The organism is Neorhodopirellula pilleata (genome assembly GCF_007859915.1).
Taxonomy (GTDB): domain Bacteria; phylum Planctomycetota; class Planctomycetia; order Pirellulales; family Pirellulaceae; genus Rhodopirellula; species Rhodopirellula pilleata.
On the sequence record NZ_SJPM01000005.1, the window covers coordinates 173,014 to 230,684 of the forward strand.

General features: G+C 56.1%; 3 protein-coding genes (2 of these 3 only partly in view). All 3 read left to right on the top strand.

All coding sequences use genetic code 11. From position 1 onward, the window contains the following. Window positions 1-28,469, top strand: the 3' portion of a protein-coding gene (locus tag Pla100_RS13635; RefSeq protein WP_146578263.1) for a LamG-like jellyroll fold domain-containing protein. The gene continues 2,155 nt to the left of window position 1, outside the view; the window shows 28,469 of its 30,624 coding nt (coding positions 2,156-30,624); the start codon falls outside the window, past its left edge; the stop codon is at window positions 28,467-28,469. After that, a complete protein-coding gene (locus Pla100_RS13640) occupies window positions 28,466-30,436 on the top strand; it encodes a hypothetical protein (RefSeq protein ID WP_146578264.1) in 1,971 nt (656 codons plus the stop codon). Before Pla100_RS13635 ends, Pla100_RS13640 begins: the two co-directional genes overlap by 4 nt. Window positions 30,437-30,871: 435 nt before the next feature. After that, on the top strand, window positions 30,872-57,671 hold the 5' portion of the coding sequence (locus tag Pla100_RS13645) for a LamG-like jellyroll fold domain-containing protein (protein WP_197167922.1). The gene runs 644 nt beyond the window's last position; only the first 26,800 of its 27,444 coding nucleotides appear in the window; its start codon is at window positions 30,872-30,874; its stop codon lies beyond the right edge, outside the window.

Consider the following 57,671-nt stretch of genomic DNA (forward strand, 5'->3'; position numbering starts at 1 on the left):
GCGTCGATATCGGCGATGGAACGCTTCTCAACGAACTCTTCGTCGCCCGAATCGTTAACGACGAGTTCATTCAAATTGCTGCAGTCGATAGCACGGCGGAATCGGTGCTGATCCTAGGCGGTGAAGACCTCGGTCTGGACGCGTCGCAAGCGGCCGATGCGAATCCAGCCGCATCTGAACTGGGCATCGGTGTTGGCCAAGCCGCCACCGCCGAGTTCCGCGTGACGAACCTGCGTGACTTCGTCGAGGTGCTCAATGAAAACATGCCGGTGCAAACCACGCTCGGCTACGACAGCGTCACCAATCGAGTCACCTTCAATCTGAATCTCGAGGAGACGTTTACCGAGTCCATCGACCTGAATTTCAGCGAAGCGATCCATGTCGGGTTTGCCGATTTGAACTTCGCTGGTGGTTCCGCGGCGAACTTCGATGTGACCGCCGGAATCAACCTGAACATTGGCTTGGACCTGAATCGGATCGGCGGCGGAAGCAACGTCGATGCCAACACCTTGTTGTCTTCGCTTCGCAATCCCGTGGTCTTTCAAGTGGAAGTCACCTCGAGCGGTCCCGCAGTCGCATCGGCCGGCACGCTCGAGCTGAGCGTCAAACGATTTGACCAAGCGGCGACCACGATCACCGTCGAATCGACCACGCTCGATTTCACCGACAATGACACCGGTGCAGACTTGGCCGCCGATCTCGCGTTCGATCTCAGCGACGCATTGTCGGCCGCAGGCATTCGGGTGCAAGCGGACGCTAACGGGCGCCTCGTTCTGATCGCCGAAGATCCTCTGATCAATGACATTCATGTCACCGCCGCCGCGTTCGGGTTTGCCGTCAACGACACGGGTTCTCAAGCGGATTTGCTGATTTCACGAGCCGATGGTTCGACGCCGCTCGAAGTGATTTTCGACGGTGCCGAAACACTCGGCGATGTGCAAACGAAAATCCAAAACGCAGCTCCATCACTCTCGGTCACCTTTGTCGATGACCAGATCCAGATCACCGATTCGACGACGCCATCGGGTGATCTTCGATTGACCATCTCGGCGGCGTCCAATTCGATCGGCACCAGTCCCGCCGGCGCGGGCCTTGGTATCCTCACCCGTGCGGCCGCGGACGACGATGTCGATACGACCTACGACGATTCCAAGACCGTGATCGGTGACAACCTGTTGAAGGGTTCTCTGGTTGATCAGTTTTTCATCGACACCACCAACAGTTCGATCTATGCCAATGCAACCCTGAATGCCGACGACATCGACCTGACGGCGTCTCTCGGATTGCTGGAACTCGGGATTGGTGGTGATCAACCGGCCGATGGCGGCACTGCCGACTTCACCATCATGGCGTCCCTCGGACTGACCGATGCCGATGACAAGCTGCGCCTCGGCGAAGTAACATCCGCCGGTGTGACACCAGAGTTCACATACAGCGGCAACGCGGTTTTTCCGATCAACATTCCATTGCTCGGAGAGACTCAGCCGATCACGTTGACGCTAAGCAGCGACCCCAACGATTTGCTGCGTCCGACGTTCGATATTTCCGGACCGAGCATCAACGATCTGAAAAACAAGATCGGCGACTTCAAGAACCTTTCTCTTTCCGACATCGCTGGCATGCTGCGCGAGGTGGTTGATTTACTGCGCGACAGCAACATTGATGGATTGAATACCGAAATTCCCGTCATCGGCCAAACCCCGAATGACCTGCTGGACTTCACCGACGGGATCCTCGCCGTTGCCGACCACCTGTTGGCCCCGCCGGACATCGACACGCTGAAAAGCCTGCGTGATCAATTTGCCGTGCAGATTGACTTCATCAACGCTTCGCCGGGACAGCTCGCACAACTCTCCGCCTCGCTGGATCAAGTCAGTCGGTCAATCGATCCGGTGCATACCTACAAGCTCGAAATCACTGATGGTGCATTGGGCACCTATCAAACGGAAATGATCTCGAGCACCGCGACGGCGATGGATGTCACAGCAGCTCTTGAGACCGCGTTGGGAACACCGGGATCAGTCACCGTGGCCGGCCAACCGGGTGGTCCATTGACGTTTACCTTTGATCAATCTTTAGGGGACGTGTCGCTGAGCTCATCCAGTCCCAGCGGCCTGACCACACAATTCGAAACCACGACCGCTGGCGCACTCGGAACAACCGACGCCGTGATCGAGGCGAAGTTTGTCACCACTGCGGGATTATCCGCCGCACTGATCAATCTGCAGTCCGTCTTGGAAGACCTCACCGAAAAGGGCGTCGATGTCGCGGCGTTGCAAACACTCGCCGATCAATTGTCCGGTGGAGTGATTTCAACGGCTAACTTGAGTGCGGTGTTGACGGATCTGCTGCAAGCCGAGCTTGGTTTGCCCGTGGCGATTGCCATTTCATTCGTCGATGCCGACAGCAGCCAGGCTGGCAATCAAAACACGATCAAGCTGGCATTGGATATCGACCCCAGTGTCACGCGGAACGTCGGTTTTGATTTGGCGCTCGATGACTTTGGTCCGATCACCATCGACTCAACCGGCAACCTGGACGTCACGTTGGGTGGCTCCATCGACTTGGATATCGGATTCAACTTCGCTTCACTCACACCTTACGTGTTCGACAGCACCAGCTTCGCGATTACCGCCGCGATCGATTCGTCGCTCAACGTCACCGCCGGGATCGGCGGATTCGAGGCTGGTCTAGACGGAACGGCAACCCTCACCAATACCGCCGGTGATGCTCCGGCCAGCATCACCGTATCGATCGATCAAGGATTGACTCCCTCGGACGCGAACACGATCGGCGCGATTCCGATCAGGCAACTTTTCACCGGTGGTCTGGCCAACACGTTTGACTTCAACGTCGATGGTGAAATCAACGCCGATTTTGATGCGACGCTTCCGGGCATTCCCGTCATTGCCGATGCGATCACGGTTGACTACACGATCGCGGGTGCCGCCCCGACGATCAATTATGCCAACCTGTCCTCGGGCGTGAACAGCTATTTGGCGAGCCTGACCGATCTGAGCAGCATGAGTTTGGACCAGCTGATCTCAGGGACTCGCACGATTTTGACAACCATCGAATCGGGACTGACGTCGGACTTATTATCGAATCTGCCACTGATCGGCGACGGGCTGGACATGAGCGGCAGCTTTGTCGGTGAGTTGCAGACGCTCGTCAACGAGTTCGAAGCCCTGGTCAACTCCACCGATGACAGTGTCGATGCGTTGATCGGTGATATCCAGGAACTGATTTACAACGCGCTCGGCCCTCTCGGCGCGAACATGCTCAAGCTCAACCCCTTGTTCCATGACGACGCCGCTCAATCCAACGGCACCGAAGTCGCCGACTCCCGTGACGTGGAAGTGTTCTTGTCTGACTTCGCAACGACCGCGCCAGCCGACATGGAGTTTTACATCAACCTACAACTGGCCGGTCGCGACGTCATCGATGCCGACTTCGATCTCGGTCTTGACGCCGTTGTCTTTGAGTTCGAAACCGAGGGAGGCGTCGAGCTGTCATGGGACTACGACTTCAACTTTGGATTCGGCATCAATCTTCGCGATGGGTTCTTCTTCCAACTCAATGAGAACACGAGTTTCGATTCGACCGGTTTCGACGACGGAACCGCCGGCTCTCCCGAGATCACACTCGGTGCTCAAGTCAATTTGAAACCCGGCACGTCGCTCAAGGGCGAGTTGTTCTTCTTGAACTTGGTTGCCAAAAGCAACCCGATCGAGGACTACAACGCCAACGGTGTCTTCGATTCCGGCCTCAACGAAGCCGTCGATGGGATCGACTACAACCGCGACGGCGACATGAACGACGTGCTCGACGAAGTGGACATCAACGGCGACGGTCGATTCTCGCGAGGTACTGGGCTCAGCGGCGATATCTTCATCGATGTCAATAACCCAGACAACGACGCGAAGAACCGATTGAGTTTTGGTGAGATTCGCGGAGCCGCTCCCCTGTTCACCGCTGGCATCCGCACCGAAGCGTTCGTGGATTTGGCCTTGTCCGCCGATACCGATGCGGGCAGTAGTTTGCCGAAGCTGACGACTGACCTGACCGTGGATTGGGGAATCAGCTACAGCACCAGCCAAGGATTCGTCAGCGGCTCGCCGGAAGTTGCCTTCCATGATGTTTCACTGGACCTGGGTAGCTTCTTTGAATCGATCGCCGGACCGGCCTTTGAAGTTTTCGAAAAGTACATCGAACCGGCCAAACCGGTCATCGATTTCCTCCGCAGCGAAGTGCCTGGGTTCAGTGACATTTCCACAGCATTAGGAGGTCCCAAAATCACGTTCTTGGATCTTGGAGCGTACGCGGGTGGCCTCGGTGACAAGGTTGCCGACGCCAAGAAGGTACTCGATACGATCGGCGGAATCCTCGACGCCGTCGATGAGATCAAAGGATTCGCGGGTGCCGACGGCATGATCATCAACTTTGGTGATTTCGTTCTGTCAGGCGGTAACAGCAACACCGCACAAAAGACGACTTCCGCTCCGGGCATCAATAGCATCGTCGCCTTGGATCATTCCGCCCAAGCCGGCTCGATCAAGGTAACCGCCGGTTCCACCGTGCTCGGTTCCAAGGACTACACCGTCATTCACGAATCGGTCACCAAGATCAAGTTCCTGAAACCGCAAGTCGGAACGGTCACGATCGACTACAAACACACCACAGGCAAGATCGACGTCACCGACGCGACGACTCAAGTCAGTGTCGACGCGTCAACCAAGTCGCCGATGGCCGGCGACGTTTTCAACCAAATCGATAGCCCCACAACGCCAGGCTCGGAGGCGAACAAGTCGAGCACCAAATCGAAGTTGAAGAAACTCAGTCGATCGGCAACCAGCGGTGGCCACGGGCTCAACATCCCGATCCTGTCCGATCCGACCAACGCGTTCAAGCTACTCACCGGCGAAACCGTTGAGTTGCTCGAATGGGACATCCCGACGCTCGACCTCAATATCCCGTTCTCGGCTCGCTTCGGACCCCTCGGCCCGACACCTATCTTTGCCAAAGTCGGCGGCAACATCGGCGCGAAACTGGACTTCTCACTCGGCTTTGATACACGTGGGATCTCGCAAACCGGCAACTTCCTGGACGGTTTGTACTTCGGTGACTTGTCGAACGTTTCCACCGGCGACGATATCGACGAAATCGAATTCAGTCTGGGTCTGAACGTCGGTGTTGGCATCGATATCATCATCGCCAGCGTCTACCTGGTCGGCGGCGTGGAAGGCAAACTGGCGTTCAATTGGAACGACATTGACGGCGATGGCAAGTTGTACTTTGACGAACTGGCTGCCCTGGCGACGTTGCCCAATGACGCCAACGTCCCGGGTGCCTGCGTGTTTGACGCCCACGGCAGTTTGAACGCGGTTGTCGGGATCGAGTGGTCCGTCGGCGTCTGGATTTTCAAGGTCGACGGATACATCCCCATCATCAACGAAGAACTCTTTAGCTTTGAATATTCCTGCACGGTCGATCTCGACGTCGCCACGCTTACGGACAACGAGCCGGGGTTCAGCAACGGTACCTTGTTGCTCAACGCCGGGCCTCGGGCCGGTGTGCGGGAACCGGGGACGAGCACCGATGACGCGGAAGTCTTCACCGTGCGTGAAGTGGTTGCCGATGGCGTACCGGTCATCGAAGTCGAATACGATTACGCTTTTGATGAGACGACGACTCTCAAGATCAAACGCCAGTATCCGGTAAACCAAGTCAATGAAATCCGTTTCGACGGCGGTGCCGGCGACGATCAAATTACGATCGACCCGAGTGTTCGTGACTCCATCCCGGTTACGCTGATCGGTGGTGCGGGCAACGACAAGCTCACCGGCGGTCGGGGCAAGACCGTTTTCGTTGGCGGTGCGGGCAACGACACCATTTCCGGCGGCGGCAACGACGATGTCTATCTGTTCGAAGACGGTTGGGGCGATGACATCATTGTCGACGCCGGGCCGGTCATTGGTGGGACACCGTCGCAGGACCGATTCGACTTCAGCGCCGTGACCGAAGATTTGACGGTCACCTTGGGAAGCATCCGCGTCGAGGGCGCATCAGGAAGTTCCGTGACGAGCCCCACCGGTGGACTGGTCGAGGGCATCGAATCGATGGTGGCCGGCGGCGGCAACGACACGTTGATCCTTAACGACGCCGTCGGCACGACGCGATTGTGGACGATCAATGGAAACGGCAGTGGGAACATCGACGATGAGTTCTACTTCACTCGATTCGAAAACCTCCGCGGCGGCGTTCAGGACGACATCTTCGCGTTCGTCGGTCCCGGACGAATTTCGGGCACCATCGACGGTGCGGGCAGCACCGACTTGATCACTTATGCCAATGTCGTTGGCCCCATCGAAGTCGACCGAAAGTCATCGACGGCCAGTCTGCTGAGCAGCTACGTTGGCATCGAATCCTTCATCGGTAGCAGCGCAGCGGACACATTGATCGGTGCGGATGCTGCGGCGACCTGGAACGTAACCGGTGCCGACCGAGGCAACATCGATGGCAATTTCCAGTTCCAAGGTTTCGAAAATCTCACCGGTGGTGATAGCAACGACGCGTTTGTCGTTGCCGCCGACGGATCGATCAGCGGACACCTGTTGGGATCGCGTTCGATCAACATCGCTGATTCGGACAGGTTGGATTTGTCGGCGAAAGCCAACTCGATCACCGCCACGATCACTGGACGCAATCAAGGGCAAACCAGTGGCGGAGCCACAGTGAACTTCGAGCGTGTCGAAAGCATCGTCGGTGGGTCCGCGAGCGACCATTTCGTCATCGAGTCGCTCGCCGGTTTGACCGGAACCACCGATGGTGGTGTTGGCGGCGAAGATCATCTGGACTATTCGGCTTGGCTCAGTTCAGTGACGGTGAATTTCGAATCCGGCGTGAACCAAATCGGCATGGTCGCGGGAATGGAATTCTTGACCGGTGGCTCCGCCGGTGACACGTTGACCGGCAACGGATCAAACAATCGCATCATCGGCCTTGCCGGTGACGACACGATCGACGGCAAAGAAGGTCGCAATACGCTCGTCGGTGACTCCGCTAACTTTTCGTTCGGCACGATCCAAACGACGACCGCCACGCTCGGTAACGACACCATCCGCGCTGGCGGTGGCAATAACCTGATTCTCCCCGGAAGCGGCGATGACACGGTCACCGCCGGTGCGGGCGACAATCGTGTGCTCGGCGATCAAGGCATCATCACCTTGTCCGGTGATTTCGTCGTTGACATGGAAACCACCACACTCGGCGGCGGAAACGACACCATCACGCTCGGCGGCGGCAACAATCTCGTCATCGGCGGCGAAGGCAACGACACCATCACGGTCGGCTCGGCGGGCACCACGGGCAACAACGTCCTGATCGGTGATGTCGGATCGATCGACCGGCTCAACGGCCGCACCACCGTCGCGACCAGTACCGCAAGCAATGGTTCGGGCACGGATACGATCACGACCTTCGGCGGAGCCGACGCGATCCTGGGCGGTGGTGATGACGACATCATCAAGGCAGGTGACGGTGCCAACTACGTGCTCGGTGACGACGGAACGATCACGTTCGCTGTGGGTCTGCCCGTCCGCTCCACGCTGGACCCGTCGGCGACCGATGGACACGACGAGATCACAACGGGCGAGGATCGCGACTTCATCTTCACCGGAGACGGTGACAACACCGTCCACGCGGGCAATGGCGACGACGACGTCGTCGGTGGCAGCGGCATCGATAACCTCGATGGCCAAGGTGGCAGTGATTGGTTAGTCGGCTTGCTGGGCAGCGACATCATCCAAGGCGGTGAAGGCAAGGACGTGATCTTCGGTGGCATGCCGCTCGGCACACGCCAGGATTACGACGACACTACTGACTTCACCACGCTGGCTTTAGTCGATGAGGCCGAAGTCGATCACCCGACCGGTTTTAATCTTTCCCGCGTTCCCATCATCGTTGGTGGAGTCTCCATCGACGGAGTGGCTGGCGATGGCCGCGACAATCTGGACGGTGGTGGCGACGATGACGTCATCTTTGGCGGTGTGGATGCGGACGTTATCAAGGGTGGCGGCGGTAGTGATTACATCGATGCCGGTGCGGGGTTGGACACCATCTTCGGCGACGATGCGGTTGGCGGAACCGATGGCGACGACTTCATTCGCGGCGGCCAAGGCGGTGATACGATCAAGGGCGGACTCGGCACAGACATCTTGCTCGGTGACGAAGGCGATGACGAACTGCGTGGCGATGACGGCGGATACGGTCAGCGTTTGTTCGGCGGCGACGGGCGAGATTACCTTTATGCATTCCAAACAACCAATGGCTCGGCTAGCGGTGACCAATTGTTCGGCGGCAGCGGTGGCGACTTCTTGTACGGGGCCGGCAAGAATGAACTGCTCGTCGGCGACAGCGGCAACGACTTCATCCAGGGTGAAGTCGGCGAAGACACCTTGCTGGGCGGTGGTGGTGAAGACCAACTCTTCGGCGGTGACGACAACGACACGATTTGGGGTGGTGCCGGAACCGACTACATCGATGGCCAACTCGGAAATGATAAGCAGTACGGCGGTAGCGGCATTGATTTGTTTGTTCTTGAAATCAACGCGGACGCCAACGACTTGATTGATGGTCACTACGGAAACGCCAATAAAGGGGACGTCGAAGACGACAACGCCACCGATATTTTGACCATCGACGGAACCACCGCAGGCGATACGATCCTGATCGGTGAGATCACGCTGGTGGGAGCCGACCAAGGAAAAGCAGGTGTCTGGTATGACGATGACGTCTCCGCACCCAAGTTGATCCCCGTTGAGATGCTTGATCCCAATGGCAATCTGTTGGTCGAACAATTCCGCATCGCGGGTTTAGCCGGCAATGACGTGATCGGCTTCGTCACGCCGTTGGCACTCATCGCCGGTGCCATCGGCAACCTGCCGCTGGGTCTTGGCCCGCTGGACACATCGTTCTTGGCAGATCGTTCCCGCGACTGGGTCGGCGTGTTTGATGGCAACAGCGGCGACGACACGCTAATTGGTTCGTCCGGACGCGACCGCCTCGATGGCGGCACCGGCAGTGATACCGCCTTCGGGTTCGGTGGCGATGACCGCTTGTGGGGCGATGGCGGCGGCGGATTGTCGTCGAATCTCGATCGACTGTTTGCGGGGCAAGGCAACGACGATCTGATCGGCGGTCAGGGTAAGAATGAACTGTACGCTTGGAGCTTTGATCCCGGCGTGATCGGTGACGACTTCGGTGTGTTCATTGCTGAAGACGGAACGATCACTTCAGGCAGCCAGTCCGGAACGCTGAACCAGGAAGTCACCGGACTCAATCGCATGTTGGGTGCCCAGCAAGACGACAAACTCTACGGCGGCACGACGCTGGACTTCATGTACGGCAACGGCGGTAGCGATGACCTGTTCCGCAGCGATGGCACGACGTTCGAATCGCTCGATGGAACGTTGGCCGGTGATGCGTGGAAAGAGTACGCCAAGGAATCCGATCAGGTTTGGTACGTCGGTGGTACGAATGCGGACGATCGGATCGAAGTCAACTATGTCACCGAACCCGGCTTGCTGTCCGATCATCACCTCATCACTCGCCTCACTGAGAACAACGGCAACTTCAGCTTTAGTGCCGAGGTTCACTTGGATTTCGCCGCGACTGATAGTAACGGTGACGCCGTATGGAGCGTCGAAGATCTCGCGTTCCGGCTCGATCAATTGTCTGAATTGACGGATGCGGAATCACGTCGCGAAGAATTGGAAGCCATTGCCGCAGCGGCCGTGCAGACCGCCACCCCAAGCGAATTGATCGCGGGCATTCTGCCGCCCGAAGGTGACTTCTTGGTGATCTTGATCGATGCGTTGGACGGAAATGACCGAGTCACCGTCGGCCCGACCGTGCAAAAGACCGTATGGGTCGATGCCGGTGCCGGTGACGACGTCGTCGAGATCCTCAGCGGCAACGCGATCCTCGTCGATCGCGCCGAAAGCTCCCAAGGCGTCAATGGAGTTCGAGGACGCAACAATTCAACCGCATCCCCCAATGATCCCCGGCGAGCATTCACCTTATTGCGACCGAGCGGATCGACCAACCAAACGTTCGACGATCAAACGATTGCAACCGACGAACTAGCGACATTCAATGGACTTTCCATCGACAGTCCCGATGACGTCGATTGGTATCAATTCTCGTTGGCGGAGGCGGGGCTTGCCGCCGGTTCCATCTCCACTCGTAGCGGTTCGGCGATCGACCAATTGCAACTGAAAATCTACGGCGCAGGCGACTTTGACAATGCTTCCGGTCTGTTGGCGGACGGTGCCTCTGCTTTGCTCAGCACCATCAACGCGACCGATCCGTTGCTCAGCGAGATTACTGACCTGAGTTCTTTGGCAGCCGACACCACTTACTGGTTGCAGATATCGGCCAATCAGGTGCCGACGCTCTACGACCTGCGTTTCAATCTTGATGGCGTCGATGTCAGTGGACTCACGCCGGCTGAATTGAGGGAACGCGACGTCGATGTCAACATGTCACTTCGCGAAGACATGCAGCGACGAGACGTGATCATCGGCGGAACCGGTGATGACATTCTCCGCGGCGGTGCAGGTGAAGATTGGATCTTTGGTAATGAAGGCAATGATGTGCTCACCGGAGGCAATGACCGTCAAGCAAGCGATTTGCTTTTCGGAGGCAACGGTCAAGACACATTCCAGATCATCCCCGATCGATTGCCATTGTTGGGTAACCAGCCGAACACTCAGTTTGATCCCGCGACACAAACTTATTTGCCGACGTTCAGCGAACAAATCATCGGTGGTGCCGACGAAGACCGGATCTTGTACCTGGGTGGTGATCTGGATCGCCGCGGATTTGAAGTTCCTGACTATGTGTCGATGCGTTACAACACCGGATTGCATCGATACGAATTCGCAAGCCTGGTTTGGGACATCGGAACCCAAGCCTATCGGACGGAAACAGACGACAACGGGCAAACTCGTTACGAACTCCAATTCACGTTCTTGCAGTCTCGCGAAGTTGAAAATATCCAGTTTGAATTGGGTGCCGGTGATGACGTGTTGCGACTCGACCCCGAGTTCCAGTTCCTGCCCATTGATCTCTCGGATCCGGAAAATCCGATCGTCGACACGTCGGCCCCCGCTGGGCTATTCGAAGAGTGGGGGATCGATCGCGGCGACGCCGAACAGGGTGCGTTTGAGGCGATCAGCATTAACGGCGGTGACGGCAACGATGTTCTGTTCGGAACCCCCTATGCCGATCGCATTACGGGCGGCTCGGGCAACGACTTGATTGTCGCCGGACTGGGCGACGATCTTGTCGACGGTGGCGGCGGCCAGGATACGATCTACGGCAACGCCATCGACGCTCAATCCGCTGCCGGGGTGGGGTATCCGATCCAGATTGAGAAAGCGGATTTTTTCCAGTTCTTAGACCTTGACGCGGAACCGTATCAGTTCGAACTGGCACCGCCGTTCATTGAGTTGGAGCCGCAAGGACGTCAGGGTGTGGATTTCGTCTCCGGATCCAACGTGGATCAGGTTGAACGAAACGCATACGGAGTGGAAAATACGTCCGAGTCTATCCTTAGCCCTTTCGAATCGGTAGGCGATTTCAACGACGACGGTTTCGATGATTTCATGACGTCATCGGTCGATACCTCGTATCTCATTTACGGCCCGCTGACACTGACCGACTTGGATGAAATCGATGTGATTGCCGATTTCATCATCGATCATGCGGATTTGGGGCGACCGGCCATCGGGGCGGGGGACATCAATGCGGATGGCATCCATGACTTGGTCTTTATTCGTCGTCAAAGCGTTGACGAGCAAGTTCATGACGACTTATTGATGACGGTCGTTTATGGAGGCACGTTCGCGAGCAACATCAATGGCGACGTCACTCCATGGCCGCGACACTGGGACGATTCACAGCGAGCGGTCCTCGGCGGCGGCGATTTTGTGAAGGGAACATTCCTCGACAACGTCCTGATTTCAGCGGGTGCCGATCGCAATAGTTCGTTCATTCGGATTCCTTCGGCTGCACGAAAGAATCCTTCCCTGGGTGCGTCCTTATTGTCGAGTTCGACCGAATCGATCGATGAGATCTCGGTTCAACTGCTGGAGATCACCGGGGATGGAAACACAGACGTTTTGGTGGCTACCCGTTCGCCCGATAGTCCATCGGTTGTCACCGGAAACGCCAACATCGGCTATGTGTTTTCGGGGCAAACGATTTCCGATAGCGAACAACCCGAGCTATCACTCGACGACAGCATTGCGACCATACGCAGCGACACGCCACTGACCCAAATGCGAACACTCGTCGTCGGCGATCTCAATGGCGATGGAAAAGACGATCTCGTTTTCGGAAATACGGCAGCCTCCGTAGCTGTTGCGGCAACCACCCCGGCCGTCGTGCTGTTTCCCAATGAAGTCACCGTGAGTCCAGGCACAACGACATCGTTGCGGCTGAGTTTTGGCACCGGCGAATCCGAAATTTTGACTGTGCCCCATGTCGACGGTTCCGACGCCAACACAACGGTCACCCAGGTTGATCTGGCGGAGCAAATCAACATCGCGTTGGACAAAAGCCGGTTCGCTCATCTGATAACCGCGTCGGTTGCGGGAGATCGCATCTTGTTGACCACGATGGAAGGCGGCAGTGATGTGCAATTGAGTGTGCTCGACGACGATGGATCGCCGCTAGGTTTTGAAGTCTCTCGATCCGTATCGGCACCAAAGAACTACATTGCCAACGACGGTAGTCTCAGCAGTGCCTTGGGTGGGTACACACGCGGTGAGATCGTCTCGTTCCCGAGTCCACAACTATTCGTGGTGGGTGATGCCCCTGCGGTATCAAACGAAAATCTACAATCCAAAATACGAGTTTCTTACGCCGAGCATTACGAAAATCCAGGCGACGATATCTTACTTCGTGCGGGTGTGTCGGTGCCGCCAGATCCATTCAACCCGAACGGCTCGGCAAGACGAACAGTCGTTCCCGGTGGAGCAAGGATTCCGCAAAGTCGAGATATCGACCTGTACGTTTCAGGTGGCAGTCACATCGACGAGATTGTTGAACAGCTCAACTCGCAGTTGGGAGCTTCTCACAACCTCGTTCCTCGAACCTACTACAATCAAGATCGGATTGTTATCCAAGAGGACACCCCCACTCAGGATACCATTCATGCCTTGAATCTGAAGGTAAGCGAACTTTCCGCAACCGAACACGCGGGACCAACTATTTCGGCGACTCTTCAGTTTCGAGGGTTCTTTGATACCGATTTCCCGACGTTCTCGGACGTGCATCACATCGATTATGAGTTGAGGGATCCGAGTGGCTCGCCCGTTACGAGCGGTACGATCAGTCCCGATGCCAATTTCTGCTGTTCCTCGACATTCGAATCGTCAATCACCTTCGATAACGACGGTTCAGCTCTCAACGGTGATTGGCTGCTGACGACAGTCTTCCGTGAAGACGGCCCCGACGACAATCGGGGTCAACTCAATTGGGCAAGCCTGAGTTTTGACGTGCCTTTCGCTCACGCGTCCAAGGACGAATCCGATCGGATTCAATTCTCGGTTGTTAACCCATCACCGTTCCACGACGGGGTCGATTTCACCGTCGGTTCAGATCAGGTGGTCACTCCAACATTGGGCGCGACACAACCGAGCGTTGTTCAATTGGCCCGTTTGTTTGATGACACGCCCAACACACCGATCGCGCACGCCCTGGATGATCTGGTGCCTGGTACCGCGGCCAGCGCCGATGCGTTGGGCATTCACCGCGTCGGAACGACGGCGGGCATTCAGCCCATCGGTTCGCTGAACTTGGATCTCAACTCGTTGAGTTGGGGTGGCGGCGTGGGAGATGGAACTCTGGAAGCCAACGGATCCGGGATCTTCATGCACTCGGACAGCCTGCTGACTTTTGACCTGGACGAAATTCGGAGTGCCGCCGGAATGCCTGCCGATCAGCCGTTACAGTTCGTCGCACCCCGAGTTGGAATGCGATCGGACGTTCCCGGCGTGATCAATGCGGCTGCGATCGTCAGTAGTAGTTCAGCGATACTCGGCGGCGTCGTTAACGGGCAACCGGCAACCTTCGGTAATCAAGGTTCCACATGGTCAGTGACCAGCCCGTTGCCCGCACCGATCACCAGTGACAATGAACCATCATTTATCTTGGAAATCCCCGGCAACGCTCGGTACCTGACTCTTGTCTCAGCATCCGCGGGCGTAGCGGACTGGGATTGGGGACAATTCTTTGATCCACGAATCCAAGCCATTGATACTGTTACTTCCACGAGCACGCCGACGACTGTTAATCTGCCAAATCCTGAGACCTTGTTCACTTCGACGTTGAATGTTTCGGGCTTCAAGGGGACCATTGATGATGTTGATTTGGATCTTGATCTATCGATGTCCCGGTTCCGTTATGTAGCCGCCGATTTGATCAGTCCCCAAGGTACTCGTGTGAATTTGTTCCGCGATGGTTCGGGAAGCTTTAGCTCGTCCGCGTTTTCGATCGATGGAACGTTTGACTCGGCTGCCAGCAATTCGCTCGCAGCAATCCGCGACGGTCTTGGTTCGGCTTCGACTGCGACGAACGCCGAGGGATACATCCGTCCTCGACAGTCGCTGTCGAAGTTGATGGGCGAATCTCCCAATGGAACCTGGACGCTCGAACTGTCCATGAATACTTCGCTTTTCACCGACATCACCGGGACTCTCAACCGTTGGGCGTTGGACCTGACTGTCAGTGGAGAGAATCTGCAGAGTTCCGGGACCGAAACCGTTCTGTCAACCACAACGTCACCGATCTTGCATCAGTTGCCCGCAGCGGGCAATACGCGAATCACCGTCACGGGCACGAGCGGCTCGGTGAGTGAGCCTTACGCGATCGGTGACATCAACAACGACGGCTACGACGACGTCGCGTTCGCGGATTCGACGAACCTGTTGGTCTATACCGGTCAGGCCGACATGGGAACGATCTTTGACACGCCGGTGATTACGATCAACGGCGCGCACCTCTCGGTCATTGGCGGTGATTTCACGGGAGACGGGATCGCTGACTTGGTGGTCGCTGATGCGGCCAATCAGATGGTCGGTCTGTTCGCTTCGGCCAGCACACTTAGCGGATTGACCCTCACGATCGACGATGCCGATGTCATTCTCAACGTGGCAGGTCTTGATTCCCTCACCAGCGAATTCATTCTTCCGAACCGACCTGGCGTCGACCTCAATGGTGATAGGATCGTTGACTTGACTTTCGCCGGCGTTCAGCCACAGGGCGACGCGGGCCGAGTTTACACGATTCTCGGTTCCCCGCTCGGACACGTCACCGCCAACGAGATCGATACGCTGGAGAACTTCAACGTCGCCGGCAGCGGGTCATTCCTGGTCGACCGCGGATCGGGAGTGCCGGAACGATTCGATGATGGTGGAACGCCTTATCGGTTTGACTCCGGTGCCGATTCGCGATGGTTCCAATTCACGACCCTTGGTGATGGGCGTGAAGGCAACCTGATCCGACTCGATGGAAACGTCCGTGGTGACTTGGTGGCCGAAAGCGGTAGCGTGATTACGCGAGATCAAACCATCTTCGATCTTCGCAACCTCGAAGCTGGCACGCACTATCTGCGCGTCGACAATGATTCATTGGATTCCGATTTTGCGGCGAGCCAAACTTCATTGGATTGGAATGTGTTGGGTGGATTTGCGGGCTTCGCCATCGGCATCGGTGCTGCTGCCAGCGCGAGCGGTAGTCTTATTCAGGACGCATCCCACCCAAACTTCCTTTTGGCTTCACCTGCCTTTCAATTCCCACAGGCAACCGACAATGAAACGCTTCTTTCGGTCAGCTTTCGTGGTGGCGACGTCAACGGCGACAGCGGCGACCAAACCCTGCCTACCACGACTCTTTACAGCGGCCCGGACGATATCATCAACTTCAACGGGGGAGTTTCCGGACCCGACGGTCACAAAGCGATCGCGTTTTACAACGTCGCATCAGATCAGTACGACGGTTTCGTTTGGAAGTCAAACGGCAACAGCTCGGGTGCCACGACGTTCGACTACACCAAGGCTGAACTTGAGACACGCGGGATCGATACGGAGAACGGCGAATATCAACTGCATTTCTTCGACACCGATTCTGGCGGATGGGGCTGGACCGCTCTGCACGACGTCCAGGTCGCCAAAGGCACGTTTGTCATCACTGTGGATGCCCCCATTCGCGGACAACAACAAGTCATCGAAACCGACGCGAGTCCCGATCGAGATGTTCTTCATGGGGGTGATGGGGATGACACCATCATCGGCAATCACGGCTTGGATGAAATCTACGGCGGCAGCGGTGCCGACACGATCACCGCGGAGTCCGTCGAGGTTCTGGATCGAGATATCGCTGACCTTGACCTGATCGCTGTTCCGGTCGCCGAATTGGTTCAAGGAAACGCGTTGCCGCTTTTGGATCCAGTCCTCGTTGAGCCGACTTTATCCAACGAATTGTATTACGAAGATTTCGAGGGCAATGACTTTGATGGGCTAGGCAATGTCGCAGGACGTTTCATCCGCATTCAAAACAATGGAACCGTCAGTCGCAGACTTCACGTCTCCGAATTGGAAGTCTTTGGGCCTGGTGCAAACCCATTAGAAACTTTTGACAACGCCAACGATCTCGCGCTGGTTGCCAACGGAGCATCCGTTTTTTCTTTCGCTCCCAGCCTTGAACATGCTACGGATGGAATCAATTCCATCATTGATGGGGACGGCGAAAGCAATTCCGCGACAGTAACCGTCAGCAATGGCGTCGGTGCTGAGATCATCATCGATTTGGGGACGACGCGAAACATCGGAACCATTCGTCTCTGGCAACGCGAGGATGGATGTTGTCAAGAACGACTGGAAGATTTTAGCCTCTCCATCTTGGCCGACGACGGAACCGGCCAACCGGGTGAAGAAATTCTTGTAAGTAGCTTTGGCGGTCGCGTGCCAGACTCACACTATGAGTCGTTCTCGTGGCGGATGATTGATCAGTTGGGTGTGAATGAACCCAGCGGTTTTTCTTCACTACGCCTCAACGGCACTCCTACCGCAGGAGACAGCTTCACCTCCAACGTTTTCGATTTGTCCGGCTATGATTCCGCCACGTTGCGCTACGCTTATCAGCAAACCGGAGGTGGTGAAACGCCTGACCCGGGTGAGGATTTGATTGTCGAGTACCGGCGCAGTCGTACCGGCGATTGGCAAGAGGCTCAACGGCACCTTGGCTCCCGGACGACCGAGACGGAGTTCACCCCAGACAGTTTTGCGATCCCGAGTGATGCGTTAACCGATGAGTTTCAGTTCCGATTTACTAACACCGGCACCAACAGTGCAACATCCAGTTTCGACGACTGGTTCGTCGATGACATTCGACTCTTGGCTCACCAGTCGATGCCAATGGCGCTCGCCAACGCCCTTGGTAATCCGGTCGTCACCGGTTTGAATGGACCGATCTCGAGCAGGCCAATCACCGCGAGCGACCTGTTCCAGCTAACGCATCTGGACATCAGCGGCTTTGACAACGTCCGCGACCTGTCGTTGTTGCGTCACACACCCAATTTGCAATCGTTGAGCGTTTCGGGAAATCCCATTGAGAATGACCAACTGATCCATCTCGCCGGTTTGAACGATCTGCGGCATCTCGATCTACGAGGAACCAATATCGATTCCTTGTCGACCATGGTTCGAGATACCGTCTTGAGCCTTACCAACTTGACGACTCTTTATCTACCGATCAGTGCATCCTACTCCGCTGCGGTGCTTGAAGATTCACCAGTCGCGTACTGGCGTTTGGACGAAACGTCCGGGACCACGGTCGTCAATAGTGGGTCTCTGGCGGGGATTGATGGCACGCTAAGTTCCCCTGCAGTTGCGGCCAAGAGCCTGTTACGAAGCGATCTCAACGGGGCAATGCAGTTCGATGGCACCAATGAAATCGAGATTCCCAACAACAGCGGCATCAACGATACCGGCACAGAGATTGTCGCAAGATCGTTTGAACTACTGTTTAAAGCTCAAGATGTTACAAACCGTCAGATGTTGTACGAACAGGGAGGCTCTACCAATGGGTTTAATATTTATCTCAACGGTGGTGAGCTGTATTTTGGGGCTTGGGACAGCAACGACGGGCAATGGATCACCACACCGGTTGAAAGTGATGCGACCTACCATATCACGGCAGTGTTCGACTATCCGACGTTAAGTCTCTATGTCGATGGCGAGTTGGCCGCATCGCAGTCCAGTATCTTCGGAAGCAACAGCGGGGTAAGCGGTCACAACGGTGACATCCATATTGGTGCCAGTGGCAACACTCGATTTCATGACGCACAGACAAGCGGTTCGTTTCCATTGACCAACGGCGTTTTGGATGAGGTGGCGTTGTACAACACGGCGCTATCTTTAGATCGCATCGCGGAACACTACAGCCGATCGATCGATCATTCATCAGTGAACCGTATCGTGCCCGAAGGTACGGACCTAACGATTGGCGGCAACACAACGACGTTGGTCGATGAGGGATACGCCTTGGTCGACTTGGGTGATGGGACATTGGTTCCCTACTTTGCGATCAACGAATCTCCTGAGTTAAGCGTTTCGTTCCCACAGGGCATCAGTGTCAACGAAGGTGATTCGATTTCGCTTGATCTACCTTCGAGTCCCGGATTGGTATCGGGGACCATCAATATCAACGACAACCAAGGCGGCGAAATTACCGTGACCGACGCGGGCGTGAACGATGCCTTGGTCACACAGGTCACCATCACCGATCCCGCAGGACAAACCACCAGCCTGATTCACAACGCGCTTGAATTTGATAATTCGGCGTTGGAGATTTCGAGTGCAGCCCTCGACGGGGCGACGAACCTAACAACGACGTTTTGGTTGAAGACAACCGCAGCAGGAACGCAAACCGTGTTGAGCGGTTCGAGCGAATTCGCTGCCGATGAATTCCTGGTTCAATTGGTTGACAAGACAACGCTTGAATTGACCTTGCAGGGAGAGACGGTCACGTGGAGCAATCTCGGAGATCCACTGCTGGGCATCGCGGATGGGAACTACCATCACATCGCGATCACCCGCAACTTGCAAGATGAAGTCGCCGAGTTGTTCATCGACGGCGAACTCATTGGCACACCACAACCCCTAAGCGTGACGGGCGGTGGTCTAGACATTGATAACTTATTCCTTGGAACACAGACCAACCTGGTCACCAACGGTAGCTTCGAATCACCAGTTATCGCCGGCTTGGTCCGTCCTGATCATTGGTTCGAAGAGAAGTCAGGTGCCACCATTGGTGCGTTTGCGCTCACTGCGAGCGTTGGGCAAACGCCAACTGATGGGGTGCAGTGGATCGAACTGATTAGTGACACCGATGATCCTGGAGCAATTTATCAACAGCTTGGCGATTTCAGGGCAAACACAGACGTCCGCATATCACTCGACGTGGGTGACCGTACGGATTGTTGTGGAAACAGCGATCTGCTTGTTGAGTTATGGGCAGGTGACGCCTCGACTGCCGCCACTGGAACGACGATCCAAACAGTCACCGGGGCGATGGCGGCGCTTGCATCGCGACAGATCGATCATCCAACTGGAGTCGAACATCATGAGTTTGTGCTCAACACAGGAACAACAGGAACTGGTTCGCTGTGGCTACGTTTGAGCCAAGTAGGTGCCGATGGTGAGATCACATCTCTAGGCTCAAACGATGTGATTCTGATCGATAACGTGATAGTCCTGACTGAGGATGTGCTCGAGGGATCGCTCGACGAATTAAGTGTTTGGAATCGTGCTCTCAGCGCAGACGAGATCAATGAGATTCGCGATGGCATCGTCGACACATCCGACAACAACCTTCGACTGCACCTACCGTTTGACGAAGGTGCCGGTGATGTGGCGGCCGATCGTGGACCCTTGGGGTTGGATGTTTCCTTTACCGCCTTGAGCGATGTACTGAACGAATCATTGGAAATCGAGCGATCACTCGATCCCCTGCCGGCCACCACGTTTGTCGATGATCAAGGCGACTTCATCGCCCTTGACAACGAAATTCTCAACGGTGCCGAAGACTTCAGTGTCGCGTTTACGCTGACCACGACCGCAACGACGCAGCAATCCATCCTGAGTGGCGCGAGAGGAAGTGGATCACCGGCCTCGAACGAAGTTTGGGTATACGCAAATAGCGGCACCGAGATCCAGGTCCGCGTGCAGAACATAGGCGTCAGTTGGACTGGACTCTCAGCTTTCGCGGATGGTCAACCGCACCGTTTCGCGATCACGCGAGATCAGAGTGATAACTCCGTTCGATTGTGGGTTGACGGAGTCGACCAAGGCTCCAAAACATTCTCAAGCCAGACCAACGCGTTGGTGATTCCGGTCGGTGGCCTCGGTGTCGGGCAAGACCAAGACAACATTGGCGGCGGATTTCAGGACCATCAGGATTTGATCGGTTTGCTTGACGGACTGACAATTTGGCGACGTTCTCTCTCGTCGTATGAGGCCGTACGGGTTACCGCCCCGTCCACTCTTCCGACTTGGACCGATGATGTTCCCACGACGCAACAGGCACTTTCGTTTAACAACAGCGAAGTGGAGTTGCCACATACCGTGCTTGATGGTGCCGGTGACCTGACCGCGTCGTTCTGGCTGCAGACGACCAAGACCGCGGGTCAGGCAATTATCAGTTCTGCGAATGCTTCGGCTGATAACGAATTCACGCTGTTGCTGGAGGGAACAACGTTTCGGTTGTTTCAACAGCAAGCAGGCGGGTTATCCGATGCCGATTGGACTATCCCAACGGTTACCGATGGAATCTATCACCACTTTGCTATCACGCGATCGTTATCCGGTAACGCGGAACTCTTTATCGACGGTGTCTCGCAGGGGGTCAAGCCAATCGGTACGACTACCGTACTGCAAGTTGATCCGGGTGGTCTGTTCATTGGGCAAGAACAGGATTCGCTGGGCGGCGGATTTTCGGCAGGACAATCTCTCAATGGCACACTTGATGGATTTGTTGTATGGGATCGCGTTCTGACCGCAAACGAAATCGGAGCTGCCAGTGTCGGCGTGATCAATACGAATGATGCAAACCTGAAAGTGTGGTTGGACTTCGATGGCAATTCCGTTTTGCCGACCGATCGCAGTAACAACCGATTCGATGCAATCACTAACACGGCGACGGCCACCAACGATGTGCCACCAGCGCTTAGAAAGACGTACACGTTTGACGATGATGGAACGTACACGCTGACGGTCACGGCACGTGACGATGATGGCGGGTTCGATCAGTCGGTCACCGAGATCGTCGTCGGCAACGTTGCACCGGTGATCAATGATTTGAATCCCGATAGTGGCAACACGCTGGCGATCGGACAACCGATTCGCTTGGACGCTCGCGATTTTGACGATCCAGGCGTGAACGACCGATTCTCTTATCGCTGGGATGTAACGACCAACAACGGTCAAGAAATCCTCTCCAGCGACGACATCGAATTCGACTTCACTCCACGCTACGCCGGCCAGTACACGGTCAACTTGACCGTGACTGACAACAACGGTGACTCGGGCACATTCGAACAGATCTTCACGATCAACCCATTGGCGACGATCTCGATTCCCGAGACCGATCCACCAGTGACACCAACGGTGGGACAAATCGCTCGCCTCTCTTCGGCCGATTCCAGCCTCCTCGCTCCCGCCGGACCACTACGAGGCACCGGCGAAACCGTCACACGCGACTACTTGTGGACCGTAACCGCGCCCAACGCGAGCACGCAGACGTTCACCACAACGGATCTGCAATTCGTCCCACTGCAATCGGGCAATTACAGCGTGACGTTGCGAATCACGGATAATTTTTCGACGGGAACCGCCATCCTGACACACATCAGTGATCCTTTCACACTGCCGGTCGCTGGGGAGTCTCCGATTTCGATCGTTGGTACGACCACCGGCGCCGAAGGTGATCTGCTGACATTCTCGATTGCTGGTTTACCGGAATTGAGCGACTCTGCCAGTCGGCAATTTACTTGGACGGTCAGTGGCGGAACTTATGAAGTGGTCCCCGTTGTAGACAACGAAACTTTCCAATTCCGCGCCACCAGCGATGCGACGTATTCCGTTGCCGTTTCCGTAGCGGACAGTTTCAGTCCCGTTGTCATTGACGCGCCAGAGATAACAACAGAGTCGTCCAACGCAGCCTTAGCGGTCTTTGCCGGTGACTTACTCTCCGGATTGATTCCTACGGTCACCGGCACTCAATTGTTGGCCAGAGAAGCACCAACAGCGAATCCTGGTTTGCTGTCTGACGATCTATTCGGGGCTGCAGGGATTACGAACGGCTACGCTGGTGCGTTGGAAATTGGTAATGGCACAATCTTGACGTACGATCTTGATCTGGCGGCCAGCCCAGATGGATACGACGTGAACACCATCCAGTCGTACACGGGTTGGCGAGACCCAGGTCGTGACGACCACAACTACACGGTCCGTTACTCAACCGTCGATGCACCGACGACATTTATCGATCTCCGTAGGGTCGACTTTAAGCCCACATCGAACAATCCATCCAGTGGCAGGGTCTCGATCGGTGGCGGCACTCTAGCGGCGAATGTGGCTCACGTTCAATTTCACTTCACTGGAGTCGAAATTACTTACGTTGGCTACCGCGAACTCGATGTGATCGGCGTTCCTTCGACGCGCTTCACTCGCGACGCGACGGTAAACGTGACCGTCGATAATGCAGCACCTACGGTCGTTGCCCATTCAGTTGCGGTAAATGAAGAGTTGAGTTGGGATTTCTTTGGAAGCCAAAGTCAACTTGACTGGCAGGTCCTCAATGGATTTGCGAGTTTCAACGTGCCACGCGGCTTTGGGGCCGGGCTTGCCAATGGCAGTTTTGGTATTGCCCATGTCCATCCCAACTTCCTATTGGCATCACCCAGTTTTCAATTTCAAAAAGCCGATAACGATACAACGCTATTGTCGGTGAGTTTTAGCGGCGGCGATGAAAATGGAACCGAAGGCTTGCAGACTTCGCCAACAACATCCTTGTATGGCAACCCCAGCGATGTCATCAATTTCAATGGTGGCTCTGCCAACATCGACGGGCACAAAGCCATTGCGTTTTACAATCTCGAGACGCAACAGTACGACGGTTTCGTGTGGAAAACGGACATCGGTGGAACCCCTACGATTTTCGACTTCACCAAATCTGACTTGGAGTCCCGTGGGATCGCAACTGAAAATGTCCAGTATCAAATGCACTTTTTCGATACCGATTCCGGCGGATGGGGCTGGACCGCTATCAACGAAGTCCATCTCAAAGTTGAAACGCTTATAGCCTTCGAAGGTTTGCCGGTCACTATGACGGCAGATGTTTTGGACGCAGACGTCAGCGACACGGACAACCACACCTACACGATCAATTGGGGTGACGGAACGACTGACTCGACCGGCAGCGTCAGTGGTGGTTCCTTATCGGCGACTCACACCTTCGCTCAAGATGGGACCTACACGGCGACGTTGACGGTCACCGACGCGAGTGATCCGGCTGTGTTCACTGTGGTCCCGGTTTCGATCGTGATCGGAAACGTCACACCGATCGGCACCGACGACGACTTGACTTCAGTTACCGCCCCGGTACTCGCGACCGCGTCTTCCGATCAAGCGTTTAGCGTCGCAACCAACGACTTGATTGCCGGTCAAACTGCGATCATCACGGGCGGCAGCTACAGTGCCTCGGGCGGGGCGTCTTCCGACCTTGGAGTCTTGACCGATGGCACCTTCGGCATTGCCCGATCGTCCGGTGTAGACGGTTACCCGGACACAGTGACGCTGGGAAACAACCTGCAACTGACCTACCCACTCGATACGATTGCCAGCCCTGGTGGCTACGACATCACCGAAATCGCGGCCTTTACGGGGTGGCGTGACGCGGGCAGGGACAACCACAACTACATCGTTCGGTACTCGACGATCGCCGATCCCGCAGTGTTCACTGAATTGACGACAGTGAACTTCGTGCCGGACGGGTCGGTGCCCTCAGGAGGAAGTGTTCATTTAAGCGGCGATGTTCTCGCGCTCAACGTCGCGGCCGTCCAATTTGAATTCTTCAATGTCGAGAACGGGTACGTCGGCTATCGAGAAATCGACGTTCAGGGGCGTCCGTCTTTCAACGAAGACTCGGTGATCACGATCGCGTCATCCACACTGCATGACAACGACACCGATCCGGGTGCCGACACGTTGACGATCCAGAGCGTCTCGGCGACCTCGCAACTTGGTGCCAAATTAAAACTCAATCCCGATGGAAGCGTCGAGTATGACCCGACATCCTCTCGTGCCTTGAGTCAGCTCGCACAAGGCAATTCCGACATTGACACGTTCAGCTATGTCGTTTCCGATGGCAACGGCGGCGAAGACGTTGCGACGGTCACCGTGTCCGTCGCCGGCGTCAACGACGCTCCTAATGCGATTCGGGACCTTTCGTTCATGACCGAGGACGGCGTGTCGGTCTCGTTGCCGAACCTGATCGCGAACGATTCGGATATCGATGGCAATGCCGAAATCACCGTCATTGGGATTCGCGAGTCCGCCGGCGCGTCCTTCACCACCGACGCGGCGACGAATGTGCCGACCAAGTACGGTTCATTGGACTGGGCCACCGACGGCAGCTTCACGTTCACCCTCAATGCCGAAGCTCAAAAGCTGACCGGCGGGCAGGTTGTCAACGAGATTTTCGTTTACCAGATCACCGATGGTTTGGCGACGGACACCTCACGTCTGACCATCACGATCACCGGCATCAATGATGCTCCGGTCGCCAATGCGGACACCGGCGCGGTGGATGCCGATGCGGTCTTGGTCGTGCCTGCGGGCAGTGGTGTCACACGCGACGACACCGACGCGGATGACTCGTTTGTCGTCACTGCCGTGAATGGATCGGCCGCCAATGTGGGCGTTCGCTTCACTCTGCCGTCGGGTGCGTTGTTGCGAGTGAAAACGGATGGTGAATACGAGTACGTTCCCAACGGGGCCTTTGACAGTCTGCCGCTGAATATCGAGGCGACGGATTCTTTCACGTATACGATCACGGATGACTTTGGTGACTCCAGTACCGCGACGGTGAGCTTGACGATCACGGGTAAGAATGAGGCTCCCGTCGCGGTGACGGCGTCGAGCGGTTCGTTCGTTGATTCGGTCGAGGCCATGACTTCGATCGCCTCGCTAACGACGATCGATCCCGACGGACAGGACTCGCACAGCTTCACGCTGGAAAACAATCCTGAAAGCCGATTCGCGTTGGCTGGCAACCAGTTGCAGATCGTTGATGTCACGGGACTCGAAGTGGGCGAAGTGTTCTACGTGCAGGTCAAGACGACCGACGCCAATGGACAAGAACTGATCCAGGTCATCCCCGTCACCGTGGCGCCGACGCCGATCAACGAAGACGTGGTCGTGAGTTTGTCGCAGATCAACAGCAACGACCTCTTGATTCGTCTCAATGGAACCAATTTGGAAGTCATCGACCGCGCCAACGGGGACGCGGTGATTCGCTCGCAAGCGATCTCGGGGACGGAGTCGATTCAAATCAACGGCACGGATGGTGTCGACGACACGGTCGTGATCGACTTTGCCAGTGGCGGGTTCTTTGAACTCGGCAGTGACATCGTCTTCAACGGCAGGACCGGCAACGATTCGCTGACCATCTTGGGCGATCGTGACAGCACCACGGCCGTTTGGACGGCCAGCGGAACGGTCGGATCCGGTTCGATTACCGCGACCGACGGAGCCGACTCCAGCACGATCGTGTTCACCGGGATTGAACCGGTCGTGATCGATGAACTGCAGAGTCTGCGATTGGACGGCCACGTCAACTTCGGTGCCAACACGATCACACTGGATGTGAACTCACCGATCAACATGGGAACTCGCACGTCGCTTGGTGGCGGGACGATCAACTCGACCAGCCCGCTATCGATTGGTGCCGACGAGACGCTCGACGGGTTCGGTCTGATCAATGCCCGAATCGCCGGTCAAGCCGGTTCGACGATCACGGCGACGGGCAACTTGTCTTTGGGCGATGCGTCCAATCCGGCAGGCTTTGTGACCGGTGGAACGCTGAACATCGGCAGTCACACGGTCGCGTTGCTCGACAGCAATCAAGTCCAATTGGGTACACTAACCACTTTGGATGAAGGCACCATCGTCGCCGCCAACGGCGTCTTGATTGACGCGGGGGACAACGTCTCGGGGATCGGTACGATTGATTCTCCTGATAGCGTCTTTCAGGCGGTATTCAACAACGGAGCCATGTCGGGTGTGTTCTTCGGTCAAGAGTTGGAATTGACCGGATACGTCAAAGGCATCGGCTCGTTCGACTTTGTCTTCGTCTCCGGCACGTTCGCCCCTGGACTCAGTCCCAGCATCAGCAACATCGGCAACGTCCGATTAAATGACGTTGAAATCGAGATCGGTGGCACCTCGCCGGGATTCACCAACGACAGCCACGATCAAATCAACTCCAGTGGTTCGGTACTGTTGGAAGGCGAGTTGATCATCTTACCGTTCAACAATTTTGAAGCTTCGATCGGCGATACCTTCACGATTTTGACTGTTCAAAATTCGATCGTCGGGACGTTCACCAATGCCCCCGAAGGTGCCGTACTTCCCTTCGGCGACGTGGATCTGCGGGTCAACTACATCGGCAAATCCGTCATTCTGACTGCTGTGGAACGAGCCGCTTCGGCACCCAACGTTACCGCAGTGAATCTGGCCGCCAGTGCTTGGCCGAGCTTCGTCGCCTCCCACGTGGATTCTGTCAATTCGCGTGGATTTGACGTCACGGCCGCTACCGTCGATTCCCCCGCGTTTTCATCCGAAGTCCTCGATACCTTGCATATCCAGTTCGCCGATGGCGATGGAGCGTCCCTGCAGCAAAGCAATTTCGGGTTGGCGGGTGTCAACACGACGGATTACTCGGGAAGAATTAGCTCGTTCACTTACGACGCTGCCAATCAACTCGTCACCCTGGGACTGAGTCAACCGCTCGGCCGGGACCGTTACCAGCTAACCATCACCGGCGGATACACGCTGAACTTCAGCGTCTTGCCGGGCGACCTCGACGGCAACGGTATCATCAACGAAGCCGAACTGTCGATTTACGACGCGGCTTACTTCAGCGAACCGGGAGACGCCAACTACAACATCCGCGCCGACGTCAACGGTGACGGCTTGGTCACGATCGGCGACCTGCAAGCCTTCAGCGACAACTTCGCGTTGAGCTTGCCTAGCGGAGTGGCCGGCTCGAATGCACTGATCGTCAACAGCCTTTCGTTGGTGACTGCGGGTTCTCAACAAACGTTATCCATCAACGGCGTGGAATTGGAATCGCAACCGCTCGGACAAGCGATCACGGTGAGCGGCTCCTCGCTCAACGACACGATCTCGCTGTCCGATTCATCCGAGTTGAATGTCTCGGTCGACGGCAAGGGAGGAATCGACCGTCTGATTCCACCAAGCGAAGGACAAACGATCGACTTGGTCAGCCGTCTTGCAAACGGACCCCTTCAATCGGTCGAGATTATCGACCTATCCGGCTTTGGAGCCAACGACTTGATCGTCAATGCCGAGGTGATTCGAACGATGTCACCAGGTTCCAAGACATTGATGGTGACGGCTGAACCGAACGACCGAGTGCTCGTGACGGATCCGTTTGAGATCACCAGCACTCGGGTCGGCAACGGAACCTTGCACGTGATCGCAAGATTCGAAGACACGATCTTGCAAATCACGGGGATGAATTGGACCAACCCGTTGAACCCGTACGACGTCGACGCGTCTGGAAATGTCTCGGCCCTTGATGCGTTGAAGATTATCAATCGGCTCAACGACAACGAAGACATCGCCGGCGAAGAAGTGACGTTGGTCGATCCGGCGTTGTTGGCTGTGTTCGGTCTGGAGTTCTACGACACGTCGGGTGACGGGAACTTGACGGCATTGGATGCATTGCGGGTGATCAATGAACTCAACCGGATCGCCCCCGGCGGCGAAGAGTCGTTGATCGCCGAGTCCGAACCGATTGGCGTCCTCACTAATCGTACCCCGACTATTAGTGCCTCCGCGATCAATGTGATCGCTGATACGGCGTTGATGATCGTGGACACGCCAGCGGAACCGATGTTGTTTGCAGCGACGCGTGACGTGACGGAGGCGGATTTGTGGTCCGAACCGATGTTGAAGACCGGTGGTGCGATCACCGCGAGCGAGAGCGAGGCGTTGGATTGGGTGGAGTTACCAGACTCTGAACCGAACGAATCGCAAGCATCGATGGTGGACGAAGCGCTCGCGGATTGGTTCCTCGACGGAGAGTTGTCATGAATGATTTCGCCCCCGTAGGCTGGGTGAAGGCGCTTCGCCGCACACCCGGCATGCTGTTTCAATCGGCGCGTACTCGTTGGAATTGCCGGGTCTCCGCCGAAGCGGCTGCGACCCAGCCTACGCTGGCTGCGTGGGTTGTTAGCTTCGCTGCGATCTTGATGGCTTGGATGTTGGCCGGTTCTCCCGTAGGCTGGGTGAAGGCGCTTCGCCGCACACCCGGCAGGCTGTTTCAATCGGCGCGTACTCGTTGGAATTGCCGGGTCTCCGCCGAAGCGGCTGCGACCCAGCCTACGTTGGGTGCGTGCGTTGTTAGCTTCGCCACAACCTTGATGGTGTGGATGTTGGCTTGTTCTCCCGTAGGCTGGGTGAAGGCGCTTCGCCGCACACCCGGCAGGCTGTTTCAATCATCGCGTACTCGTTGGAATTGCCGGGTCTCCGCCGAAGCGGCTGCGACCCAGCCTACGTTGGGTGCGTGCGTTGTTAGCTTCGCAGCGGTCTTGATGGCGTGGATGCTGGCTTGTTCTCCCGTAGGCTGGGTGAAGGCGCTTCGCCGCACACCCGGCATGCTGTTTCAATCGGCGCGTTCTCATTGGAATTGCCGGGTCTCCGCCGAAGCGGCTGCGACCCAGCCTACGTTGGCTGCGTGCGTTGTTAGCTTCGCTGCGATTTTGATGGTGTGGATGCCGGCCGGTTCTCCCGTAGGCTGGGTGAAGGCGCTTCGCCGCACACCCGGCAAGCTGTTTCAATCGGCGCGTTCACGTTGGAATTGCCGGGTCTCCGCCGAAGCGGCTGCGACCCAGCCTACGTTGGCTGCGTGCGTTGTTAGCTTTGCTACGATCTTGATGGCTTGGATGCTGGCCGGTTCTCCCGTAGGCTGGGTGAAGGCGCTTCGCCGCACACCCGGCAGGCCTTTCCAATCATCGCGTTCACGTTCGAATTGCCGGGTCTCCGCCGAAGCGGCTGCGACCCAGCCTACGCTGGCTGCGTGGGTTGTTAGCTTCGCTGCGATTTTGATGGCGTGGATGTTGGCCGGTTCTCCCGTAGGCTGGGTGAAGGCGCTTCGCCGCACACCCGGCAGGCTGTTTCAATCGGCGCGTTCTCGTTGGAATTGCCGGGTCTCCGCCGAAGCGGCTGCGACCCAGCCTACGTTGGGTGCGTGTGTTGTTAGCTTCGCTGCGATTTTGATGGTGTGGATGTTGGCTTGTTCTCCCGTAGGCTGGGTGAAGGCGCTTCGCCGCACACCCGGCAGGCTGTTTCAATCGGCGCGTTCTCGTTGGAATTGCCGGGTCTCCGCCGAAGCGGCTGCGACCCAGCCTACGTTGGCTGCGTGCGTTGTTAGCTTCGCTACGATCTTGATGGCTTGGATGCCGGCCGGTTCTGCGGACGCGGCGTTCGTGATTCAATTCGATCCCAGCCAAACGACCGTACAAAGTAACGGCAGCGACCAAGTCTTCACGATTGATGTTTTAGTGACGCACGATGGTTTGGCAGGCCCGTCGGTGTTTTCCGGATTCACGTTTCGATTAAACGATCCCGGCACAGATTTAAGCTATTCCAACGCCGGAGAAGCGGATTTCGCGTTCACCCAAGCTCCGATAATCGATCTGTCCCACAACACCAATCTGTACTCACTCGGAGCGGCATCAAACAATACCGAGTACACCGTCATAAGCGGTCAAACCAAACGCTTGATGTCGGTTGATTTCCTGTTAAAAGGTTCGGTAGATAGCGGCACATTTGCGTTGGATTTAACCTTGGTCGATGCCAAACGCGGCACGGCCAACACGGGCGGAATGGTGGACATCTCTTCGTTCACCACCGTGATGGACGGCTTGTTCACGGTCAACAACGCCATCGCGGTACCGGAGCCCGGCACGCTCGGGGTTTTGGTGATCTTTGGGGTTGCCATGATGGGGTCTCGGCGCAAGCGGCTGGTGAATTACTCGGCACCAAAACCCGACGCGTGAGTTTTGAGCTTGCACTTTCTTCGTAACCCGCTGCGTAAGCGAGGGATCATTGATATTGACTCATCCCTCGCTTACGCAGCGGGTTACGATTCAATCAACAGCCCGTTAGCGGCGGTTTCCATGGCCGTTAACCGGGGCTAACGGCCTTCGGCAAATCGTAGCATTGCTGAATCCGACTAAACCAAGATTCCGTCCCACGGCGGGTCGATCGGCAATGGCCCGGCTTGGTCCGTAAGCCAATTACTGCACAGTATTTACGCGTGCGCCTGCCATATTTTGAGGGCCAAATCGATGCCGAAATCTCTCATGAAATTGAGAAACGTGTAACACCTCGAGACTTACCTCCACTAGGGTTACCACCCTAGCGAAGGATTCGCAAATGCCGCCCACGGATGTCGGCGAACAATGCATCCCCCTTCGACCTCAAGTCTCATTATGCGACTCAAGTCCACCCGCAACCATCAATCTTCCTCCCGATCCGATCCTCTTGGACCGACGCGGCGGAGTCGCCAACGACGAAATTTCGCCAGATTGATCGAATCACTCGAGCCCCGGCAAATGCTCGCTGCGGGGGTCAATCCCGTTGTCGTGATCCCCGGCTTTGGTGGCACGTTCGCCGATGTTTACGATTCGACGGGAAACCTTGAGGCGGACGCTCCGGAACGTTTAGACGAATGGTACACCCACCGTGGGCTCGAGCCGAGCAAACTGGCCTTGGAGCCTTTCGGCCAGATCTACCAAAACATCGTCAAAACATTGGACAACATTGGCTACAACAGCGAAGCCGATGTCCTTGCCGATTCCAATTTGAATCAAACTCTGTTTGTGACGACTTGGGATTGGCGTGTGCCCGTCGCTCCGGTCGACGGAACCAACGATGGGTTGGTGTCGGCGAGCTACGCCGACATCACCGATTCGACGTTCGACACCGGCTTGGACTATCTGGCCCACACACTTCAAGCGGTCCGAGCCGCCAATCCGACCGCCACTGCGGTGGACTTGGTCACGCACAGCACCGGCGGGTTGATTGCTCGCGCCTATTTGCAAAGTGCCGCTTACGGTCTCAATGGCCTGCTTCCGGTGGGTAACCTCGTGATGGCTGGCGTGCCCAATCAAGGTGCGTCGGACCCGTGGAACTTATCACTCGACGATTGGGCCAGTTCGGTCGAGTCGCGGGCCGCGGCGCGGTTAGTCGATCAAGCCTACACGCGCCTTCAAGATACCATCAATTACCCGAACGGGATTCAAGGGCCGAATCCGACCGACCCGCTCGATGACATTACCGATCCAGACGTTGATCAACGAGAATTCGTCCAACAATACGTCGGCGCGCTGCGTCATCTATTGCCGACGTATCCCTCGATTGATTTAAACAACGATGGCAACTTCGAAGCGATCACAGCGACCAACACACCCGAGCCCGGGTTGTTCAATGATCTGTTGCTCGACCTGAATGCCAACGGCAATGCTTATATCGATTCAACGGTCGCGACATCGGTGGTTTATAGCACCGAATTCAAAACCAATGATCGGCTGCTTCGGAAGACCGGACCGGACTCGTCCCAGTTCGTTGACAATGAGATCTTGCCTTTCACCGACTTCCTCGGCCGATTTCCGGATGAAAACGAAATATGGTACGAGGATCTCAGCACTCTCAATGGAGGTGACGCGACCGTCCCTACCGAATCGGCGTTTGGACCGTTCGAGAACGATAGCAATCCGAAACTCTCACTGATTCCGATCACCGCCGCGTTATCCGGAGGCGATCCGGTCATTCACACCGACTTGGTCATCAATGAGTACTCGCAATCGCAAATCATCGCAGCGATCGGAGCTACCGCGACGTCCGGCGAAATTGAGACAGGGTTGAAGCTGGGCAAGGCCCAGTCCGTCGCCCGTACGTTGGCGTTAGGGATCGTTGATTTCGACGATTTGTTTGCGGAATTGAAGATGACCGCTGAAGACATCTCGTCCTTCATCGTTCAACTCGGAGATGCCCTTGAAACGCTAGCTGATCGATTGAACGTGCCCGGTGGCATTCCGTTCGTCAACGACGCCATCAGCACCATCGCGGACTTCACGAGCCAAACCGGGGCGCTTGCCAGCAAGCTTTACGAGAACGCGTCGATCGTGGGCGATGCGGATGTGTTGCCGAACAACGGTGTGCTGACATCGGACGCTTCCTTCGTGGTGCGACTCGACAACGAAGATCCCGTCAGCGTGACGATCCCGGCAATCGCCACCTCAACCAACACGAATCTCGACGACCTGTACATCGATATTAACGCGGCCATCGCGACGGCGGGTCTCGCCGCACGAATCGTCGCCCAGCGGCCCACCGGTGATGATGCGGGTAAGATCGCCATCAAGACGACGGACCCATCCCAGGCAACGACGCTCGATGTGTCGACGCTGCGACTGACCGGCGAACGTCCCGCACCTTCAAGTGGAAGGCTCGGAAACGATGTCAGTTTCCGGGTGACGATCAACACCAAGAATCTCGATGAACCGGTAACGCTCGAAGTTCCGGTCACCGCCGACGCGACGCGATCGAATACCCAGTTGCGTGATCTCGTCCGTGATATCAACAACGCAATGGGAGTCGACATCGGCGACGGAACGTTGCTGAATGAATTATTGTTCGCGACCGCCGTTGGTAATGTCATTCGATTGTCAGCCGTCGATGGAACGACCACGGAAATCGCAACCGAAGGTGGCTTGGAATTCGGATTCGCCTCCTCCCAGTCCAGCGATAGCAATCCGGCAGCCGATGTCTTGGGATTGGGCGTCTCGCAATCTGGAAATGCAAAACTAGCGTTCCGTGGACTTCAAGATTTCATTGATTTGATTAACGGAATCTTGCCTGTACAAACCACGTTGGCTTACGACGAAGCTCATCACCGAGTCACGTTTGGGATCCAGCTTGAAGAAACCTATCGTCAATCGATCAATCTGGACTTTTCCGAAGCCGTGGATCTAGGTTTTGCGGACTTGACCTTGGCCGGTGGCGGGGACGCGGTCTTTGAGGTCGAAGCCGGATTAAACTTGTCACTCGGCATCGATCTGGATCGCGAAGGTGACGGACAAACCATCACCGACGCCACTTTGCTTTCCGATTTGCGTGATCCGGTCAGTATCAAAGTGGGGCTGACTTCAGCGGGCAATGCCATCCAAAACGCGGGCACCTTGGGTTTGTCCGTCAAACGATTCGGTCAAACGACCACGACCGAGAATATCTCGATCGACGCGAACGCGATCAGTGACAACGTGAACGTCGAAGATCTATCGTTTGACCTGACCGACGCGTTGGAAGCCGCCGGGCTGGACATCGTTGCCAAAGTCGTCGGTGAGAAATTGGTGCTCGTGTCCCAGGACACCGAGATCAACTCGCTATCTATCACGACGTCCGCGTTCGGCTTCACCTCCGGCCAAACGAGTGACCAAGCCGATCTCGTCATCACGTTGACCGACGGATCGATCAATCACGTCGTGCTAGATGGCGCCGAAACGATCGGCGATATCAAAACCAAGATCGAAGCGGCAGCCGATGTCACGGTTGAGTACGTCGATGATCGTCTGCAGATTGTCGACAACAGCTCATCGGTGGCCGATCGTCGCTTGGTGATCACAGCCGCATCAGACGAGTTCGGCACCAGCAGCGCGGGCGGTGGATTGAAAATCCTTGGTTCGACCAGCGCCGAGGATGACGCGAACACGGGTGACTTCAACGAACAATCTACATTACTGGGCGATCACCTATTGCTAGCGCCGATCAGCAATCAGTTTGTGATCGACACGACGGCCAGCTCCCTTTACGCCAACGCAACGATCGATGCGGCTGACATCGACCTCAGTGCGTCGTTGGGTTTGTTGGAACTGGGCATTGAAGACGGCTACTTCGGTGACGTGGCCGTACTGAGCGAAGCGAATCCGAACGCGACTGGCTTTTCGATCGCCGCCGGACTGAGCATTCCCGACAACGGCGATGGCGACGGCGTAATTCGACTGAGCGACTTCGGCACGGACGGATTGCGGGATGCATTGTCCGGCATCTCGCCAACATTCACCTACGGCGGAACCGCCACATTCCCGCTCAACATCCCGTTGCTTCCCGGCGAATCGCCAACGATCACGCTGACGCTTCGTCAGGATCCCGGCAATCCCTTGCGGCCGAAGTTTGACATCGACGCACCCAACGTCGAAGACTTAATCTCTAGCTATCAAAATCTGTCGTTGTCGGACATCGCCGGGATGCTGCGCGAAGTCGTTGGGATGCTTCGCGACAGTGACATCGAGGGACTCAATACGACCATCCCCGTCATCAATCAGACGCCTAACGATTTGTTGGACTTCACCGACGGATTGCTGGCCGTCGCCGATCGCTTAGTCGCCCAACCCGATGCGGACGCACTGCGTGGATTGCGAGATCAATTTGCCGAATTGATCCCTCTGACCAACGCCTCGCCCGAGCTACTCCAAGAACTCTCGAGTTCGCTCGATCGCGTCAGCCGGGCGATCGATCCGATACACAATTATCGACTCACGATTACCAATGGTGCCGGCGGTTCGTCCCGAACGGAGGTGCTCGCCGACAACGCGACGGCATTCGACGTGCAAGATGCGATCAACGTGGCGATGGGGGTCAGCGACGCGGTGACGGTGACCGGGCGCGCCGGTGGCCCATTCACGTTCACGTTCGACGAATCGCTCGGCGATGTGTCGATCGCCGCTAACAGTCCATCCGGCTTGGTTGTTCAGTTCGAAACGACCACGACCGGTGTGTTGAACACCACCGCCACGGTGCTTCGGTCAGAGCTCTTGACCACGGGTGGACTAGTCGCCGCGTTGTCGGACCTGAACGCGACTTTGAATTCTCTCGATGCCGCCGATGTGGACGTCACCTCGCTGACGCCGATCGCCCAACAGATGTCCGGTGGGGTGCTGTCGACCGGCAATCTAAGTGCCTATCTTTCCGAGTTGATCAGTGCCGAACTCGGCCTTCCCGTTGCGACCACGATTTCGTTTCTCGCAACCGATGGATCCAACGATCACGACACCGTGAAATTGGAATTGGACATCAATCCCAATGTCACCCGTAGCGTCGGATTCGATCTGTCACTGGGCGACTTCGGGCCCGTGACGATTGGCTCGGAAGGCAATCTGGATGTGACCATCGGTGGTATGATCGATTTGAATGTGGGGTTCAACTTCGACACGTTGACGCCATACGTTTTCAATGACACTCGCTTTGCCATCACCGCCGAGATCGATTCCGAACTCGACGTGACCGCAACCATCGGCGGTTTCTCAGCCGGCCTGGATGGCGGCGCTGCCTTGCACCGAGTCGGCAACGATTCGATGCCCGCTAGCATCACTGTGTCAGTCGATTCATTGCTTTCGCCTTCGGATGCCAACACCATCGGGGCGATCCCCATTTCTCAATTCTTTAGCGGCGGCATCAGCGATGCGTTCGACTTCACCATCGACGGTGAGATCAATGCCAACTTCGATGCCACGCTTCCCGGCCAGAACATCACCGATGCGATCCAGGTCAACTACACCCTCGCCGGTCCCAATCCGACGATAGACTACACCAACTTGACCGCAGGCGTCAACGCTTACTTGGCTGGTCTCACCGACTTGAGCAGCATGAGCTTGGATCAATTGATTTCGGGAACGCGAACAGTACTCAATACGATCGAAACCGGCTTGACCTCGGATCTGTTGTCCAACATCCCGTTGATCGGCGACGGCGTTGACATGAGTGCCAGCTTTATCGGCCAACTGCAATCGATGCTCAATGAGTTTGAACAGCTCGTGAACGCTTCGGACGATAGCGTCGATGCTTTGTTGAGCGAGATCCAGTTGGTGATCTTCGATGCACTCGGCCCCGCTGGGGCGGGCATGTTGAAACTCAATCCGTTGTTCCATGACGATCCGTCGCAATCCAACGGGACCGAAGTTGCCGATCATCGTGATGTGGAAGTTTCGCTAACGGATTTCTTGACCACACCGCCCGCCGAAACCGAATTCCTGATCAACCTGCAATTAGCCGGACGTGATGTGATCGACGCTGATTTCGATCTCGGTCTTGACGCGGTCATCTTCGAATTCGAAACCCAGGGCGGCGTTGAACTGTCGTGGGATTACGACTTCAACTTTGGTTTCGGGATCAACTTGCGAGACGGGTTCTTTTTCCAACTGAATGAAAACACCAGCCTGGACGCCAGTGGCTTTAGCGACGGCACGGGCGGTTCCCCTGAAATCAGTCTGAACGCACAAGTCAATTTGAAGCCCGGCACCTCGCTCAAAGGAGAACTGTTCTTTTTGAATATGTTCGCTGAGAGCAATCCCATTGAAGACTTCAATTCCAACGGTGTAATCGACGCGGAACTCAACGAAGCTTCCGACGGAATCGACTACAACCGTGACGGGGACATGAACGATGTGCTGACCGAATCGGACAGCAATGGCGACGGGCGGCTGTCACGTGGTACCGGTCTGAGGGGCGAGATCTTCATCGATGTCAACAACCCCGACGGTGACGCGAAGAATCGTTTGTCGTTTGGCGACCTGAGAAGCAACGCACCGCTGTTCAGCGCGGGGATTCGCACGAACGCCTTCGTTGACGTGGCCCTACGGGCGGATACGGACGTGAGCGAACTTCCGGCACTGACGACGGATTTGACCGTGGACTGGGCGTTGTCTTACAGCACGACGGCGGGCATGGTCGGCGGACTGCCTGAAGTCGCGTTCCGCGATGTTTCGCTGGATTTGGGCAGCTTCTTTGAAACGATTGCCGGCCCCGCATTCGAGATCTTTGAAGAATACCTTGAGCCCGCACGCCCGATCATCGATTTCCTGCGTGGGGAAGTCCCTGGGTTCAGTGATTTGTCTCGCGAGGTCGGGGGCGGCCCGATCACGTTCTTAGATCTCGGAGCCTACTCGTCGGGACAAGCCAAGAATCTTGCGAAAGCACGTCAAGCGCTCAATGTGATCAGTGGCATATTGGACGCCGTCGACTCGATCAAAGGCTTCTCGGATGCGGACGGTTTGATCATCAACTTCGGGACGTACCACGTCACCGGAAATCCGTCGAGTGCTTCCAATGAGACCTTAGGAACCGGCAATGGAGCGATCGGGCAAACACTCCCACTGGATCATTCCGCCAGTCCAAGCAAGGCGATCACCGTTACGGCGGGTGGTGTTGTTGTCGACACCGATGATTACGAGATCATTCATGAACGTCACGGCGGTGTGCCATCGACATCGATTCGATTCAAGACCGGACAAACCGGTACGATTCGGGCCAGCTACACGTACACGGCCGACCAGCTCGACGTAACCGATGGTAACACTCCGATTCGCGTCTCGGGCAGTCAACTCAGCGGCGCCGTCGCGGGCGGAAGCGGAGGCGGTATCTCCGAAGACGTTATGGCAAAAACTTCCGGTCGCACACGTTCGACCTTGTCGAAACTGAACCGATCGTCCAGTAGCGACGGGTTCGGTTTGAAAATCCCATTGCTCTCCGACCCGACTAACATTTTCAAATTGTTAACCGGGCAAACCGCCGATTTGCTTCAGTGGGACATTCCCGAGCTGGACTTAAGTTTCCCGTTCTCGACCAAGTTCGGACCGTTGGGGCCGACACCCATTTTCGCCAAGGTAAGTGCTCAGCTTGATGCGAAGTTGGACTTCTCGCTGGGATTTGATACCCGTGGAATCTCGGGCACCGGATTCTTCCTGGATGGACTTTACTTTGGCGATCTCGAAGACGTCACCAGTGGCGCCGACATCAATGAAGTTGAGCTGGGACTGCGGCTTAGTCTTGGCGTCGGCATCGATCTACTATTGGCCAGCGTCTATCTGGTCGGCGGGGTTCGCGGCGATGTGAACTTCAACTGGAATGACCTCGATGGCAATGGCAAGTTGTACTTGGACGAACTGGTCGATTTGGCGAAGATTCGCCCGCGGTACGATGTTGATCCAGCTCTCCGGCAATTTATCTTGAGTCAGTTCGGAATTGACATTGCGTCGCTCGAGCCTCCCCACATTCCAGGATTGTGTGTTTTTGATGTCAACGGAGGGTTGAACGCGGAAGTGGGAATCGAATGGGACGTGACCATCGATAGCGGTTACATCCCAATCATTGATGAGAATATTTTCAGCTTCAACTACAGTTGTGTTCCGTCGGTCAATGTCGCCACCTTGACCCAAGGCGATGCTGATTTCGCCGATGGCACCTTGGTCTTGAATGCGGGCCCTAACGCGAGCGAGCGCGACCCCGGTCGCAGCGTCGATGATGCGGAAACATTTGAAGTCCGGCAACGCGTGGTCGATGGAATCGACACGGTCGAAGTCTACTACGATCTGGCGATCCCCGGGGGGACCGTCAAGGTTTCGCGGCAATATCTCGCCTCGTCGGTCCGCGAGATCCACTTCGATGGCGGTTCAGGCGACGATGTCTTGATCGTCGATGCCAGCGTCTCGTCAAGCATTCCCGTCACGATGATCGGTGGCGCGGGGAATGACACGTTGATCGGGCACGACGGCGACAACACATTCGTAGGTGGTTTGGGTAACGATACGATCCAAGGTGGCACCGGCGATGATGCTTACTTGTTCGAAAACGGTTGGGGCGATGACACCATCTCGGATGCCGAAGGAACCAACGACCGATTTGATTTCAGCGCCGTCACCTCGAATTTGACCGTGACGCTCGGCAGTGTCCGCATCGAGGGTAGCGCTGGCGACAGCGTCTTGAATCCCGATGGTGAATTGGTCGAAGGCATTGAATCGTTGGTCGCCGGCGCAGGCGTCGACACTCTGGTCCTCAACGAAGCCGCGGGAGCCACCCGACTTTGGACCATTGATGGCCCATTCGGAGACGGAAACATCGATGAGGAGTTCTACTTCTCACGCTTTGAGAACTTGACGGCCGGTGCTCAGGACGACGTTTTCGCATTTGTGGGTTCGGGCAAAGTTTCTGGCTTGATCGATGGCGGCCAAGGCGATAACACGATCTCCTATGCTAGTGTCAGCGGCCCGGTCGAGGTTGATCGCAGATCATCGACCGCCACGTCATTAGGCCAATACGCCAACATCGATGCGTTTGTCGGAAGTGGCCATATCGGCGACACGCTGTTGGGTGCCAACTCGGTCGCGACTTGGAATGTGACTGGAACTGACAGCGGCAACATCGATGGGTCACTACGATTTACCGGTTTTGAAAACCTCACGGGCGGTGACGCCGACGATGCCTTCGTCGTCGCCGCGAACGGCCGGATCACGGGGGCATTGCTGGGGTCTCGTTCATTGAACGCGAGTGACAGTGATACGCTCGATCTATCCGCCAAGACGACCAAGATCACGGCCACGATTAGCGGACGCAATCAAGGTCAAACGAGTGGAGCGACTGAGGTAACGTTTGAGCGCATTGAGAATATGACGAGTGGACCGGCCGATGATCATTTCGTTGTCAATTCACTCGCCGGATTGACCGGAATGATCGACGGTGGCGACGGCGAACAGGACCATCTCGACTATTCGGCTTGGACCAGCCGCGTTGCGGTCAATCTCGAAACCGGCGTCAACCAAATCGGCACCGTAGCCGGCATGGAGTTCTTGACCGGTGGTTCCGCCGGCGACACGTTGACGGGCAATCTGTCTGACAACCGAATCATCGGTTTGGCCGGAGATGACACGATCCACGGCAAGGCCGGACGCAATGTCTTGATCGGTGACTCGGCCACCTTCGGCGCAGGAACAATCGAAACGACCACGGCCACGTCGGGCAACGACATTATCCGTGCCGACGACGGCGATAACCTGGTCCTACCCGGTAGCGGCAGCGACACCGTTATTCTGGGAAGCGGTAACAATCGCGTCTTGGGCGACCAAGGCATCATCACGCTGTCGAGCGACATCGTGGTCGACATGGAAACCACCACCCTCGGTGGTGGCAACGACACGATCACCCTTGGCAGTGGTAATAATTTGGTGATCGCCGGGGAAGGCGACGATCAAATCACGATCGGTTCCCCCGGAACAACGGGGAACAATGTGATCATTGGCGGAGCCGGTTCGATCGACCGACTCGGCAGTCGGACGACTGCCGTAACCAGCCAACCCAGCTCCAGATCGGACAACGACACGATCACCAGCTACGACGGAGTCGATGCAATCATCGGCGGTGGCGGGGACGATACGATCCTCGCAGGTTCCGGCGATAACTATGTGCTCGGCGATGATGGCGTGATCCTTTTTGCGGCGGGATTGCCGGTCAGTTCGACGCTCGTCCCGACGGCAATGGATGGTCATGATCGCATCGCGACCGGAAGCGGTCGAGATTTCATTTTTACCGGCAACGGCGACAACACCGTCCTCGCTGGTGCCAACCGAGATGAAGTCGTCGGCGGCAGTGGCATCGACAACATTGATGGCGAGGCTGGAGATGACTGGTTGGTCGGCCTGCTCGGCAATGACAACATCAAGGGTGGTGCGGGCAATGATGTGATCTTTGGTGGCCTCGCACTGGGGACTCCAGCCGATTACGACGACGCAAGTGACTTCACGACACTCTCAATCGTGGATGCCGCCGAAGCGGAACACGGTGCGATCTTCAATCCGGTCCGCGTTCCTCGAATCGTGAACGACCTTTCGATCGACGGAACCGCCGGCGATGGTCGTGATGATCTTGATGGCGGTGACGACGACGACGTGATCTTTGCCGGGGCCGACGCCGACACGATCCTCGGCGGCAGCGGATCGGATTACATCGACGCAGGTGCCGGTTTGGACACGGCTGCTGGGCAAGGCGGCGACGATATCGTCCGCGGCGGCGAAGGTGGCGATGTGATCCTAGGCGGTTTGGGCACGGATATTCTGCTCGGTGATGGCGGCGACGACGAGTTGCGCGGTGAAAGCGGCTACCACGGCCAGCGATTGTTCGGCGGTGACGGGCGAGATTCTCTTTATGCCTTCGGAACGAACTCCTCCGCCGACGGGGACCAACTCTTCGGCGGCGCCGGTGGAGACTTCCTTTACGGGGCCGATCGAAAAGAACTCCTCGTCGGTGGCAGCGGCAACGACTTCATTCAAGGCGCCGCCGGCCAGGACACGCTGATGGGCGGAAGCGGCGAAGATCAACTCTTCGGTGGTGACGGCAACGATACGATCTGGGGTGGCGCCGGCACCGACTACATTGACGGGCAATCAGGCGCGGACAAACAGTACGGCGGCAGTGGTATCGATCTGTTTGTGCTCGAAATCAATCCCAATACGACCGATACCATCGATGGTCACTTCGGCAACGAAAGCCCAAGCGACGTCGCCGACGACAACGCCACGGACATTTTGACGATCGACGGAACGACCGGCAACGATACGATCCTGATCGGTGAACAGGGCGGCCAGGCTTCGGTCCGTTACAACGGTATCGCGATTCCTATCGCGATGCTCGATAGCAACGGCGGTTTGCTCGTCGAACAATTCCGAATCGCAGGCTTGGCTGGCAACGACACGATCGGGTTCTACACCGACCTCGCCGTCCGTTCGGGAGCACTCGCACCGGTGGCGGGTTTGAACACGCTCGACCTCACTTTGTTGTCCGATCGTTCCAATGATTTCGTTGGCGTATTCGACGGAAATAGCGGCAACGATGTGTTGATCGGCTCGGATGGTCGCGATCGTCTCGACGGCGGAATCGGCAGCGACACCGCCTTTGGCTTCGGCGGCAACGACCGGCTGTGGGGCGATGGCGGTGGCGGAAGTTCGAATGATGTCGACACGCTTTATGCAGGTCAAGGCAACGATGATCTGATCGGAGGCCAAGGGCGGAATCGACTCTACGCCTGGAGCTTTGATCCGTCCAAGGACGCCAGTGCGTTTGGTGTCTTCGTCGACGGCAATGGTGAATTGGTCGCGGATAATCCGTCGGGCACACTCGATCAAGAAACCACCGGACTGAACCGGATCCTGGGCAGCAGTAGCGATGACAGCCTCTACGGAGGCACAACGCTCGACTTCATGTACGGCAACGGCGGCAGCGATGTCCTGTACCGCTCCGACGGCACGACGTTTGAATCGATGGACGGCGGCTTGGCGGGCGATCAATGGAAAGAGTACGCCAAGGAATCCGATCAAGTTTGGTACGTCGGCGGCAGCAACGCGGCGGATCAGATCAACGTCGACTTCGTCACCGAACCTGGCCTTTTGGCCGATCATCACTTGATCACGCGTCTAACGGACAACAACGGCAACTTCAGTTTCAGTGCGCAAGTCAGGCTCGACTTCACCGCATCGGACGGCGAAGGCAACGAAGTATGGAGTGCCGCCGACTTGCAGTTCAAATTAAATCAACTGCTTAGCGAAACCGATCCCGAAGCGCGAGGTCAAGCGTTGGACACCATCGCGACCTCTGCCACCGAAATCACCGATTCCGAATTGATCGCTCAAATTCTGCCACCCGAAGGCGACTTTCTCGTGATCCTGATCGATGCACTCGGCGGCAACGATTCAATCACCGTCGGGCCAACCGTTCAGAAGACAGTTTGGATCGACGCGGGAGCAGGCGATGACATCGTCGACATCCGCAGCGGCAACGCGATCTTGGTGGATCGTGCGGAGAACTCATTGGGTTCGACGGGATTGAGGAGTCGCAACGACATCCCGGATCAAGCATTCAACTTATTAGCGTCAAACACATCTGGAATCAACACGACCTTCAACGGCCACGCAGTCGACGACGGTCTGGTGAGCTTCACGGGGCTTTCGATCGACAGCCCGACGGACGTCGATTGGTACTCCTTTACCTTGAATGAAACGCCCACAGCGGGTTCACGCATCGAACTCGCCAGCGGTTCGCCAATCGACAGTCTCGGTTTGGAACTTTTTCGACAGGGACCCGACTCCAACTTAGCTCTCAATGAATCCAACTTGATTCCTTGGAACTCGGGTACATCGTCGGGAACCATGGGTGAGATCGCTTTGCAAGCACCACCCCGTGGTCGATACATCCGTATCCGCAACAATGGCACCGAAAGCCGCGGGTTGCACCTGGGCGAAATCGAAGTATTCGCGCCCGGTGTCACCCCCAGTGCGAGCTATGATAATTTGAATGACCTGGCCCTCTCCTCCAAGGGCGCGAGTCTCGAATCAATTACCGGTATGGTGCAGCATGGCAATGCGAACAGCTTGCTGGATGGGGATGGAGAAAGCGGCTTGGCAACCTACACATTGACGTCTGGTGTGGGCAACGAAATCGAGATTGATCTCGGTCGAGTCGTTGACATCGGTTCAATACGTTTGTGGCAGCGTGACGATTCTGTTGGGACCCATACTCGTTTGTCCGACTTCACCGTGTCGGTGCTCGCGGATAACGCGGGTGTGCCCGGTTCGATAACGCAAGAGTACTCTTACCCGGGACAGGTTCCGAGTACTGAGCCGGCTAAGTTCAATACGACACTGGTTAATCTGGATGTGGGCACCGAGTATTTTTTGAAGGTCAGCAGTCCCAACATCGTGCCAACGCTCTACGACCTTCGATTCAACCTGCAAGCATTGTCCGAAGCGCAGATCGATGCGTTGGACGAACCACGGTCGATCAACATGTCCTTGCGAGCCGATACCGAGCGGCGTGACGTGATCTTGGGCGGACCCGGCAACGACATTCTCAGCGGCGGTGCGGGCGAAGATTGGATCTTTGGCAACGAAGGCAACGACGTGTTGACCGGTGGTCAAGACCGCAACGCGAGCGACTTGTTGTTTGGTGGCCCTGGCGATGACACGTTCCAGATCATCCCCGATGCATTGCCCTTGCTTGGCAATCAGCCGGGAACCAATTTCGATCCGGCAACCCAGACCTACCTACCGACCTTCAGCGAACAACTCATCGGCGGCGAAGGCACCGACCGGGTGCTTTTCCTGGGCGGGGACACGGATCGTCGCGGCTTTGATGTGCCCGATTACGTCTCGATGCGTTACAACACCGGACTGCATCGATACGAATTCACCAGTTTAGTGTGGGACATCGGGTTGCAAGAGTACCGAACCACCACCGACGCGGAGGGCCGAACGGTTTACGAACAGCAGTTCATGTTCTACCAAACCCGAGACGTCGAGCGGACTCATTTCTTGCTAGAGAATGGCGACGACGTTTTACGGTTAGATTCCGGATTCCAATTCTTACCGCTCGACGGAACCTTTGACGCGAGCCTCTACGAAGCGTGGGGGATGGACCGCGGCGACTACGAACAAGGGGCTTTTGAGTCAATCATCATTGACGGCGGAGCCGGCGATGATTTCCTCTTCGGCAGTCCAACCGCCGACGTCATCACCGGCGGGGCGGGTGACGACTTGATCGCCGGTGGCCTTGGTAGCGACGAGATCGACGGAGCGGGTGGTGAGGACACCATCTTTGGAAATATTCTGGACACGAGTGTCGTGGCGGATCCCTATCCCTATGTGCCTCCGCAACCACCGTTCTTCCAGTTCCTTGATTTTGAGGACGAATCGTACCGCTATGAGCTGGCGGTACCGTTCATAGATCTCACCGAGCCGGGACGAGCTGGTGTTGACTTCAATACCAACGGCCCCGTTGGTGAAATCAGTGAAATCGCCTTCGGGCTCGAAAACCAAGCTTTGGGCTCTTTGAGTCCGTTACGCGCAATCGGGGATTTCAACGACGATGGCTATGACGACTTCGTCACATCAGGAATCGATCAGAGTTACGTGATTCTTGGGCCGGTCGAACTTTCCGGCTTGGAATCGGTCGAGTCTTACGCTGAGATCATAGTTAGTCATGCGGCATTAGGAATTCCAGGCCAAGGCGTTGGTGACATTGATGGCGACGGTAAGGCAGATTTGAGTTTTGTTCGAAGCGATGGAAGCGATAATCTTGTTACTGTCGTATTCGGAGGCGGTGGTGCCGGAGTTAACGGGACAAACGCGGTTCAATGGCCCCGCCAATGGGATGCGGACTTTGCGAACAACACGCTTAACGATGAAAACTCGGCAACTATACGAATAGCTGGTAGCTGGCTTTCGAGTTCGCGTAATCTTTTGACACACACTCTTGAGATGACCGGTGACGGACTGGCTGATCTTGTTTTGATCGCCGATTCGACAACGGGTGCGGGCTCTCTTGTCACCGGAAAGTTTGATCTCGGGTATGTATTCTCGGGTAGTGACATTGCTCCAGGTGCTGACTTGCTTCAGTCCGATCGAATTGCCAGAATTCGAAGTGCTGATGACTTGTCCATAATAGATTCAGTGATCGCCGGTGATGTCAATGGAGACGGTCTCGAAGAACTGTTGTTTGGAAATATCACCGCGACAGTTGATTTTGATCTCGTGACACCTGCCGTCGCAACGGCATTTCAAGTTCCTAGCTTCAGTCCGGGCGCGCGGTCGTCGCTCACGATAACTTTGAATAACCTCGAAGAAACCGTCACGATCGAGCAATCCTCAGGTGATACCGTCGAGACTTTTTCCAACAAGCTTAACGCTGCTGTTCTTGGGTCGATGCTCGCACATCGTGTCGAGGCAGTCGTCGAAGACGGGAAGTTGTCCATTGTCTCGGATGAAGGCGGTGCGGATGTGTCAGTAACGGTTAGCGAAGTGCCGTTTACCGCACTTGGTTTCACGTCAACTCAGAGCGTGTCAACGAACGTTGGAGTTGATGCGATCATTGCGCAGCAAGACGCACTGGTAATACCAGGTTTTACCACGAGCTTTACTATCCAGGTTTTCTCAGCGCGTTCATTCATTCCTAGCTCTCCTCTACTCACGAACGAAGATTCTGAAGTCACATTTTCGGTGACACCTGCACCCGGCGATGACCTAGATGATATCGTTACAGCAATAAATCAACAAATTCAGATCACACCGGCTTTGGTTGTATGGGGTTCAGAGCCGTTCTTTCTTAGAGACCGCGTTGTGGCGCAGCGGCTAGTCGGCACTGACAGAATCGCTTTTACATTTACGGAGGAACTTAAACAAAATGTTCCTGTTACATTCTTGCGCGTTACAGAAATGCCATTGAGGTCGCTCGGCTTCGATGAGCAAACGTTTGCATCTAGTACTCACGTCGCGTCCGGACTTCCCGTAGATATCCCCGATGGATTTGCCGACGAGGACATCAATGACGGTTTCGTTGAAATTCCGTTGAATGTATCGATCCCGGGTGCCTCACAAATTTCAGATATTGATGTCAATCTCGATATTAGTCACTACGACAATGACAACGTTGAGGTCCAGTTGATTTCGCCATCAGGCCGCGTGATCGAACTGTTCGCGGATTTGGGAGACGGTTCAGGAGGGCACGGGGCTGGAGGTTGGGAGATTACTCTCGATGACGAAAGTAACAACCCAATCGCGGATGCGACCGCCGATGTAAATCCCAACACAAAAGTGACTGGAACTTTTAATGGTGCCGTTCTGGCGGCACTCGAAGGCCTGAACGCGAACGGAATTTGGAAACTGCGAGTTTATGACGACCAGAGATCTTGCGGGATATTAGAGAGTGAACATTGTCAATCAAACTTTGGCGCGCAGTTAGTCTCCTGGTCCCTGGACATCGTCGTTGTCGAGTCCATCAATTCGGTGGAGTCTGTTGGCACGACGACCGCCCTCGCGGCTCAACACCGTTTAGTAACAAACGTAGCTTCGGCGGGAGACTTGCGGCTGACGTTGGATACATCGACCGTAATTCCCTCACCAGTCTTCGCACTCGGAGACTTGGACAACGACGGCTACGACGATGTCGCGTATGGCAACGCAACTGGGTTGTACGTCTATCGCGGCTACTCAGATGAATTAACGATGTTCGCTGCTGAGGATGTCGTAGTCAGCGGCAGTGACCTTGTGGCAACGACCGGTGACTGGAACGGCGATGGTTCCCGGGATCTCGCTATCGTCCCCGGCGCGGCTGAGTCAGTCTATATATTCAATCAGTTTAGAGATCACTTTGGTAGTGCTATCGATATCGGTTCGGCGAGTATCACACTTGTTGGTCAAGCCCTCGATGCCAATCTATCTTCGTCACCAGGAGTGGACATCAATCAAGATGGCATCGATGACATCGTGCTTACGGGTGGCCAACCCAACGCGAATTCGATCGGCCGAGTTTATGTGATTTATGGGACCCATGGACCTCGTGAGATACCCGGTTCTTTTGATGTTCTGGAGAACTTCAACGTCACCGGCAGTGGTTCGTTTGTCGTGGATCGTGGTACGGGTCTGGAAGAAGTATTTGATGACGGTGGTGTTCTTTTCACGCTCGGTCCGAGCGGCGAAAGGTGGTTCCAGTTCACGACGCTCGGTGACGGACGACCGGGTGATTTGATTCGACTGGACGGGAACGTTGTTACGGACTTGATTGATGAAGCCGGACGTGTCCTGAAGACCGGTCAGTCAGTCATCGATCTACGAACGGCCGAAGCGGGAACGTACTATCTGAGAGTGGTTGGACCGAAGACTCTAAGTGCGGTTGTTCCCACGTTGAACTTTGACGCCGTCAATGCGGACGATGGTTCGACCGGCGTTTGGGAAGGCGGTCAATCAGGCTTCGATGCCGCGTTGACTGGTGCCGTTCTCAATACGAACGTGATCGACGGGAAAGGTATAAGACAGGCATATACGTTTAATGGCACCGGCGGCGGAGAACTGGAAACATTGGAACTGTTGCCAGGAGACCCGTCCGTCGATTCAGCGGCTTGGGAAGTCTGGTTTCGACCGAGTGATCTGATCGGCAACGAAACGCTCCTCGAAACTGGAGGGAGCGGTGACGGAATGTCGATTAACATCGTCGAGGCCTCGGGAGGTTATCGAGTATTATTTGCGATCAAAGACAATGATAGCCTTTACGAATTGTGGTCCGAAACCATCGCCTCGAACGCCCGATTCGTTCAAGCTGTCGCGACCTTTGACGATGCCGCAGACGAGCTTCAACTGTATATCGATGGTGTAGCCGTCGGCGATCCCGTCAGCGCTGCTGGCTTGTCGGATTGGTCCGGTGGGGACCGAGCCGGCATTGGAAGAATTGGCAATTCCGTCGGTGGTATGGAAAGCGGCGGACCAACGGATCCCGCCACGTTGGGAAGCTTCGCTGGCGAAATCGCGGCGGTGCGTTTCTACGAGTCCGCTGATGTCAGCGGCATTGTTGCAGCATTCCAGATTTTGTTTGACGCTCCTATTCGTGGTCAACAACAAATCATCGAGACCGATGGCAGTCCCGATCGTGATGTGATTCATGGCGGCGATGGTGATGACATCATCGTCGGTAATCATCAGCTTGATCGGATCTTCGGTGGCAGTGGCGCTGATGTGATCACTGCGGAAGCGATCGAGGTTCGCGATGGTGATTTGGCGGATGCCACGCTGACGCCCGTACCGGTACCCGAGCTCGTACAGGGCAACACATTGTCTCGGCTCGATCCGGTCGTGATTGAAGCGGATGCCGTTTTGTCGGAAGGTGTGATGCACTTGCAGGCCGCCATCGCCGCCCAACTCGGACTGTCGGTGACGACATCGTCAGCGGGTTTGCCCCGCGTGTATCGCGACATTCGCACCAGTGAGTTGGCTCAGTTGACTGAATTGACGGCCAACTCGTCTAAAATTGACGATTTATCGTTGCTGCGATTCATGCCAAACTTGGAATCGTTGTCCCTGAGCGGAACCTCGATTAGCGACGACGACTTGGTGTTCGCAGCAGCGATGGAAAGACTCCGAACAATCGACTTGACTGGCACACAGGTGGATCCCATGTCGCTCGAAGTCCGAGCTCTTCTCGGCGAACTGAGTGAATTGGTTGGCGTCTATCTTCCAGTCGGCACGACGGCAGACTTCTCTCCATCGGAGGACTTTGAATCGACTCCGGCGGGAACGACTCCTCCCCAAGGCTGGGTGTTTACGAACTCTGGTCCTAGCCGTGTAGAGATCTCATCGATCTCACCGATCAGCGGTGCGAACTCACTCCATATCGAACCCACATCCGATTCATCAAGCGGTCTTGGGATGGCAACATGGAGCGTTGATTTGAGCCGATCGCTCAATCCCTATTTGAACTTTCAACATGTTCGTGTGGATAGCACTTTATTGGACGACGGGAACGATGCGTTGCCTGGAACGTTTACGAACACGGCAAACGCGGACGGAGTTGCGGTAAGCAATGACGGTGTGAATTGGATTCGAGCTTGGTCGCCAACATCCGCGGCGGGCGTAGTCGATTCGATATCGATTGATCTGAATGCGATTGCTGGTTTCACGCCTGGCCCGAATTCCCAGATTCGGTTTCAGCAATTCGGAATAGATAGTGACACTCCTTTCGGGACAATCGACAACGACGGTCGCCGTTTCGACACCATTAGCATCATTGACTCTGCTGCAGAGTTGGATGCGAATCAAAACTTGGTTGGAATCGAAGGCGCATCGATCTCCATCAGCTCACAAGTCAGCAACACATGGCGGGTTCTCGACGATACGAACGCGGTTGTGGCTTCGGGGAGCGGTACAACGATCGCATTTACCCCCGACGACGACTCTGTGTTCATGGTGCAAGCACTCGTCCAAAGCAGCTACAAGGATTGGTTCCCACTTTTTGTTCGCAACTCGAATCCGATTGTTTCGGTGCCCACCGTTTCGGGTGTGTTGGAAGGCCAAGTCATCTCGGTCGGAACACAAGTCGAAGGCACGGACGTTCGGGTTCCGCTGCTCATCGACGGTGTGTCTGTGGGCAATGTGTTAGTGACGGACCCAGGGACGTCGGATGTTCCCGACACGGTGGTCACGGCGACGCTCACAGATCCCTTCGGTCAAACCACCAGTTTGATTCATAACGCGGTTGAGTTTGATGATGACGTTCTGCAATTGTCGAATACTGTCATTGATGGTGTTACCAATTACACGACGACGTTCTGGTTGAAGTCGAATGGCGGCGGTGTGCAGTCTGTGCTCAGTGCGGCCAACATCCTGAACTCCAATGAGCTGCTGATCTACGTGAACAACGCCTCAGGTTTTCGCGTTACGGAAAAAAACACAGTTGCGGGAAATTGGACCGGATTAGGCGATCTTACCGATGGACAATATCGGCACTTTGCCATCACTCGCAATCTCGAAGCGGAAGAGATTGAGTTGTTCGTTGATGGCGTTTCCAAGGGCGTCCAATCATTTGCCTCGCAAGGTGCTCTGTCAGTCGATCCCGGTGGTTTGCTACTCGGGCAAGAACAGGACACTTTTGCAGGTGGATTCGATTCATCGCAGTCGTTACGCGGTTCGTTAGACGAGCTGACGATATGGGACCGGGCGCTCACGCCAGCGGAGATCGCCGAGATTCGCGACGGCAACGTCGACACGTCCGACAATAATTTGCGGTTGTATTTGCCATTTGATGAGGGTTCCGGTGATGTAGCTGCGGATCGAGGGCCGTTGGGACTCGACGCCTTTTCTCCGCTACGCATCGACGACCAGGGTGCTCAGGCTTTCTACAGCTTCGATGACGGAAGTGCTGATGATGCCATCGGAGGCAATCATGGAAGTCTCGACGGTGATGCGGTGCTCGTCTCGGATCCAGATCGAGCGGGACTTGTTGTCCAACTCGACGGTGTCGAAGATTATGTCACGATACCGAACTCGCTGTTGAACCCTTCCGAGGGGACCGTCTCGGCATGGTTTAAGTTGGATGAGAATGGTTCGGGGTACATCTTTGGAAATCAGAACGGAAGCGGGGGGAATCGCGTTTACCTTTCTGTAAGCAGCGAGGGAACGATTCGTGCTCGCCTCGATAGTGCGCCCGATTTCGGATTCGCTCAGGTATCCAGGAATCGTTGGCATCATGCACAACTGGTGTGGCGGACCGACGGTACGGGCGAGCTGTTCTTGGACGGCGTGAGCACTGGCACCGTTTCCGGACTCAGCTTCGACACGGGCATGCAAAACCGCGTCAACATTGGTAGCCGAAATACGCAAGCCGATTTTTTCCAAGGCCGTATCGATGATGTTCGCGTGTTCGATCACGCGGTGGCGGCACCTGTTCCGCCTTCGCCGATCAACTGGACAAACGACACTCCGACAACGCAACAAGCTCTCGCGTTTGACGATCAGTTGCTCGAATTGCCTAACACGGTGCTTGATGGCGCGGAAGATCTCACGAACGCGTTCTGGTTCAAGACAAGCTCTTCTCAACAACAAACGTTTCTAAGCGGGGCGTCAAGTGATTCAGGATCAGGACCTAATCACTTCCTGTTCGATTTAACAACGCCGACCGAAATGAGAATCCTTCGCGGGAGTCAAACGAGGACGTGGACAATTTCTCCGATCAACGATGGCGTTTACCATCACATCGCATTGACTCGCACACTCTCCGGCGATGTATATGAGCTGTTCATCGACGGGGTGACCCAAGGTACCGTGACGCATTCCTCTGGTTCGATGAGCATCCTCCCCGGCGGACTGTTTGTCGGTCAGGACCAGGACAGTATCGGAGGTGGATTTGATCCGCAGCAGGCTTTAAGAGGGGCGATTGATGATCTTGCGATATGGAATCGTGTTTTAACTGCTGATGAAATCCGTGCCGCTAGCGTGGGACGCATCGATGCGGACGATTCGAGCCTAAGTGTTTGGTACGACTTCGAAAATTTTGTCGGCGGTTTGCCTCAAGATCGCAGTCGAAATGCCCATCACGCGATCAGCAATACAGCGATACCGACGTCGGACACACCAATCGCGTTGAGAAACTCATTCGTTCTTACGGACAACGGCACTTACACGTTGACCGTCACCGCGTCAGATGGCGACGGCGGGTTCGACCGCAACGTCACGGAAATTGTTGTCGGCAATGTCGCGCCGGTGATCAACAGTTTGAATTCCGAGGTATCGAGTCCGTTAACCATCGGCACGCCGATCGCCCTCAATGCGAGAGATGTCGTCGACGCCGGATCGTTGGACACGTTCACCTACCTATGGGAAGTGACAACCAACAACGGCCAGGAAATCTTGTCTTCAAGCGATGAAGAATTTGATTTCACGCCTCTTTACGCAGGACAGTACACCGTCACGCTTTCGGTGACGGATTCCGATGAAGGAATCACGACTATAAGCGAGTCGTTCGACGTCGCACCGACGGCGGTCATCACGGCTCTGGCAACCACCCCTGTCGCCGGCAGCGTTGTTAATCTAACGTCCGAGCAATCGAGCTTGCTGGCACCTGCCGGACAACTGCGTGGAATCGATGACTCGGTGACCCGTCATTACGTTTGGGAGGTGTCGTTCGCCGGTAACCCGGTTGCCACGGGGACCTCGCAATCGCTTCAGTTCTTGCCGGTCGCGACGGGAACCTACACGGCCACCTTGACCATCCGCGACGTCTTTGCGAACGGGACGCCCGAACTGTCGCACAGTGAGGTGGTTAACTTCAACGTGGAGGCTGCCCCACCGATTTCGATCATCGGGCCGTCCGGATCGGCTCTCGAAGGTGAGTTGATGACATTCTCGATCGCGGGTTTGCCCGTAGTCGATGACACCGCAACTCGCGCGGTCGCATGGAACATCGTGCCCGATACGTTCGAGATGATCGCCACCGAAAATGCCGAAACGTTGACCATTCGTGCCACGGCTGATGGTAACTACACCATCGGCGTGTCGGTAACGGACACCTCGCTGTCGATTCCGTTTGTTCGTGTCGCGCAGGACAAGGTCGTCGCCGTCCAAGACGCGGTGCCTGTGATCGCGACCAATGGTGTCGCTGGCTTCGAAAACACACCGTTCAACCTGGTTGCCAGCGTCCTTGACTCGGGCATCCATGACCGCCACCGCTACTCGGTGGACTGGGGAGATGGGACGCCCATCTCGACGGGGATCGTTCAGAGTTTTGTTTCGTTGCCTGGCATCGCGACCTTGAATTTTGATGCGACCAATGCCGATGACGCGACTCCATTGGTTTGGGAAGGCGGTGCGCTCGATTCCGATCTGACCGGAGCAACGCTCGACACCGATGTAAGCAGTGGTCGAGGGATTACGCACGCATATGTGTTCACTGGATCCGGTGGCGGTTCGCTTGCGACGTTGTACTCGTTACCTGGTCGACCGACGGATAATTCCGCTGCGATCGAGATCGTGTTTCGCCCCAGCAATCTGACGGGGAACGAACTATTGATGGAAACCGGCGGTCTCACTGGTCTGTCAATTGCGACCGAAGGAGTCAGTGGCGGCTACCGAGTTCTGTTATCCGTAAGAGATGGATCCAGCAATCCACTGTTTGAACTTCGATCGCCGGTCATTCCGACTGTGGACGAGTTTGTACAAGTAGTTGCCATTTGGGACAAACAGGCTGATCAAATACGACTGTATTTAGACGGGGAGTTGGTGGATGTCGCGGACACCGAAGGTCAGCTCAGCAATTGGTCCGACGGTGCTGACGCGGGTCTTGGAAGTCGCGGCGGTTCGAGTACCGGTGGTTATGCCGACAACCCGTTTTCAAACTTCCAAGGTGAGATCGCGGCGTTTCGACTCTACGAATCGAGCGACATCGACTTTGCCGGTTACGGGCTTGCCGAATCTCACATCTATGAACAAGACGGGAACTATTCCGCAACGCTGACCGTGACCGACTTCGATGACCCGAGTGTCTTCAGCACGGTACCCGTTTTGATTGTGATCGATAACCTCGCACCCGATGCGGTGAACGACGACTTCAGCACAGACGAGAACAGTCCGCTGGAGTCACTCGTTCTGACGAGCAACGACACCGATGCTGGCACTTTGGACGTCTTGTCCATTTTCTCGGTCGATGCGACGTCGGCCCAGGGCGCTCGAGTTTCACTCGGCACCGATGGGAAGGTGACGTATCGTCCCGAGTTCTCAACCGTCCTCGCGAGTTTAGCGAACGGCGCGTCGACCACCGACACGTTTGAATATATCGTGACGGATGAAGCGGGGGCGCAAGACGTGGGCGTCGTGACGATCGCCGTAACGGGGGTGAATGATGCCCCACGTGCCTTTGGTGACCGAGTCTTCACGGACGAAAATGCGGGAAGCGTAACCGGCAACGTCCTGTTTAATGACACCGATGTAGATGACGGTTCGTCGCTGTCGGTCACTCAGTTCGCCGGTCAAACCGCCGGGGCTCAGGTCATCGGCTCCTACGGAACGCTGGACTGGAACTCAAACGGTACGTTTACTTACACGCTCGGGCCGGCAGCCCAACGACTGACCGCCGATCAACGGGTGACGGAAGTATTCAACTACACCGTTTCGGATGAGTTTTCGGCAGTCGATCCCTCGGCGTTGACCATTACCATTGAAGGCGGCAATGACGCTCCCGTGGCAAATGATGATGTCGGCAGTTTGGACTTAGGGACGATACCACCGACCACTTCGGGACGCTTGCTCGGAAACGATTCCGATCTCGACGGATCGTTCACGGTCAGCGGAGTCAACGGCGAACCCGATAAGGTCGGTGTTCAATTTCGTTTGCCATCGGGGGCATTGCTACGAGTGAAGGCTGATGGTGAGTACGAGTACGATCCCGACGGGGCATATGACTCACTCATGGCGGGAGTGACCGCTCAAGATTCATTCACTTACACCATCGCCGATCGTGAGGGTGCGATCTCGACGGCAAACGTGACGATCGACATTATCGGCAAGAACGACTTGCCGACCGGTGTCCGTTTATCGGGCACTCGCGTCAATACGGCGGCGACAACCGCGACGATCGTGGGAAGTTTCTCGACCATCGATATCGATAGTGGCGATTCCAGCACACTGACACTGACCAACGACGCGGGCGGCCGTTTCGAGCTGATAGGCTCGTTGCTTCAAGTCAAAGACCCATCCTTGTTGGTCGCCGGCCAAGGACATTTGGTCGAAGTGACCGCCGACAACGGCACTGCGGGAACGCTGACCCAGGTCTTCGCGATTCAGGTCCTAGCCGCGCCGATCAACCCGAACCTGGTGATCAATCTACCGGCCAACAACTCGACGGACGTCACCGTTCGTCGCAGCGGTAACGACATCCAAGTCGTCAACAACACCGCCGGCGGAACGATTCTTGTTTCCCAGTCGCTCGCGGCGACCAACTCGATCACCATCACGGGTTCCGATACCGTCATCGAACAAATGACTGTCGACTATGCCTCCGGCGGCTTCTTCGATTTGCCCGGCGACCTTGTCTTCAATGCCGGAAGTGGCAGCGATGATCGATTGGTTGTGCTGGGCGACCGCGCCGAAACGAGTGGGCGTTTCGTCTCCAGCAACAACGGACTGGGCAACGCCAGCTTGCAGATGAGCGAGGGATCCGAATCGACAACGATCCGCTTCACCAGTATCGAACCGATGGAACTGCGTGATCTGCAGCGGATGGTTTTCCAAGGCGACGTCGCGATCGGTTCGGCAACGTTGATTCTTGACGTCGACACACCGATCAACCTCGGCGATCTGACGTCCCTGGCCGGAGGCACGATCCAGTCGAGTAGTGCTCTGTCGCTCGGTGCCGACGAGATCCTGCAGGCTCATGGAACGATCAACGCCGCCATCTCCGCATTGCCCGGTTCGACCATCACCGCGACAGGAAGCTTGTCGCTCGGCGATGACTCAAGTCCGGCTGGCTTTGTCACCGGTGGAACGCTGAGTATCGGCAGTCACACGGTCACGCTGCTCGATAGCAACCAAGTCCAATTGGGAACACTAACCACTTTGGATGAAGGCACCATCGTCGCCGCCAACGGCGTCTTGATTGACGCGGGGGACAACGTCTCGGGGATCGGTACGATTGATTCTCCTGATAGCGTCTTTCAGGCGGTATTCAACAACGGAGCCATGTCGGGTGTGTTCTTCGGTCAAGAGTTGGAATTGACCGGATACGTCAAAGGCATCGGCTCGTTCGACTTTGTCTTCGTCTCCGGCACGTTCGCCCCTGGACTCAGTCCCAGCATCAGCAACATCGGCAACGTCCGATTAAATGACGTTGAAATCGAGATCGGTGGCACCTCGCCGGGATTCACCAACGACAGCCACGATCAAATCAACTCCAGTGGTTCGGTACTGTTGGAAGGCGAGTTGATCATCTTACCGTTCAACAATTTTGAAGCTTCGATCGGCGATACCTTCACGATTTTGACTGTTCAAAATTCGATCGTCGGGACGTTCACCAATGCCCCCGAAGGTGCCGTACTTCCCTTCGGCGACGTGGATCTGCGGGTCAACTACATCGGCAAATCCGTCATTCTGACTGCTGTGGAACGAGCCGCTTCGGCACCCAACGTTACCGCAGTGAATCTGGCCGCCAGTGCTTGGCCGAGCTTCGTCGCCTCCCACGTGGATTCTGTCAATTCGCGTGGATTTGACGTCACGGCCGCTACCGTCGATTCCCCCGCGTTTTCATCCGAAGTCCTCGATACCTTGCATAGCCAGTTCGCCGATGGCGATGGAGCGTCCCTGCAGCAAAGCAATTTCGGGTTGGCGGGTGTCAACACGACGGATTACTCGGGAAGAATTAGCTCGTTCACTTACGACGCTGCCAATCAACTCGTCACCCTGGGACTGAGTCAACCGCTCGGCCGGGACCGTTACCAGCTAACCATCACCGGCGGATACACGCTGAACTTCAGCGTCTTGCCGGGCGACCTCGACGGCAACGGTATCATCAACGAAGCCGAACTGTCGATTTACGACGCGGCTTACTTCAGCGAACCGGGAGACGCCAACTACAACATCCGCGCCGACGTCAACGGTGACGGCTTGGTCACGATCGGCGACCTGCAAGCCTTCAGCGACAACTTCGCGTTGAGCTTGCCTAGCGGAGTGGCCGGCTCGAATGCACTGATCGTCAACAGCCTTTCGTTGGTGACTGCGGGTTCTCAACAAACGTTATCCATCAACGGCGTGGAATTGGAATCGCAACCGCTCGGACAAGCGATCACGGTGAGCGGCTCCTCGCTCAACGACACGATCTCGCTGTCCGATTCATCCGAGTTGAATGTCTCGGTCGACGGCAAGGGAGGAATCGACCGTCTGATTCCACCAAGCGAAGGACAAACGATCGACTTGGTCAGCCGTCTTGCAAACGGACCCCTTCAATCGGTCGAGATTATCGACCTATCCGGCTTTGGAGCCAACGACTTGATCGTCAATGCCGAGGTGATTCGAACGATGTCACCAGGTTCCAAGACATTGATGGTGACGGCTGAACCGAACGACCGAGTGCTCGTGACGGATCCGTTTGAGATCACCAGCACTCGGG

What these genes read in the sequence shown, in the direction of transcription:
- Pla100_RS13640 (WP_146578264.1), top strand. Translation starts at nt 28,466, where the DNA reads ATGAATGATTTCGCCCCCGTAGGCTGGGTGAAGGCGCTTCGCCGCACA.